Below are 56,142 nucleotides of genomic sequence, written 5' to 3'. Positions count from 1 at the left end.
CTTGTGGCGTAGCGCCTGTGCGGTTCGGTGCGTCCGGCGTGAGGTACACAGGCCCCGCGGGTGGAAACTCCACCCTCATTCGGCACTCTCGGCCCGCGCCTTGACCGACCTGCGGAAAGCCCCTCGTTCGCTTGGGGCGTAGCGGGAACATGACGCACCGATGCGGTAGTTGGATGAGACTGAACAGCGCATAGCTGGGGAACGTCTCCTGGTGGGAGTGCACCGGGCGGCCTCCTCGGGGCGGGCTAGCATGCGGAAGGACAGTTCCGGACGTTCCGGACTCTGCCCAACCGCTCTGTGAGGAGCGACGAGATGTTCGAGAGGTTCACCGACCGCGCGCGGCGGGTTGTCGTTCTGGCTCAGGAAGAGGCCAGGATGCTCAACCACAACTACATCGGCACCGAGCACATCCTCCTGGGTCTGATCCACGAGGGTGAGGGTGTTGCGGCCAAGGCTCTGGAGAGTCTGGGGATCAGTCTTGAGGCCGTGCGTCAGCAGGTCGAGGAGATCATTGGTCAGGGGCAGCAGGCTCCCTCTGGTCATATCCCGTTCACTCCGCGGGCGAAGAAGGTTTTGGAGCTGTCGCTGCGTGAGGCGTTGCAGCTGGGTCACAACTACATCGGTACCGAGCACATTCTTCTGGGGTTGATCCGGGAGGGTGAGGGTGTCGCGGCGCAGGTGCTGGTGAAGTTGGGTGCGGATCTGAACCGGGTGCGGCAGCAGGTGATCCAGTTGCTGCACGGGTACCAGGGCAAGGAGCCGGCGGCTTCGGGTGGTCCGTCGGAGGCGGCTCCGTCGACGTCGTTGGTGCTGGATCAGTTCGGTCGGAATCTGACGCAGGCGGCGCGTGAGGGCAAGCTCGACCCGGTGATCGGCCGGGACAAGGAGATCGAGCGGGTCATGCAGGTGCTGTCGCGGCGTACCAAGAACAATCCGGTGCTGGTGGGTGAGCCGGGTGTGGGTAAGACCGCGGTGGTGGAGGGGCTGGCGCAGAAGATCGTCAAGGGTGAGGTGCCCGAGACGCTCAAGGACAAGCAGCTCTACACCCTGGATCTGGGTGCTTTGGTGGCGGGTTCGCGGTATCGGGGTGATTTCGAGGAGCGTCTGAAGAAGGTGCTCAAGGAGATCCGGACCCGCGGTGACATCATCTTGTTCATCGATGAGCTGCACACGTTGGTGGGTGCGGGTGCGGCGGAGGGCGCGATCGACGCGGCGTCGATCCTGAAGCCGATGCTGGCGCGTGGTGAGCTGCAGACGATCGGCGCGACGACGCTGGATGAGTACCGCAAGCATCTGGAGAAGGACGCGGCGCTGGAGCGGCGGTTCCAGCCGATTCAGGTGGCCGAGCCGTCGTTGTCGCACACGATCGAGATCTTGAAGGGGTTGCGGGACCGGTACGAGGCGCATCACCGGGTGTCGATCACCGACAGTGCGCTGGTGGCCGCGGCGCAGTTGGCCGACCGCTACATCTCCGATCGGTTCCTGCCGGACAAGGCGATCGATCTGATCGATGAGGCGGGGTCGCGGATGCGGATCCGGCGGATGACGGCGCCGCCGGACCTGCGCGAGTACGACGAGAAGATCGCTGATGTGCGTCGTGACAAGGAGTCGGCGATCGACGCGCAGGACTTCGAGAAGGCGGCGGCGCTGCGTGATTCGGAGAAGCAGCTGCTGGGGCAGAAGGCGCAGCGGGAGAAGGAGTGGAAGGCCGGCGACATGGACGTGGTGGCCGAGGTCACCGACGAGCTGATCGCCGAGGTGCTGGCCACCGCGACGGGGATCCCGGTGTTCAAGCTGACCGAGGAGGAGTCGACCCGGCTGCTGCGGATGGAGGACGAGCTCCACAAGCGGGTGATCGGGCAGGAGGACGCGATCCGGGCGCTGTCGCAGTCGATCCGGCGGACGCGTGCGGGGTTGAAGGACCCCAAGCGGCCGGGTGGGTCGTTCATCTTCGCGGGGCCGTCGGGGGTGGGCAAGACCGAGTTGTCCAAGACGCTGGCGGAGTTCCTGTTCGGTGACGAGGACGCGCTGATCCAGCTGGACATGTCGGAGTTCATGGAGAAGCACACGGTGTCGCGGCTGTTCGGTTCTCCGCCCGGCTATGTCGGGTATGAGGAGGGCGGTCAGCTGACCGAGAAGGTGCGGCGCAAGCCGTTCTCGGTGGTGCTGTTCGACGAGATCGAGAAGGCCCACCAGGACATCTTCAACTCGCTGCTGCAGATCCTGGAGGACGGCCGGCTCACCGACGCCCAGGGCCGGGTGGTGGACTTCAAGAACACCGTCATCATCATGACGACCAACCTTGGGTCCAAGGACATCTCCAAGGGCGTGTCGATGGGGTTCGCGCGGCAGAACGACGAGCAGGGCTCCTACGAGCGGATGAAGGCCAAGGTGTCGGAGGAGCTCAAGCAGCACTTCCGGCCCGAGTTCCTCAACCGTGTCGATGACACGGTGGTGTTCCACCAGCTCACGCCCAAGGAGATCATCCAGATCGTGGATCTGATGATCGCCAAGGTCGACCAGCGGCTCCACGACCGCGACATGGGCATCGAGCTGCGGCAGGAGGCCAAGGACCTGCTCGCGATCCGCGGCTACGACCCGGTGCTGGGCGCCCGGCCGCTGCGCCGCACCATCCAGCGCGAGATCGAGGACAACCTGTCGGAGAAGATCCTCTACAACGAGCTCAAGCCCGGCCAGATCGTCATCGTCGGCACCGAGGGCTTCGACCCCGACAACACCGACTCGGCCGAGAACGCCAAGTTCACCTTCAAGGGCGTGCCGAAGCCGTCGACCGTTCCGGACAGCCCGCCGCCCATCGAGGGCGCGGTCAACTTCAACAAGGACTGACGTCCCGCGCGCAAAGGCCCGCGACCGTGTACTAGGTCGCGGGCCTTTCGCATGTCCGGGCTCCTCGCGGGCAGCTATCCCCTCACATGATCGACTGCTCCCGGGAGCCGCCATGAGCCGCCTGACCCTGTCCGCCCCGGTCCTGGACGCCCCCGACCCGCACGCGCTGGCGGACTTCTACCGGCGCCTCCTCGGTTGGACGGTCGTGCAGGACGAGCCCGACTGGGTGAAGCTGCGCCCTCCCGGCGGCGGCACCGGCCTGTCGTTCCAGAGGGAGCCCCTCTACAAGGCCCCGACCTGGCCCGCCGCCGAGGGCGCCCAACTGCAGATGGTCCACCTGGACTTCGAGGTGGACGATCTGGAAGCCGCCTTGAAGCACGCGGAGGCCGTGGGCGCCGTCCTGGCCGACTTCCAGCCGGAGGATGACGTCCGGGTCTGCCTGGACCCCGTGGGGCGCCCGTTCTGCCTCTTCCTCCCCGAGCCCGAGGTTCCGGTCGAGTAATCCACAGAACGACGTTCGGCTTCCGGTGTGCGGCGCCGTGCTGGACACTGGTTCAAAGACCACGCCAGCCCCCTCCGGGCCCCCTCCGGTCCCGCCCGGAGCGGGTGGGGTCCGGGGCGGGACTCGCACGGCCGCGGTGGGCCGGTCAGGGGGAGGCAGGTGCCGTGAGCCAGGCGGTTATCGCTTCGCGGAGGGCCTCTTTGGTGCGGGGAGGGGCGAAGGAGGCGGTCACCCCGGCTCGGGCCAGGTCGGCCAGTTCGGCGTCGTCATAGGCGAAGGTGGCGCGGACGTGGGCGTACTCGGTCGCGAGAGGGGTGTTGATCAGGGCGGGGATATCCGTGTTGAGGGTGACCAGCAGACCGGCCTCGCGGAGGCGGGGGAGGGGGTGCGCCTCCAGTGACGGGACGAAGCCCAGGGCGACGTTGGAGGACGGGCAGACCTCCAGGGGGATCCCGCGTTCGCGGACCTCGGTCACCAGGTCGGGATCGTCCAGGACCCGGATGCCGTGGCCGAGCCGTTCGGTGCGGCCGGGGCCGAGCGCCTGCCGGATGCTGGCCGGGCCCTCGCCCTCGCCCGCGTGGTGGACGATGTGGAGCCCGGCTTCGTGGGCGGCGTCGAAGACCCCGGTGAACGGGCCGCCGGGGTGGGCCTCGTCGCCGGCCAGGCCGACGCCGACCACGCGGTCGTGGCGGCGGGCCAGGTCGAGGGTCCGCCAGGCGCGCTCGACGGAGCGGCGGCGGGAGTGGTCGAGGATCAGGCGGCACTCGATGCCGAAGGCCTCCTCGCCCGCCTCAAGGCCCTCCAGGACGGCCGTCAGGGGCATGCCGAGGTCGCCGAGGCGCTCTCCGTGGGCGGCGGCCGTGAACGAGACCTCGGCGTACCGGACGCCCTGGGCGGCCTCGTCCTCGCAGAACTCGTAGGCGATGCGGCGGAAGTCGTCGGGCCGCCGCAGGCAGGTGCGGACCAGGTCGTTCTGTGCGAAGAAGGAGGCGAAGTCGCCGAACCCGCCGAAGTCCTCGGGCACCCGCACGCCGTTGGCGGCGCCGATCTCGCGGAGAGTGGCTCGGCGGATGGTGCTCTCAAGGTGGACGTGCAGGTGGGTCTTGGGCAGGGTCAGCAGATCGCGCACTGGCGTACGGTACGGGCCCGGGCCCTGAGTCGACGAACGATTTTTCGTTGACCTGCGAAGGGACAACGGCCCAAGATCGACGAATGCGCGGCGCCGGGGCGGTGCCGGGCCATCCGCGGAGGCGACCGCCCGCAGGGCGGCCGCGCCGCGCTTCCCTGGGCGAGGATTGAGGAGTTTCCCTGGTGCTACGGATTCACCGGATGGAGGACGGGCGGCGCATCGATGGCATCGCACGGCCCGTCTTCATCCACAACGGCTCCTACCACCTCACGAACCTCCTGGTGTTCGCCGACGGCGCCATCAACTGCTGGGAATGGGTCGATCTGGAAGGCCTCCGGGAGAAGCTCGAATGCGGATGGGTGGTGATGGAGGTACCCGACGGCGGTGAGATCAGCGCGTTCGAGCTCGGCTGGTGGAGGGCCTCCAAGCCGGTGTTCAGCCTCACCGCCGAGATGCTGCTGGGAGAGGTGGCCGACGACATCGAGCGGCTGAACGACCGGCCGGATTCCACCGACCGCTGCCTGGCCTTGCTGGACCGGTACCTGGAGTCGCGGGACGAGGCCGACCGCTTGGCGATGCGCGAGGCCTACCTGGAGATTCCCGCCCACAAGCGCCATTACTCGCTCGGTGACATGGACAACAAGGACCGCCCGCTGGTCTTCTTGTGCACCGATGTCGGTGAGCTCCCGATCGGCGGCTGGTTCGATGACGACGTCGTCACCGAGGCCATGCGGGAATGGGCTCTGGACTATTTCGCGGAGCAGGGTCGCGCTCGCGCCGAATACGAATCGAAGAGGTGGGGGGACGACCCTCAGGAGCCCCCCGGCGGAACGATTCACCTCGGCGGGCGCGTGTTTCCGCGAGGGTGGCCGGAGAATCCGGGGGTCGACGCCCTGCAGAACGACTGCCCGGCCCCGATCGAGGTCGGCGGCGTCCTCTACCCGTCGGTCACGCACGCCTACTGGGCCCTGTCCGTCGAGGATCCCGAGGTCCGGGAGCGGATTCGCGCGGCCGACCGTCCCTTCGACGCCCGGAAGATCGCGGAAGAGGCGTCCCGCGTCCAGGGGTGGCCGCACGTCAGGACGGCGGTGATGGCCGGGCTCCTGCGCGCGAAGTACGCGCAGAATCCCGAGTTGGCGGAGATCCTTCTCGGCACGGGGGACGCCCCCATCGGGTATGGCGGATTGGAATCCGACCACTGGATCACGCGTGGAGACAAAGGCCGCAACTGGGTGGGACGGCTGCTGGAACTCGTCCGCTCGGAAATACGCGCACAGAGGTCAGGCCTCCCATTTTCCTAAAGCTAGGAAAGCCCGGACGGCGGGGCTGCCGCCGAGTTCGAGTGGAAGTATGGCGCGCCCAACACGGCGGTGGCGGCGACGGCCGGGCAGGCGAAAGTGTGCCCGGCGGCGCAGGCCTCGGGAGTTCAGCCCGGAAGGGCGTAGCGGCCGTCCTCCAGAGGGTCGACCAGCCCGTCTGCGATGAGGGTGTCAAGGGCGCGTTCGCGTTGGGTCGCGTCCGACCAGACGACGTCCAGGGCTGGTTTCTCGACCGGTTCCACGGCGTCCCGTAGGACGGCCAGGAGGCGGCCCCGGCATTGCCGGTCGGTACCGGCGTACGTCTGGCCCCTTCGCGGCGGTCCGTCGTAGGCGGGACGGCCGGTCAGATGCCACGCGCACCTGTCGATGACGGGGCAGTCGACGCAGCGCGGCGAGCGGGCCGTGCAGACCAGGGCGCCCAGTTCCATGACGGCGACGGCCCAGCGGGCGGCGGTCGGCGGGTCGAGCGGGAGGAGGCTCTCCGCGAGCTTGACCTCGGCCTTGGTCTGCGTCTTCGGCGGGTACTCGACGCCGGAGAGCAGCCGGGCCAGGACGCGGCGGACGTTGGTGTCGAGGACGGCGTGCCGCTGCCGGAACGCGAAGCTGGCGACGGCGGCGGCGGTGTAGGCGCCGATGCCGGGGAGCGCCAGCAGGTCGGCGTGCGAGGAGGGGACGTCGCCGCCGTGCCTCTCGGTGATCGTGCGGGCGGCCTCGTGGAGGCGCAGCGCGCGGCGCGGGTAGCCGAGCCGGCCCCACGCGCGGACGGCCTCGCCGGACGGTTCGGCGGCGAGCGCGGCGGGCGTCGGCCACCGGGTCGTCCAGGCGTCCCAGACGGGCAGGACGCGGGAGACCGGTGTCTGCTGGAGCATGATCTCGCTGACGAGGACGCCCCAGGGGGTCGCGTCCGGCGCTCGCCACGGAAGGTCCCGTGCGTTCGCGTCGTACCAGTCGAGGATCGGTGCGGTGAAGGCGGATTCGGTGTTCATGGCGCGCCGCCATTGTGGCACGCGGCGGGTCGCCCGCTCTTAGCGGTTCGGTGAATGCATACTGCCCGCATGGGGGCGAACACTGAGCGCGACCAGGACGGTTCTGGGCTCGATCGATACTGGCGGCGCCGCGTGTGGACCCTGGCAGGCGTCCTCGGGGCCGTCGGCCTGCTGGCCTGGACGTGCCAGGGAGGCACCGGGGGCGCCGGGGAGGACGAGCCGGGCCGCGACGTGGGCGCGGCCGAGCGGACGAGCGCCCCGCCGCCGAGCGCGATGCCGACGGTCACCGTCACCACGACGACCACGCCCGCGCCGGAGCAGGCCGACGGCGGCCCCTGCGACCGCGATGACCTGGTCGTCAACATGTCCGCCGCGAGGAACGTCTACGCGGGGGCCGAGCGGCCGGAGTTCCGGGTCACGGTCGTCAGCACGGGTGAGGGCTCCTGCGCGTTCGACACCGGGTCGCTGGAGGTCCGCATCACCTCCGGCGCGGACCGCGTCTGGTCGTCGGCCAAGTGCCGCAAGGGCGCCGCGCCCAAGGCGACGCTCCGCCGCGGCATCCCCTACGTCGACGACGTCGTCTGGGACCGCCGACGCGACTGCAAGGGCACCGTCCGCGCCCGCCCCGGCACCTACGTCGCCACCCTGAAAGGCGCGAGGGCCAAGAAGGAGATCTTCGCCCTCCGCTGACCACGCGCTGCATCCGGAGCCCGGTTCGAGGAGGCCGCGGGCCGGCCCTGCGCATGCCGGCGGTAGCCCTGCCGCCTGGTCGGGGCGTGCGGGTGGGGTGGGATCCGGTTGCTGGGGTCGGGGTCAGACGTAGCGTTCGAGGATGGACGATTCGGCGAGGCGGGAGAGGCCCTCGCGGACGCTGCGGGCGCGGGACTCGCCTACGCCGCCGACGGCCTGGAGGTCGTCGATGCTGGCGGCGAGGAGTTTCTGCAGGCCGCCGAAGTGCTCGACGAGGCGTTCGACGACCATGCTCGGCAGGCGCGGGACCTTGGCGAGCAGCCGGAAGCCCTTGGGGCTGACGGGCAGGTCGAGGGCGTCGGGGCCGGCGAAGCCCATCACCTCGGCGACCGTGGACAGGTCGAGCAGCTCGTTGGCCGACAGGGTGTCCAGGGACGACAGGATGGCGTCCACACCGCGGGTGCGGGTGTCGTCGGACGGGTAGTCGCGGACGATCAGCTGCCGGTCGACGTCGACGCCGGAGACCAGCTCGTCGAGCTGGAGGGACAGCAGGCGGCCGTCGGTGCCGAGCTCGACGACGTAGCCCTCGATCTCGTCGGCGATGCGGCGCACCATCTCCAGGCGCTGGACGACGGCGCTGACGTCGCGGACGGTGACGAGGTCCTCGATCTCCAGGGCCGACAGGGTGCCGGACACCTCGTCGAGGCGCAGCTTGTAGCGTTCGAGCGTCGCCAGGGCCTGGTTGGCCTTGGAGAGGATGGCCGCCGAGTCCTCCAGGACGTAGCGGATGCCGTCGAGGTAGAGCGCGATGATGTGCATCGACTGGCTCACCGAGATGACCGGCAGGCCGGTCTGGCGGGCGACGCGCTCCGCGGTGCGGTGGCGGGTCCCCGACTCCTCGGTGGGGAGGGTGGAGTCCGGTACGAGGTGGACGGCGGCGCGGACGATGCGGGTGTGGCTGTCGTCGAGGACGATCGCGCCGTCCATCTTGGCGAGCTCGCGCAGCCGCGTGGCGGAGAACTCGACGTCGAGCTCGAAGCCGCCCGTGCACAGCTCCGCGACGGGCCCGTCGTAGCCGAGCACGATCAGGCCGCCGGTGTGGCCCCGCAGGATGCGCTCCAGTCCGTCCCGGATCTGGGTGCCGGGAGCCACCGCGGCCAGTGTGGCGCGGCGTCGTTCGTCATGACCCTTGTCGTGTGATGGCACCTGGCCCCCGGAGGTCGCTGGACGGCGCCAGTTTACCGAGGCGGGCCGCGCGCTGGTTCCTCCCCAGGTCGCAAGCGTGCGTTGTGTGAAGTAATACTCTGGCGGGACGCCTGTCAGGGCGCGGTAAACGCGACCTGCAGCGCCTGCTGGAGGCTGTCGACCTCCATGACCTTCATGCCCTCGTAGCTGCTGAGCTGCGGGTCGGCGCGTTTGAGGGGCCCGTCGGCCAGTTCGAGGGAGCCGCGGGGGATGACGGCGTACTTGAACCCGAGCCGGGCCGCCTCGGCCAGCCGCCGCTGGACGCCGGGCACGATGCGGACCTCTCCGGCGAGGCCCACCTCGCCGAGCGCGATGAGGCTGGTGGAGAGGGCCTGCTCGACGGTGGAGCCCGCGACGGCGAGGCCGAGGGCCAGGTCGACGGAGGTCTCGGCGAGCCGGACGCCGCCGACGGTCGAGACGTACACGTCCTGCTCGTGCATGGAGATCTTGCAGCGCTGCGCGAGGACGGCGAGGACCATCGCGACGCGGGAGGTGTCGAGCCCGGAGGTGGCGCGCCGCGGCGCGGGCAGGTGCGACTTGGCGACGAGGGACTGCACCTCGGCGACGAGGGGGCGGCGCCCTTCGAGGGTGACGGTGACGCAGGTTCCGGGGACGGCCTCCTCGCGGCGGGTGAGGAACAGGCCGCTCGGGTCGGGCAGCCCGACGATGCCGACCTCGGACAGGTCGAAGCAGCCGAGCTCGTCGGTGGGGCCGTACCGGTTCTTCATCGCGCGGATCATGCGGAGCCGGGAGTGCCGGTCGCCCTCGAAGTACAGGACGACGTCGACCAGGTGCTCCAGCAGGCGCGGCCCGGCGATCGAGCCCTCCTTGGTGACGTGGCCGACCAGCACGACGGTCATGCCGCGCTCCTTGGCGACCCTGATCAGGTTGGCGGCGACCTCCCGGACCTGGGTGACGCCGCCGGGCGCGCCGTCGGCCTCGGAGGTGCCGATCGTCTGGATGGAGTCGACGACGAGCAGCCCGGGATCGACCGACTCGATGTGGCCGAGGATGGCGGACAGCTCCGTCTCGGCCGCCAGGTACAGCCGGTCGGTGATCGCGCCGACGCGGTCGGCGCGCAGCCGGACCTGCTCGGCCGACTCCTCGCCCGTGACGTACAGGACGTTGCCGCCTTCGGAGCCCGCCGCGTCGCCGGACGGTGCCGAGGCCAGGGCGGCGACCTCCAGCAGCAGCGTCGACTTGCCGATGCCCGGCTCGCCCGCCAGCAGCAGGACGGCTCCGGGCACGATGCCGCCGCCGAGGACGCGGTCGAGCTCGTCGAGGCCGGTGGGGCGCGTCTTCGCGGACCGCACGTCGACCTGCCCGATCGGGCGGGCCGGGGAGCTGACCGGCCCGGCCGACACGACCCGGGCAGGGGTCGCCGACGCGGCCTCGGTGACCGTTCCCCATGTCTGGCACTCGCCGCAGCGTCCGACCCACTTGGAGGTCTGCCACCCGCACTCCGAGCACCGGTAGGCGGCCTTGGCCGTCTTCGCCTTCGCCATGCGCGGAAGCGTAGGGCCGGGCACCGACAGTATTCATCCCGCGCGGGACGCGGCGGGGGGTCAGCTCTCCTTGCGGGCCCGTTCGATCAGGTCGCCGAGGTGGTCGGACACGATGCTCGGGCGTTCGAGCATGGCCATGTGCCCGGCGCCGGGGACGACCTCCAGCCGTCCGGACGGCACGCAGGAGGCGATCTTCAGGCTGTGCTCGACCGGGGTGAGCATGTCGTTCTCCGCGCCGATGACCAGGGTGTCGGCGCCGCCGAGGGACGCGCACTCGCTGATCACATCGGTGGTGATCATGGAGCGGAAGAAGTCGACGAAGGCGTCCATGCGGGTGTCGGTCATCATCTGCTCGGCGAAGGCGACCGCGGCGGGGCTGGCGTCCGGGCCGAAGGCGACCAGGTCCTCGACGAGGGCGGCGGTGTCGCGGCCGAGGTGGCGGACGCGCTCGACGACGCCCGAGCCGGCGCCGAGCGCGCCGAGGGCGGCGGGCATGAGGCGGTGGGTGGTGCGCGCGATGAGCGCGGGCATGCCGAGCGTGATCTCGCCGAGGCCGCCGGACGACGTGCACAGCAGCCCGGTCGCGAGGATCTTGCCTCCGACCAGCTCGGGGTTCTCGTCGGCGTACCGCATGACGGTCATGCCGCCCATGGAGTGGCCGACCAGGACGACGGGGGTCCCGGCGGGGACGGTCGCCTCGATGACGGCGCCGAGGTCGCGGGCCAGGCGGGGGACGGCGTAGCCGTCGCGGGCGCCGCCGTCGGAGCGGCCGTGGCCGCGGTGGTCCCAGAAGACGAGGCGGCCGAGGCCGCGCAGGGCCTTGCGCTGGAAGTGCCAGGAGTCCTGGGTGAGCGTCCAGCCGTGGCAGAACACGACGGCGAGGTCGGTGCGGTCCTCGCCGTCGATCTCGGCGTACAGGCGGGTGCCGTCGTCGGCGCGGACGGGCAGGGGACGGCCGCGCAGCGACCCGAACGGCTCGCCCGCGAACGGGTCGGGGCGCAGCTGCAGGCGGCGCATGGCGCGGCGCTGGGCGACCAGCCCGGCGCCGGCGCCGGCCGCGCCGAGGGCGGTGGCGGCGAGGAGACCGCCGAGCGCTCTCCCGGCGGTGACTCGGCTCGTGGCGGCGGCGCGACCCATGGTGCGTTCCTCCCGAATTCCCAACCGACTGGTAACTCAGGGGCAACGCCACCACAAATTCACGGCATAGTCCACCTCCAGGCCGGGGAGTTCGCGCAGGCAGGCGTCCGCGAGATCGGCGGGGAACTCGATCCGCAGGACGGCGGCCAGGTCCTCGCGGTTCTGGAACGCCCACCGGATCGTCAGCGGCTCCCGGTGGAAGCCGCGCCGCGTCCAGAACCGCTCGACGGCGCCGGGGTCGTATTTCGGCAGGCTGCGCTGGAACCAGCGGCCGAACGTGGAGCGGGTGGCGTCGTTGTCGATGATGAGGATCGCGCCGCCCCGCCGGACGACCCGGTCCAGTTCGGCGAGGCCCGGCTCGCATCCCGGGCCGAAGAAGTACGCCCACCGCGCGTGGGCGACGTCGACGGAGGCGTCCGGGAGCGGCAGTGCCTGCGCGGTGCCCGTGCGCACGGTGACGTTGGGGAGGTCCCGCGTCCGGCGCGCGGCGGCCGAGGCGAGGCCGGCGTGCGGCTCCACGCCGATCACCCGGCGCGCGTCCGCGGCGAAGAACGGCAGGTGGAAGCCGGTGCCGCAGCCGACGTCGAGGACGTCGGCGCCGTCCCAGGGACGGATCGCGCGCATGGCGGCGGCCAGCACGCCGTCGGGGTCGACGGCGCGGTTCTCCAGCTCGTAGACCTGGGGGGAGTTCCAGATGTTGGGGCTGGGCACGGCGCCCCGCGCGATCTCGGCCACGGGGACAGAGGGTATCGGCGGAGCAAGCGAGATCACTCCCGGCGAGTGTTTCATCACGGCCGCGGCGGCATAGGCTCTCTTCTACGACACACCGAGCGATCATTCATGGCGAGGAAGCCTTGGCCCCGCAGCACAACGGCGCCCCTACACCGGCGCTCCGCGTACCGGACGCCCCGATCACGCTCTCCACTGCGTCGGTGTACCCGGAGAAGGTCCCGAGCGCCTTCGAGATCGCCTCGCTGCTGGGCTACGACGGCATCGAGGTCATGGTCTCGACGGACGCCTCGTCCCAGGACCTCAACGTCCTGCGCCGCCTGTCGGACTACCACCAGGTCCCCATCAAGTCGATCCACGCGCCGTGCCTCCTGCTCACGCAGCGGGTCTGGGGGCGCGACCCTTGGGGCAAGCTGGTGCGCTCCAAGGACGTCGCCGAGGAACTGGGCGCGGAGGTCGTCGTCGTGCACCCGCCGTTCCGCTGGCAGCGCGACTACGCGAAGGAGTTCGTCGAGGGCCTCGCCCGCATGCAGGACGAGACGGACGTGCTGTTCGCGGTCGAGAACATGTTCCCGCTCAAGGCGCGCGGCGCCGAGGCGGGCATGTACCTGCCCGACTGGAACCCGGTCGACCAGGACTACCCGCACGTGACCCTCGACCTGTCGCACACCGCCGTCTCGGGGTCGGACGCCATCGACATGGCGGGGAGCCTGGGCGACCGCCTGCGCCACATCCACCTGGCCGACGGGGTCGGGATCACGAACAAGGACGAGCACCTCGTCCCCGGCCGGGGCAACCAGCCGTGCGGGGCGATGCTGGAGAGCCTCGCCGAGGGCGGCTTCAAGGGGCACATCGTCCTGGAGGTCAACACGCGTCGCGCGTCCAGCCGGATCGAGCGGATGGAGGACCTCGCCGAGGCCCTCGCGTTCGCGCGCCTGCACCTGGCCGCCGCCGCCCACACGTGGGAGGTCACCTCGGCCGGGGAGATCACCCGCCGGGGCGTGCGCCGGTGAGCGACCCCCGACGGGGCGGGACCAGGGGGCGGGGGCCGGGCCGCAGGCCCGGCCCGACCGAGACGCGCGAGAAGATCCTGACCGCGGCGCGGGACCTGTTCGCCGAGAAGGGCTACGACGGCGCGTCGCTGCGCGCCATCGCCCGCGCCGCGGAGGTCGACCCCGCGCTGGTGCACCACTTCTTCGGCAACAAGGAGGGCGTGTTCGTCGAGGCGATGCGCTTCCCGGTGGATCCGTCGGTCCTGCTGCCGCGCATCATGTCGTTCCCTCCCGACCGCCTCGGCGAGGGTCTGATCCGCACCTTCCTGCACGTCTGGGAGGACGACGAGCGCCGCGCCCCGCTGCTCGCGATGATCCGCTCGGCGATGACGAACGAGCGGGCGGCCGCGCTGCTGCGCGAGTTCGTCACGTCCGCGCTGCTCGGGCGGGCCTCGCAGGCCACCGAGGCGTCGCCGCTCGGCATCCAGGCGGCCGCGGGCCAGATGATCGGCCTGATGGTCCTGCGCCACGTGCTGCGCGTCGAGCCGCTGGCCTCCGCCTCCGAGGACGAGCTGGTCGAGCTGGTGGCCCCGACCCTCCAGCGCTACCTCACCTCCTGAGCCCTCCCCCTCGTCTCCGGGCGGGGGGCTCCCTTCCCGACGGGACTTTCGGCCCCTTGACCGGGATCACGCGCCGCCCTAAATTCAACACATGATGAGTTCCAGTCCCGCGGGCGCCTCCGGGCCCGCGGTGGAGGTGCGCGACCTGCGGGTCGACCGCGGCGGCCGGGAGGTGCTGCACGGGCTCGCCTTCGACGTCCCGCGCGGCTCGATCGTGGGCCTGCTCGGCCCGAGCGGCTGCGGGAAGACGACCCTGATGCGGGCGCTCGTCGGCGTCCAAACCGTGCGGAGCGGCACCGTGACCGTGCTCGGCGAGCCGGCCGGGTCGCCCGGCCTGCGGCGCCGCGTCGGGTACGCGACGCAGAAGCCGGCCGTCTACGCCGACCTGACCGTCGCCGAGAACCTGCGCTACTTCGCGTCCGTGCTGCGCGCCCCGCGCTCGGACGTCGCCCGCGTCATCGACGAGGTCGGCCTCGGCCGCAGCCGCGACCAGACGGCGGCGACGCTGTCGGGCGGGCAGCTCAGCCGCGTCAACCTCGCCGTGGCGCTGCTCGGCGCCCCCGAGCTGCTCGTCCTGGACGAGCCGACCGTGGGGCTCGACCCGGTGCTGCGGCAGGAGCTGTGGGAGCTGTTCCGCGAGCTGGCCGAACAGGGCGCCACGCTGGTCGTGTCCAGCCACGTCATGGACGAGGCGGGACGCACCGACCGGCTGCTGCTCATGCGCGAGGGCGACGTCCTCGCCGACGGCACGCCGGACGGCCTGCGCTCGCGCACCGGCGCCGCCGACCTGGAAGAGGCGTTCCTCCACCTGATCCACGAGAGGGCCGGGAGCCCGTCATGAGCGCCGCGACCACTCTCGCCACGATGCGGCGCATCCTGGCGCAGCTCAAGCACGACCACCGCACGCTCGCCCTGCTGATCGGCGTGCCGACGCTGCTGATGATCCTGCTGCGGTACGTGTTCGACCAGCCGATGGTGTTCGACCGGATCGGGCCCATGCTGCTCGGCCTGTTCCCCTTCACCGTCATGTTCGTCGTGGCCAGCGTCGCCACCCTCCGCGAACGCACCGGCGGCACCCTCGAACGGCTGATGACCATGCCGCTCGGCAAGCTCGACCTGCTGCTCGGCTACGCGCTGGCCTTCGGCCTGCTCGCGCTCGTCCAGGTCGCGGTCGTGCTGGCCGTCTCGCTGACGTGGCTCGGCCTCGACCTGAGCGGCTCGCTGGCGTCCCTGGTCCTGGTGTCCCTGCTGGACGCGCTGCTCGGCATGGCCCTCGGGCTGTTCGCCAGCGCCTTCGCCCGGACCGAGTTCCAGGCCGTCCAGTTCATGCCCGCGTTCGTCCTGCCGCAGCTGCTGCTCTGCGGCCTGATCGTCCCGCGCGGGGAGATGGCGTCCTGGCTGCGGGCGATCGCGGACGTGCTGCCGCTGTCCTACGCGGTCGAGGGCATGCAGGAGATCAGCGCCAGTCCCGACTTCACCGGCACCCTGGCCCTGGACGTCTCCGTGATCGCCGCCTTCGTGGTGGTCGCGCTGCTGCTGGGCGCGGTGACGCTCCGCCGCCGGAGCGGGTGAGCGACCCGCGAACGGGGGACCGGGTTCACACGGACGCCCCGTTGCGCCGCAACCGGACAGGTGGGCCGAAGTCGGCCATCCCTGCCGGGTGCGGCTGGTAGCTTCGCGCCATGACCTCCCCAGATCTTCACGGCTCTCCGGTGCCGCAGAGGCCCGACGAGGGGGCGCCCGCGCCCGCGGGGCCCGAGGCTCCGGGGGCGTCGCGGACCCCGGAGCCGGACGCCGAGGCGGCGTTCTGGGGCGGCTCGGACGGCGGCGGCGAGACGCGGCGCAGGCGGCGGTGGCCCCGCGTCCTGATCGCGGTCGGGGTGTTCGTCGCGCTGGTCGTGGCCGGTCTCGGCGGGCTGGCGTGGCAGCGGCAGTCGTCCTACAACGGCAACATCGACCGGATCAAGGGCGTGATGCCCGACGACTCCCCGAACCGGCCGGGCGCGAACGTCGAGGGGACGGAGAACTGGCTGCTCGTCGGCTCGGACTCGCGGGCCGACGCCGCGACCACCGGGGAGGGCAACCAGGTCTGGAAGCCGGGGCAGCAGCGCACCGACACGATCATGCTGCTGCACCTGCCGGCGGACCGGAAGAAGGCCTACATCGTCTCCTTCCCGCGCGACTCGTGGGTGGAGATCCCCGGCTACGGGCAGCAGAAGATCAACGCGGCGTTCTCGTTCGGCGGGCCCAAGCTGCTGATCGAGACGATGGAGAGCGTGACCGGCGTCCGCATCGACCACTACGGCGCGATCGACTTCGAGGGCTTCAAGTCGATGACGGACGCGCTCGGCGGCGTCACCGTCAACATCAAGCAGGGCGTGTACGACCCGGCGCGCAAGAAGCGCTGGGAGGCGGGACGGCAGAAGCTGAACGGCGAGGAGGCGCTGCTGTTCGTCCGGCAGCGCTACAACCTGCCGAACGGCGACTTCGACCGGATCAAGCGGCAGCAGGCGTTCCTCGGCGCGCTCGCCAAGCAGGCCGCCGACCGGGGGACGCTCACCAACCCGCTGAAGCTCGACCGGTTCCTGTCGGCGCTCACCAAGTCGATCAGCGTGGACGAGGGGGTGTCGGCGGGCGACCTGCGGTCGCTGGCGCTCAGCATGCGCGGCGTCCGCGCGTCCGACGTGATGTTCATGACGCTGCCGCACAAGGGCACCGGCATGCGCAAGAGGCAGAGCGTCGTGTTCCTGGACGGGGCGAAGGCGAAGGCCCTCTTCGAGGCGGTCAGGACCGCGCGGATGAAGGAGTACGTCCAGCGGTACGGCGCCGGGAACAGCCTCGGCACCGTGTCGTGAGCGTCCGCCCCCGGCGGCATAACCTGGGACGGTAGGCCCAGGGGACGAGGGGTTCGCACAGTGCTTCGTCAGGCGTTGCTGGTCGCGTCGCGCAGCGGCGGCGCGCGCAGGGTGGTGGAGACCGCGCCGTTCACCGGCGACGTGGTCCGCCGCTTCGTCGCCGGTGAGACGATCGACGACGCCCTGCGCGTCACCGGCGGGCTGACCGGCGAGGGCCTGCTCGTCAGCCTGGACGTCCTGGGCGAGGACACGCACGACGAGGGCCGCGCCGAGGCGAACGCCGCGCACTATGTCGAGCTGCTGGGGCGGCTGGGCGCCGCGGGGCTCGGCAGGCGAGCCGAGGTGTCGCTCAAGCTGTCGGCCATCGGGCAGACCTTCGACGAAGACCTCGCCCTGGAGAACGCCCGGCGGGTGTGCGCCGCCGCCCACTCGGCCGGTACGACGGTCACCCTCGACATGGAGGAGCACACGACCGTCGACTCGACGCTGGGAGTGGTCCACGAACTGCGGCGGGACTACCCGGACGTCGGCGCGGTCGTCCAGGCGTACCTGCGTCGTGCAGAGGAACACTGCGCGGAACTGGCCTACGAGGGTTCGCGGGTGAGGCTGTGCAAGGGCGCCTATGCGGCGCCCGCGGCGGTCGCCTTCACCGACAGGGAAGAGGTCGACAGGTCGTACGTGCGGTGCATGAAGGTGCTGATGGCAGGCAAGGGCTACCCGATGCTCGCCACGCACGACCCCCGGCTCATCGAAGTCGCCGGCGCGCTGTCGGTGCTGAACGAGCGCGACGACGACGACTTCGAGTACCAGATGCTCTACGGGATCCGCCCGCAGGAGCAGCGGCGCCTCGCCGAGGAGGGCGCGCAGGTCCGCGTGTACGTCGCCTACGGCCGCGAGTGGTACCAGTACTTCATGCGGCGGCTCGCCGAGCGGCCCGCCAACCTGCGGTTCTTCATGCGCTCCCTCGTCGGGCGGTCCTGAGGGCGGTCGCGGGGGCGGTCCGGGAGCCGGTCGCCGGGCGGCGCCGGCCGGCCCGGCGATAGGCTGGACGGGTCCTTTGAAACCCCACGTCAAGGTATGTCGATGATCGCGATTCTGGGTGCCGGGAAGATGGGCGAGGCGCTGCTGTCCGGAGTGCTCCGGGCCGGCCGCCGCCCGTCCGAGCTGATCGCCACCGCGCGCCGGGAGGAGCGGGGCGCGCTGCTGCGGGAGCGCTACGGCGTCGGGATCGTGCCGAACGCGGAGGCCGCCGCGACCGCCGAGACGCTGGTCCTCGCGGTGAAGCCGCAGGACATGGGGGCCCTGCTGGACGAGGTCGGCCCGCACGTGCCGCCCGGCCGGCTGGTGATCTCGATGGCGGCGGGCATCACGACCGGGTTCGTCGAGGCGCGGCTGCCGGAGGGGGTGCCCGTCGTCCGCGTCATGTCGAACACGCCCGTCCACGTGGACGAGGCGATGAGCGTCATCTCGCCCGGGTCGCACGCGGGCGAGGAGCACCTGAAGCTGGCCGAGGAACTGCTGGCACCGGTCGGCAAGGTGCTGCGCATCCCCGAGTCGCTGCAGGACGGCGCCACGGCCCTGTCCGGCAGCGGGCCGGCGTACTTCTACTACCTCGTCGAGGCGATGGTGGACGCGGGCATCCTGCTCGGCATGCCGCGCGCCGCCGCGCTGGAGATGGTCATCCAGTCGGCGGTGGGCGCCGCCGTCATGCTCCGCGACTCCGGGGAGCACCCGGTGCTGCTGCGCGAGGCCGTGACGTCCCCGGGCGGGACGACGATCTCGGCGATCCGCGAGCTGGAGCGGCACGGCGTCCGGGCCGCCGTCCTGGAGGCCATCGAGGCGGCCCGCAACCGGGGACGCGAGCTCGCGAGCGGCTGACCCCCGGAGCAGGCGCGCCGGGTTTGTTCGGCTTCGCCGACGGGCTCCTCGACCCCGAACCCGTAGGGCGCTTCTGACCCGGAGCCGCGGACGGCGGTCCCCGAGGGCGAGAAGCGGGGGCGCGCCAATCGACGCGCCTGCGAAGTGGCGCCGCGCGATGGGGACCGAGCGTGACGGGGCCCGTGCGGGGCGTAGGAAAAGATCACGATTCCGGGGCATGTCCGGCCCCGCCCGGCTACCATCGATTTGATCTTGGAAGTCTGGGGGGCCGGATGGAAGAACGGCGGGAACGCCCTGACGAGGTGCCGCTCCCGGCGTCCGCCCTGCACAGGGCGCTGCTCAAGGCGCGGGTGCCGCGCTTCATGGCCGACCACGCCGCCGCCCTGCTGGCCGGGCTCCTGGCGAAACGGCCGGACCGCCGGGGTTAGGCCGCCGTGGAGCGCTTCCTCGCCCGGGGGTGCTTGCCCGTCCCGCCCGTGACGGTCCGGACGAAGTGGGCGGCGTCCCGCATGGCGGCGCTCGCCTCCGGGAGGACGCGGTTCAGGATCTGGAAGACGTGCATCTGCCCCTTCCAGATCTGCAGGTCGCAGTGGGCGCCGGCGCGGCGCAGGGCGTCGGCGAACGCCTCGGCCTCGGTGCGCAGCACCTCGGCGCCGCCCACCTGGATGAGGACGGGCGGCATGTCGTTCCACGCGCAGGTGAGCAGCGCCAGCCGAGGGTCCTCGAACCCGGTCGGGCCCACGACGAGGCGGGCGACCCGGCGCGCCGACGACGCGCTGATGTAGGGGTCGCGGGCGCGGCTCTGCGCGCCCATCGACAGCTCGCAGGTCAGGTCGACCCACGGGGAGAACAGCATGAGCCCGGCGGGGCCCGGCAGGCCCTGGCGGCACAGTTCGCCGGTCAGCGCGGCGGACAGGTGCCCGCCCGCCGAGTCGCCCGCGAGGACGATCCCGGACGCCGGCACGCCGCGCGCGAGCAGCCAGCGGTAGGCGGCGACGGCGTCCTCCAGCGGCGCCGGGAACGGGTGCTCGGGCGCGAGCCGGTACCGGGGCGCGAGGATGGGCAGGCCCGTGTCGACCGCGAGCCGCGAGGTGATGGGGCGGTGGGTGCGCGGGGAGCAGACGACGTAGCCGCCGCCGTGCAGGTAGAGGACCGCGCCGGGCGGGTTCTCCGCCACGGCGTCGCGCGGAACGATCCACTCGCCCCTGACCGGGAGGCCGCCGTCGTCCCCCGGCGCCGGGTCGTTCAGCGACTCGACCCGCACGTGGGGGCTGTGCCGCAGCAGCAGGGACGCGGCGTCCATCGTCGAGCGCGCGGTGCGGATGCTCGTGGCGTGGCCGGGGAGGTAGTGCAGGAAGGGACGGACGCCCAGACGGAGCGCGTTGCTGATCGCTCGGCTGCGAACGCTGGGGCCGTCGTCCATGCACACCCCCCGGAGGAGATATCTGCCTGACGGATGTATGCCCGTTTCCGGTATGTAACTCACGTCACAGATATGTTGCGGGCGGCGGCCCCCGTTTCCGGACCCGCGCCGCGCCTGTGCCGCCTCCACCGGGCCGGGAGTTGTGGGCCAGGTCACATGCCCTGCGCGATACCGTGAGGTCATGAGCAGTTCCGATTCGTCCCCGTCCGCCGGTCCCGAGAGCTGCGGGCTGGAGATCTTCTGGGACGAGCGGCTCACCTCCTACGACTTCGGTCCCGGCCATCCCATGAACCCCGTGCGGGTCGAGCTGACGATGGCGCTCGCCCGCGGGCTCGGCGTCCTGGACCGCCCGAACGTGCGGGTCTCGGAGTTCGAGGCCGCGGACGACAAGCTGCTCCGGCTCGTCCACGAGGAGTCCTACATCGCGGCGGTCAAGCACTCCGGCGCCACCGGGCTGCCGGAGCTCGGGCACGGCCTCGGTACCCCCGACAACCCGGTGTTCCTCGGCATGCACGAGGCGTCCGCCCTGGTCACGGGCGCGTCGGTGGCCGCCGCCGAGGCGGTGTGGACGGGCCGCGCCGAGCACGCCGCGAACATCTCCGGCGGCCTGCACCACGCGCTGAGCGACGCCGCCAGCGGGTTCTGCGTCTACAACGACCCGGCCGTCGCGATCGCGTGGCTGCTGGAGAACGGCGCCGAGCGCGTCGCGTACGTCGACATCGACGTCCACCACGGCGACGGCGTCCAGGCCGCCTTCTACGACGACCCGCGCGTGCTGACGATCAGCCTCCACGAGACCCCGCGGACGCTGTTCCCCGGCACCGGCTTCCCCGACGAGACCGGCGCGGACGGCACCTCGGTCAACGTCTCGCTTCCGCCCGGCACCGGCGACCGGCCGTGGCTGCGCGCGTTCGAGGCGATCGTCCCGCCGCTGCTGCGCCGGTTCCGCCCGGACGTCCTCGTCACCCAGCAGGGCGCCGACGGCCACGCGCTCGACCCGCTCGCCCACTTGATCCTCAGCGTGGACGGGCAGCGGACGGCGTACTCGATGCTGCACCGGCTGGCGCACGAGACGGCCGGCGGCCGGTGGGTCCTGACCGGGGGCGGCGGCTACGAGCTGGTCCAGGTCGTCCCGCGGGCGTGGACGCACCTGCTGGCCGAGGCGTCGGGCGCCCCCGTCCCGCCTGGCGCCGCGACCCCCGACGACTGGCGCGAGTTCGTGCGGCGGCGGACCGAGGAGATCGCCCCGCGCCGCATGACGGACGGGACGGAGACGGTGGAGATCAGCAGGTGGGGGGACGGCTACGACCCCGGCAGCCCCGTGGACCAGGCGGTGCTGGCGACGCGCCGCGCGGTGTTCCCCGAGCACGGCCTCGACCCGATGACCGACGAGTGACGCCTCCAGAGACGCCCGGTCCATGAACCAGACCACTCCCGCGTCCGGAGGCGCCGTGCCGACCAGGGACGAGCTGCGCGCGCACCTCGTCCGGACGATGATCGCCGGCGACGTGGCCACGCCGCGGCAGAACAACCTGCTGCACTACCGGCGGATGGCCAACGGCAACCCGTACTACCAGTTCGGCCTGGAGCTGAAGCCGTCGTGGTCGGAGCGGTCCGTGCTGGAGATGATGGTCGAGCGGTGCGGCGTCCACCCCGATCCGATGCATCTGTACGGGGACGACACCATCGATCCCGAGATCACCCTCGACACGCTGGAGGCGATGGGGGAGCGCATCGGCCTCGCGGCCCGGCGCAAGGAGCGCGTGGTCGTCGCGACCGGGCATCCGTCCACGCTGACGCCGCTCTACCAGGCGGTCGCGCGGGCGCTGCGGGAGGCGGGCTGCCGCGTGCTGACGCCCGCCGCCGGCTGGACCTACGAGGTCGACGCCGGGTACGGCGGCTCGGAGTTGCGCCGCATCGTCTACGGCGCCCCCGGTGTCGCGATGCTGGAGGGCGAGGACCTCCGCACGCACCACACGCACGACTCCCGCCCGATGGAGGCCATGCTCAGGGAGCTCGCTGATACCGGGTCCGAAGGAAATGCGGAAGCTAAACCAGATATTTGGCCGGATCTGGCCATCGCCGACCATGGCTGGGCCGGAGCGGCCGGGCAGGCGGGCATCGACACCGTGGGGTTCGCGGACTGTAACGACCCCGCGCTGTTCGCCGGGGCCGCCGAGGGCAAGATCGACGTGGTCGTCCCGCTCGACGACGGCGTGTCCGCGCACCACTACACCCCCCTGACCGCGTACATCCTTGATCGCGCGGGCCTGCGGCCGTCCGGCTGAGGCGCGCCGACCCGGAGGCTTACTCCGGGGGGACGCCTGGGTGGCGACCTCTCGCCTGTCACGCCCTGTGACAGGGCTGCCGTAACGGGGCTCATGGGCTTGTCGAGAGGCGTCTGACACTTCGAAACCGAAGGTCGTTTCGGGATTCTGGTTAACAAACTTGCGTCATAGCACGGGCGGTACCATCGCGCCCACTGTCTGTAAGGAATCAGCACTGTATCCCCGGGGTCAGGTCGGATACGGAAATGTGCGGAACTCCCCTCTTGCGACTGCCGGTGCGCGATTTACGCTGGAGGAAGTACACGTGCGTGATCAAAGTCACCCGAAGGGCCGGTGCGCGGCACGTGTGGAAGAGGGCGTCCGATGACCTCAGGCGAGCGACCTCTGAGCGAGGTCAGGTTCCTGACCGTCGCCGAAGTGGCGGCGGTGATGCGGGTGTCCAAGATGACCGTCTACCGTCTCGTCCACTCGGGCGAACTGCCCGCGATCCGCGTGGGCCGCTCGTTCCGGGTTCCCGAGCAGGCCGTCCACGATTACCTGCGCGACGCGTACATCGAAGCCGGATAACGGGTAGGGGCGGGGCATGACCCCGCCGCGAACTCAGTACCCGGCCGCGCAGGGGGCGTCGGGCGGGCCCCGAGGGGCCGGCCCGAAGCTGGGGAAGCAGGACGAGGACCGGCAGAACGGTCCGGACACCGAGCGGACGGGCGATGGCCCGCGGCCACGCCCGCCCGGAAGGGACGGTGCCCGGCGCCGTGCGACGCGCGGTGCCGGCCGCCGTCCGTGCCGGTCGTCCCGGGGCCGCGGGGCAGGCCGCGGCATGATCTCCACCCCCGCAGCGGTACCCTGGGGCCTCGGACCGTGCGCGCTTACCGAGAGTCGCTCTCCAGCGGCACGCCCGTCTCCTGCACATCACCCGAGACTCCGAGCGAGGTTCCGTGGGCTCTGTCATCAAGAAGCGCCGCAAGAGGATGGCCAAGAAGAAGCACCGCAAGCTTCTGAAGAAGACGCGCATCCAGCGCCGCAACAAGAAGTAGCGACCACACCGGCCGTCCAGCCGTGAAGGGGTAGGGCCCAGTGTCGTCCATGCCCGCCGCCGCGGCCCGTGTCGTCCTCGTCACGGGCGTCTCCCGTTTCCTGGGGGCGCGGGTCGCGAACACCCTGCAAGCCGACCCGGGCATCGAGCGCGTCATCGGGGTGGACACGGTGCCGCCGGCCGAGTCGCTCGGCCGCACCGAGTTCGTCCGGGTGGACATCCGCACGCCCGGCATAGCGAAGATCATCTCGTCGGCCGCGGTGGACACGGTGGTGCATCTCAACCTGGTGACGTCCTCGTCGGTTCCGCGGGCGAAGGTCAAGGAGCTGAACGTCATCGGGACGATGCAGCTGCTCGCGGCCTGCCAGCGCTCGCCCGACATGCGCAAGCTGGTCGTCCGGTCGTCGGCCGCCGTGTACGGCTCCTCCCCGATGGACCCCGCCGTGTTCACCGAGCGCGACGAGCCCGTCGAGGCGCCCAGGTCCGGCTACGCCAAGGACGCCGTCGAGGTCGAGGGCTACGTCCGCGGGCTGATGCGGCGGCGCTCCGACCTGGCCGTGTCGGTGCTGCGGTTCGCGAACTTCCTCGGCCCGGGCGTCGACTCGCCCCTCACCCGGTACCTGCGCCTGCCGGTCGTCCCGACCGTGCTCGGGTTCGACCCGCGGTTGCAGTTCGTCCACGAGGACGACGGCGTCGAGGTGCTGCGGCGCATGACCGTCGAGGACCACCCCGGCTGCTACAACGTGGCCGGGGACGGCGTGCTGCTGCTGTCGCAGGCCCTGCGCCGCGCCGGGCGGCCCTACCTGCCGGTCCCCTCGCCGTCCATCTCGGTCCTCGGCGACATGGGGCGCCGCTTCGCGGGCCTGTCGGGGTTCTCGCCGGAGCTGCTGCGCTGGCTGACCTACGGCCGGGTCCTCGACACCACCGCGCTGGAACGCGAGCTGGCGTGGCACCCCAAGTACAGCTCCGAGGCCGCCTTCGCCGACTTCGCCGCCTCCCGGGGCTTCGTCCGCGGCGGCCTCGCGGCCCTGCTGGGACGGACCTGACCCGCTTGGACCCGCCTGAGAGGAGAGCCGAGATGACGAACGACGCGCACCCCGGGGACGACGAGGGCGCGCAGGTCATCCGGCTCGCCGCGGTCCGCGAGGACGCCCCCGGCGCGGAACCGCCGCCCGGCGAGGAGCGGCCGCCCGGGCGCGGCCAGTTCGAACAGACCCTGGCCTCAGGGCTGGCGTTCCTGCGGCGCCGGCTGACGGGCGAGTACGAGGTCGACGAGTTCGGCTTCGACCCCGAGTTCAACTCCACCGTCCTGCTGCCGCTGGCCCGCGCCCTCTACGAGCACTGGTTCCGCGTCGAACTCGACGGGCTCGACAACATCCCCGAGGGCGGCGCCCTCCTGGTCGCCAACCACTCCGGCACGGTCCCCCTCGACGCGCTCATGCTGTCGGTCGCCCTGCACGACCACGCAGACCGGCAGGTCCGCCTGCTCGGCGCCGACCTCGTCTACCAGATCCCCCTGCTCGGGCATCTGTCCCGCAAGGCCGGCCACACGCTCGCCTGCCAGGCCGACGCCGCCCGCCTGCTCGGCAAGGGCGAGCTGGTCGGCGTCTTCCCCGAGGGCTTCAAGGGCGTCGGCAAGCCCTTCTCCGAGCGCTACAAGCTCCAGCGCTTCGGCCGCGGCGGGTTCGTCGGCACCGCGCTGCGCGCCGGGGTCCCGATCGTGCCCTGCGCCATCGTCGGCGCCGAGGAGATCTACCCCAAGATCGCCGACCTGCGTCCGCTGGCCCGCCTCCTCGGCCTCCCGTACTTCCCGGTGACGCCGACGTTCCCGCTGCTCGGCCCCGCCGGGCTCGTCCCGCTCCCGTCCAAGTGGGTGATCCGGTTCGGCGAGCCGATGACGCTGGACGACTACGACGCGGACGCCGCCGACGACCCCATGACGGTCTTCGAGATCACCGACCATGTGCGCGAGAAGGTCCAGCACATGCTCTACGAGACGCTGCTGCGCCGGGGCCCCGCCTTCCTCTGACCGCCCGCGCGCGGCCCTAGAGTGAGCGCCATGCCGCTCCGAAGCCGCATGGTCGCCCGCGACCTGGGCGAACCCCACCGCGTCTCCAGCCCCCTTGAACTGCTGTTCGACCTGACGTTCGTCGCCGCGGTCTCCCAGGCCGCCGGACGGTTCGCCCACGCCATCGAGGGCGGCCACGTGGGCGACTCCCTCGCGCCGTTCCTCATGACGTTCTTCGCGATCTGGTGGGCGTGGATGAACTTCACGTGGTTCGCCTCCGCCTACGACACCGACGACGTCCCGTACCGGCTCATGACGTTCGTGCAGATGGCGGGCGTCCTCGTCCTCGCGGCCGGGGTGCCCGACGCGTTCGACGGCGACTTCACCACCGTGACGATCGGGTACCTCGTCATGCGCGTCGGCCTCGTCGCCCTCTGGCTGCGCGCGGCCGCCGCGCATCCCGAGGGCCGCGCCACGGCCCTGCGGTACGCGATCGGCCTGTCCGTCGTCCAGGTGTTCTGGGTGGCGCGGCTCGCACTGCCGGACCAGGGCCCGCTGTGGGTGTTCTTCGTCTGCGCCGCGCTCGACCTGTCCGTCCCGCCGATCGCGGAGCGGCCCGGCATGACGACCTGGCACCCCCATCACATCGCCGAGCGGTACGGGCTGTTCACCATCATCCTGCTGGGGGAGAGCGTGCTCGCGTCCACGAACGCGGTGCAGGACGCCGTGGAGCACGGCGTCGGCGGCGAACTCGTCACGATCGCCCTCGCCGGGCTCGCCATCCTGTTCGCGCTCTGGTGGATCTACTTCTCCGAGCCCGCGGGCGAGGGCCTGGAACGGCGCCGCGACCGGTCCTTCCTGTGGGGGTACGGCCACTACTTCGTCTTCGCCGCGCTCGCCGCCATCGGCGCCGGCCTGGAGACGGCGGTGGCCTCCTCCGGTCACCACATCGAGGCGGGCACACGGCTGGTGGCCGCCTCCGTCGCCGTCCCCGTCGCCGTCGTCCTGGTCATGCTGTGGGTGCTGCACGCCCCGATGCGGCGCATGAACACGTATCCGGGGCTCCTCGTCGCCACGGCCGTCCTGGTGCTCCTCACCACCGTCGCGGCCCCCGCCCTGGGAATTCCCGGGACCCTCCTCCTGATCGCCGTGCTCCTGGCGCTGCTCCTCGCCACCACCCTCACCCGTCCGGCGCTGAGGCCCCGCACCGCCGAACCGGCCGAGTAGGCCCTCTGCCCTCCGCCTGACGGGCGGGCCGTCCCGGATGACTCGTGTCATCCTGGCCGACGGGACACACTCCGCGGGAGGCCGTGATGCAGGACGGAACGGAAGGCGGCAAGGCGGGCGGCAGGGCAGGCGGCCCGCCGGTGGACTTCGATCCGTTCGCCGGACCGCTGCCCGCCGGGACGGCCCACGCGCGGATGGACGAGCTGCGCGAGACGCATCCGGCGTTCCGCAGCACCGCCGGGCGAGGTTTCTGGGTGCTGACGCGGTTCGACGACATCCTCGCCGCCTTCCAGGACCCGGGGACGTTCTCCAGCCGCGCGATCGCCGTCACCGACCCGGATCCGGCGCACCAGTGGATCCCGGTCATGCTGGACCCGCCCCTGCACACCACGTGGCGGCGGTTACTCCGGCCGTTCTTCACCCCCGTCGCCGCCGCCGTCCTCCAGGACCGGATCACCCGGCACTGCGCCGCCCTGATCGACGGTCTCGCGTCCCGGGGGTCGTGCGACTTCGTCACCGACTTCGCACGCCTCTTTCCCACCGCCATCTTCCTGGAGCTGGTCGGCCTGCCCACGGAGAGGCTGGAGGAGTTCCTCAGGTGGGAGCGCGCCATCCTGCACTCGCCGCCCTCCACCGGCGGACGGGCCGAAGCCATGGCCGCGCTGACAGGCTGCCTCACCGAACTCGTCCAGGACCGCCGCGCCCGCCCGCGCGAAGACCTCGTCAGCGCCGCGGCCCGGTTCACCGTCGACGGGCGGCCCGTCACCGACGACGAGCTGCTCCAGTTGTGCGTCCTGCTCTTCCTCGCCGGTCTGGACACCGTCGCCGCCCAGCTGTCCTACACCTTCTGGCACCTGGCGAGGGAGGACGCCGACCGGGCCCGGATCGCCTCCGACCCCGGCGTCATCCCGGACGCGATCGAGGAGTTCCTCCGCGTCTACGCGCCCGTCCTGCCCGCCCGCAGGCTCACCCGCGACGTCGAGCTGCGCGGCTGCCCGATGAGGGCGGGGGAGATGGTCATGCTCCCCACCGCCATGGCGACCCGCGACCCCCGCGCCGTGCCCGCCGCCTCCGCCGTCGACATCGACCGCCCGCCGGCCCGCCACCTGGCCTTCGGCGCGGGACCGCACCGCTGCCTCGGCGCGCACCTGGCCCGGCTCGAACTCCAGATCGCGCTGCGCGAGTGGCACGCCCGGATACCGGACTACCGCATCGCCCCCGGCGCCGCGCCGGTGGAGCACGCGAGCCTCGTCCTCGGCCTGGACACCCTGCCTCTGAGCTGGTGACTTTCAGCCGCCCGGACTGGTCGAAACCGGCGTGAAAGCGGGCTGAAGGCGGCGCCCCGCAAGCTTCGGGGCATGAACATCGAGGCACGGCAGACGGCCATCCAGGTGACCGGGCTGCGCAAGGCGTTCGGGGACACCACCGTCCTCGACGGGATCGACTTCGAGGTGGCGCGCGGGACGGTCTTCTCGCTGCTCGGGCCGAACGGGGCCGGGAAGACGACGGCGGTGCGCATCCTGTCCACGCTGCTGCGCGCGGACGGCGGCGAGATCAGCGTCGCGGGGCGGGACCCGCGCAGGGACCCCGACGGGGTGCGCCGGGCGATCGGCGTGACCGGGCAGTACTCGGCGGTGGACGGGCTCCTGACGGGACGGGAGAACCTGATCCTCATGGCGGACCTGCACCGGCTCGGCAAGGCCGCCGGGCGGAGGGCCGCCGACGGGATGCTGGAGCGGTTCGACCTGGTGGAGGCGGCCGGCAGGAAGGCCGGCACCTACTCGGGCGGGATGCGGCGGCGGCTCGACATCGCGATGACGCTGATCGGCGCCCCGCAGATCATCTTTCTGGACGAGCCGACGACCGGGCTCGACCCGCGCAGCCGCCGGACCATGTGGGAGATCATCCGCGGCCTCGTCAGGGACGGCGTGACGATCTTCCTGACCACGCAGTACCTGGAGGAGGCCGACCAGCTCGCCGACCGGATCGCGGTGCTGGACGGCGGACGGCTGGTCGCCGAGGGGACCTCGGACGAGCTGAAGCGGCTCGTCCCGGGCGGGCACGTCCGGCTGCGGTTCGCCGACCTCGCGGCGCTCGACGCGGCGGCGCGGACGCTCGGCTCGGTGACGCGGGACGACGACGCGCTCGCCCTCCAGGTGCCCGGGGACGGCGGCGTCGCCTCCCTGCGGACGCTGCTCGGACGGCTGGAGGCCGCATCGGTCGAGGTCGACGAGCTGTCCGTGCACACCCCCGACCTGGACGACGTCTTCCTCGCCCTCACCGCCGAGCCCCACGACACCGGCACGACCCACGAGAAGGTGATCTCGCGATGACAACTCTCACGCACGCGGCGGCGGACTCCGCGACGATGCTGCGCCGCAACCTGCGGCACGCGCTGCGCTACCCGTCCCTGACGATGGCCGGGATGATGATGCCGATCATGATCATGCTGCTGTTCGTCGGCGTGTTCGGCAACGCGCTCGGCGACGGCGTCGGCGGCGCGGCCAAGGGCGACTACATCCAGTACGTCGCCCCGGGGATCATCCTCATGGCGGTCGCGTCCGGCTGCATGGCGACGTCGGTGTCGGTCTGCGTGGACATGACCGAGGGCATCGTCGACCGGTTCCGGACGATGGCGATCTCACGGTCGTCGCTGCTCACCGGGCATGTCGCGGGCAGCATGATCCAGACACTGCTGAGCACGGCCGCCGTCGTCGCCGTCGCGGTCGCGATGGGCTTCCGGACGAGCGGCGGCGCGCTGGACTGGCTCGCGGCGGGCGGCCTGCTGGTGCTGCTCACGTTCGCGCTGACCTGGCTCGCGGTCATGCTCGGGCTGCTGGCCAAGAACCCGGAGGGCGCGAGCAACACGCCGATGATCATTCAGTTCCTGCCGTTCGTCGGCAGCACGATCGTCCCGCCGGAGTCGATGCCGGCCGGGATCCGGTGGTTCGCGCAGTACCAGCCGTTCACGCCGATGATCGAGACGCTGCGGGGGCTGCTGGCCGGCACCCCGAGCGGGCAGGACGCGGCGGTGTCCGTCGCCTGGTGCGTCGGCCTCGCCGTCGTCGGCTACGCCTCCTCCAAGGTGCTGTTCGACCGGAAGGCGCCCCGCTAGTCCCCCAGGCCCCGCCCGAACTCGCGAGCGAGCTCGCGGGCGGCGGCCCGCAGCTCCGCACGGCCCAGGCCGGCGTACTCCGACACAGCGTCGCGGTACGCCGGCCCGTCGGCGTCCTCGGCGGCGCGGCCCGCCGCGGCCGTGGACATGGTCGGCTGGAAGTTCCGGACGTGGTGGAGGCGCTGCGCCAGCGCGGTCGCCCGGGCCGCCCGCGCGCGGACGTCCGGCGCGGCGTCGGGACGGGCCAGGTCGACCATGGCGAGCGCGAGCAGCAGACCGCCGGTGACGGGCAGGTCCATGTAGAAGGCGGGCATCGGGAACGGCGGGCCGTCGACCAGCGCCGTCAGCTTGGCGGGGAGCCCGCCGACGATGTCCTCGACCAGCTCGGCGCGCCCGTGCCTGGCGTGCGCGACGACGGTGACGCAGTGGGCCTCCAGCGTCCACGGGTCGAGGCCGGTCGGCGCCATCGGGCCGTCCTCGGCGGCGAGCCGGTCCACCGCCTCCCGCCAGAGGCGCAGACCGGTGTCGGCGTCGCCGCGGCCGAGGGCGATCTCCGCGCGTGCCCCCAGGTTGAAGGAGACCGTGCCGAAGGACTCGTCCGGCCCGTGGACCAGCGACCGGTCGAGCCACCGCTCGGCCTCGTCGTACTCGCCGAGCGCGGCGTGGCCCGACGCGAGCGCCCACGTGAGCCCGAACATGTCGGGCCATCTGTACCGCTCGAGCAGGTCCCTCGAGATCCGCAGATGGTGCAGGGCGCGGTCGGCCCGGTCGAGCTGCATCAGCAGTTCGCTGAGGCGCGAGTGGGCGAGCAGCCGGCACCAGGGGATGTCCGCTGCGCAGGTGGTCTCGATCATCGTCTCGGTCACCGCGAGCGCGCCCGCCACGTCGCCGTCCCGTTCGCGGATGTATCCGGCGGCGCAGTTCGCGATGGCGGCGACGAGCGGCTCGTCCCGGCCGCACAGCTCCTCCAGGACGGAGCCGCCGGGCGCGAGGATCTCCGGCAGGGCGGCCAGCACGGTCGCCATCGCGGGGACGAGACCGTCCGGCGGCGCGGGGGGGAGGCGGCGCAGCGCGACGAGCGCGCGGGTCGCCTGCGGGCCGTGGAGCAGGCCCGTACCGAGCACGTTGAGCGCCAGCGCCGTCCGCAGGACCTCGACGTCCCCGGGACCGGGGCGCAGGCGGCTCAGGAGCCCGGCGGTCTCCGCCGCCAGGGCGGCCAGCCGGCTGTACGCCGCCTCCAGGGTCCACAGCCCGCCGAGGACGGCGGTCGCCGCCGCGACGGCCGGGCCGTCCCCGCGGGCGAGGCCGTGGCGGAGCGCCTGCTGGAGGTTGTCCTGCTCGGCCCGCACCCGCTCGACGGCCGCGAACGGGTCCGCGCCGAACAGCGTGTCGTGGTGCGCCGCGCCGAACTCCCGCGCCCAGGCGAGCAGGCCGCTCACCGCGCGGCCGGTCTCCCCTTCGGCCTCCCGGTGGGCGGCGCTGAACTCCCGGACGCTCTCCAGCATCCGGAAGCGGGTCCCGGGAGAACCCTCCGCCGGTTCCAGGAGCGACTGGTCGACGAGGTCCTCCAGGACCTCCAGCGCGTCGCCGCCCTCCAGGACGTGCCGTGCCGCGTCCGCGGTGAAACCCGCCGGGAAGACCGACAGCGCCCGCATGGCCGCCCGGCCGGACGGGGAGAGCAGGTTCCAGCTCCAGTCCACGACGGCGCGCATGGTCCGGTGCCGGGACGGCGCGTCGCGCGCGTTCCCGCGCAGCAGCGCGAAGCGGTCGTCCAGGCCGCGGACGATCTCGGGCACGGACATGACGCGGACGCGCGCCGCCGCCAGCTCGATCGCGAGCGGCAGGCCGTCCAGGCGGCGGCACAGCTCCTCCACCGCGCCGGAGGGCAGATCGGCGCGCGGGCGCGCCGCGTGCGCCCGCCGGCGGAACAGCTCGGCCGACGTCGCCGCGTCCAGCGCGGGCAGCGGGTACACCGACTCCGACGACAGTCCGAGCGGCGCGCGGCTCGTGGTGAGGATCCGCAGGTCCCGGGTCATCGACACCAGCGCGCCGGCGAGTGCGGCGGCGCCCTCGACGACGTGCTCGCAGTTGTCCAGGACGAGCAGGACGGAGCCGGTCCCGAGCACCTCCGCGATCGCCTGGACGAGGTCGGCGGGCCCGCCGACGCGTCCGCGGGCCCGCGGCGACTCGCCGACCCCGAGGACGGACGCGACCTCGCCCGCCACGTCCTCGTCCCGCGCGACGCCGGCGAGGGGGACGTAGTGCACCGCCCGCTGCCGCGCCTCGCGCGCGGCGGCGTTCGCCAGCCGCGTCTTGCCCAGCCCGCCCGCCCCGACGATCGAGGTCACGCGGGACGCGCGCACGAGGTCGAGGACGGCGGTGAGGTCCCCGGTCCGGCCGACCAGCGGGTTCGGCTCGTGCGCCACGCCGCGCCGGACGGCGGGCGCCTCCTCCTGGAGCAGCTCCCGCTGGACGCGCTGGAGCGTGTCGCCCGGATCGGTGCCCAGCTCGTCGCGCAGCGAGCGCCGGTAGGACTCGTACCGCGCCAGCGCCGCCGACGGCCCGGCCGTCGCGGCCTCGCACCGCAGCAGCTCAGCGAGCAGCTCCTCGTCGCGCGGGTACTCCCGGACGGCGCGGGTGAGCGCCTCGAAGCCCTCCGCGTGCCGGCCGAGCCGCGCGAGGGCCAGGGCGCGGGCTCGCGCCAGCGTCCAGTAGGTCGGGATCCGCGTCGTGCGCAGGACGGACACCGGATCGTCCGCGTCGTCCGGTTCGGGCGGCCCGTCCCAGAGCGCCAGTCCCGCCTCGGCGTGCGAGAGCGCGCCGGCGTGGTCGCCCTCGCGGGAGCGGCGCGCGCTCGCGGAGGCCGCGAGCACCACCGCGGAGGCGTCCACCGCGGACTCGTCCAGGCCGATGCGGTACCCGGTCGGCGTGCTCGCGACGACGTCCGCGCCCAGCTGCGACCTGGCCCGGGACACGACGACCTGGAGCGCCTTGGCCGGGTTCTCCGGGCGCTCCCGCGGCCAGAGCCCCTCCACCAGCCGGACGACGGACACGCCCGCCCGCGGCTCGCCCGCGAGGAGCGCGAGCAGGCCGCGCAGGCGCGGACTCGTCACGTCACGGCCCCGGCAGGCGACCCCGGACAGCACCCTCAGCTCCACGGTCACGGGGACAGGGTAGGACGTGTCGGACGAACGCGTTAGGTCGCGTCCGCCGGGCGGCGGGAGAGGGCCGCGGGAGGGGGGCCGGTCAGTTCGCCCGGTAGTGGCGGCGGAGGGCGATGCCGGCCGCGACGCTGCCCGCGATGGCCCCGGCGCCCGCGGCGGCGGGCAGCGCCACCATCGTGACCTTGCGGCCCGTGCGGAAGTCGTGGATCGGCCAGCCGTGGTCCCGGGCGTGGGCGCGCAGCTCGGCGTCCGGGTTCACGGCGTGCGGGTGGCCGACGGCGGTGAGCATCGGCAGGTCGTTGATCGAGTCGCTGTAGGCCGAGCAGCGCGCGAGGTCGAGCCCCTCGCGCTGCGCCAGGGCCCGCACGGCCTCCGCCTTCGCCGGCCCGTGCAGCAGGTTACCGACGAGCCGGCCGGTGTAGACGCCCTCGCGGGTCTCGGCGACCGTGCCGAGCGCGCCGGTGAGGCCGAGCCGGTGCGCGATCGTCCGGGCGACCTCGACCGGCGTGGCGGTGACGAGCCACACCTGCTGGCCCGAGTCGAGGTGCTGGAGGGCGAGGGTGCGGGTGCCGTGCCAGATGCGGTCGGCCATCACCTCGTCGTAGATCTCCTCGCTGAGCTTGACGATCGCGTTGACCCGCTGCCCCGCGACGAACGTGAGCGCGGCCTCCTTGGCGCTGCCGATGTGCTCGGAGTTCTCGCTGCCGCGCAGCCGGAACGCGGCCTGCCCCCAGGCGAACATGGCGAGGTCGCGCATGGTGAACAGCTTGCGGGCGGCGAGGCCGCGCGCGAAGTAGTAGATGGACGCGCCGCGCATCATCGTGTTGTCGACGTCGAAGAACGCCGCCGCGGCGGGGTCGGGGGCGGGGAGCGGGGCGGGCTCGGCCGCCGCGGCGGCGGCCACCTGACCCGCGCTCTTGTGGTCCTCGTCCCTGCCGCGTCCCCAGAATCCGGACTGCCAGAATCGCCGCATGAGGCGAAGCCTAGTCAACCGCCTCCCCGCGGCCCTCCCCGCGGCCGTGATTGCGAGAGTCCTCACTCCTGTCGCTCGCGGCCGCCATCAGCCGCTCGCGCAGCACGGCGCGGAAGAGCGGGTCCGGCCCCGCGGCGCTCTCCCGCAGCCGGGCCAGCGCGTTCCCCTGCTCCGCGATCTTCTCTCGCCTCGTCAACACCGGGTTCTCACTGGCCGCTCCCTTGCGGACTCGTGGCGCGAGCGCGCTCCTGCCCGCTTGAACGATCGGAAGGTGGGCCGGGTTACGGCCCGAAAGTTCATTAATAAACTATCTGAGGGGCTCGCGGTGCCGCAGGGGGGCGCGGCGAGACCGTTCAGCCGCGCAGGTCGTCGGGGAGCATGCGGGCCAGCGAGCGGACCGCGCGGTACTGCAGCGCCTTGATCGCCCCCGGCTTCCTGTCCATGATCAGCGCGGTCTCGGCGACCGACAGGCCGTGCAGGAAGCGCAGAACCACGCACTCCTGCTGCTCGGAGTTCAGCCGCTGGACGGCCCGCAGCAGGGTCCGGTTGGTCATCGCGTCGAGGACGGCCCGCTCCGGCCCCTCCTGCGGGCGGTCCGGCTCGACCAGCTCGGCGGTGCAGACCTCCAGCCGGTAGCGGCCGGACTTGAAGTGGTCGGCGACGAGGTTGCGGGCGATCGTCACCAGCCAGGCCCCGAAGTCCTTGCCCTGCCAGTGGAAGTCGCAGACGCGGCGGAGGGCGCGCAGGAACGTCTCGCTGGTGAGGTCCTCGGTGAGCTGGTGCGTGCCGACCCGGTAGTAGACGTACCGGTAGACGAGCTCGACGTAGTGGTCGTAGAGGGAGCCGAACGCCTCGGCGTCGCCGTCCCGCGCCCGCAGGACCAGCGCCTTGAGCATCTCGGCCCGCTCGGAGGCCTGGTCGGCGGCGCGGTCGGCGGTACGGTCCCCGGCCCGGCCGGCCGGACGCGCGAGAGGGCCTCGGGAATGGCGAGGAAGTGGGATGACCCCGGCATCGAGGGTCAAGCTGCTCATGCAGTTCTCCTCGGGGCTTACGCGACCTCCGGCGTGAAGTGCCACCTTAAAGAACGAAAGGTACGCGAGGCAATGGTGCGTTCCTTGGCCGCGGTTACCCGTCAACCCCCCGGATCGGGCACCATGGGTGCGCGATGGTCGATGCTCTTCTCGCGTTGCTGGCGACCCTTGGTGCCCTGGCGGCCACCGGGTTGCTGGTTCAGCGCGCCTACAAGGACCGGCTGCTCTATCTGATCGCCTGGTCGTTCACGCAGGTCGGGCTCACGCTCGCCCTGCTGTCCATGAGCCTCGGCTTCATGATGGGGTTCAACGGCGCGTTCTTCCGCGTGATGGAACTCGGCGCCGCGCTGATCGGGCCGGTGTGGCTCGCGCTCGGCATCATCGAACTGATCGCGCGGTACGTGCAGGTCCGGTTCGGCGCCTGGCTCTTCACGATCTCCTACACGGTCGTGTCGATCGTGATCCTGATCCTGGACCCGCTGAAGGGCTCCCTCGGCAAGAGCCTGCCGAAGCCGAGCGCCACCTACGACGCCCTGCCGCTGCTGCTGATCGACGGCGCGCACGTCGTCGCGGTGCTCGCGCTGGCGGGGTGCACCGGAGTGACCGCCTGGCTGGCCAGCAAGCGCGACCAGGAGGCCGCCGAGCTGCTCATCCCGGTGGCGCTGGTCGCGCTCGCGGGCGTGCTGGTGGTCAGCGGCACCCGCGGCTTCCTGCCCGCGCCGCTCGCGGTGATCGCGCTCGGCGCCGCCGCCGGCCTCGTCTGGTACGGCTCGATGCGCACGATCCCCGTCTACGACGAGGACGACGAGGGCTACGACGAGTACGGGGACGAGCCCGCGACCGGGTACGAGGAGCAGGGCTACGCGAAGGCCGCCAAGGCCGAGCCCGTTCCGGCGCCGACCCCGCCCGCCGACTCCCGGCGCGGCGAGCTGCGCTTCCCGGAGCCGGCCTCCGAGGAGCTGCGCTACCCCGAGAACACCAGCATCCCGGAGCGTCCCGCCTTCCCGGCGGGCGGCGACCCGGCGGGCGCCACGTCGGTCGACGGCCCGCTCGGCGGGCCCCTCAGCGGCCCGCTCGACCGGTCCCCGCTCGCCGGCCTGGCCAAGCCCGGAGCCCTCGGCGGCGACCTGGCGAACGCGTGCGGCCAGATCACCGTCTACACGCTGCTGGACGGGCGCGAGGAGGCCTTCGACCGGCTCGCCGCCGACCTGGTGAAGGCCGCGCTGGCCGCCGAGCCGGACACGCTGATCTTCGCCTGCCACGAGGTGGTCGGCGGTCCCACGCAGCGGATCTTCTACCAGCTGTTCCGGGACGAGGCCGCGTTCGCCGCGCACCGCCGCCGGCCGCACCTGCAGCGCTTCCTGGGCGAGTCGCGCACCCACGTGATCGCCACGAACGTGATCGAGCTGAAGCTCGGCCCCGCCAAGGTGCCGCTCCCGGCGCCGGAGTTCCCCGGGAGGTGACATGGCGCGCGACATCATGATCACGCTGCTCGGCAAGCCCGGCTGCCACCTGTGCGAGGACGCCCGCGCGGTGATCGCGCGGGTCGCCGGCGAGCTGGGCGTGCCGTGGGAGGAGCGCGACATCACGCTGTCCGAGCAGGACACCGAGCGGTACTGGGAGCAGATCCCGGTCACGCTGATCAACGGCGTCCAGCACGACTTCTGGCGCGTCGACGAGGCCCGCCTGCGCGCGGCGATCGCGGAACTGCGCTAGCCGGCCGCGCCGGGGCATGTCTGGTCGGTCACACCCGGCCGCTTCCTGGCACTTCGCCCGTATGCTGAAAAGCCCCTGATTGACGTCCTTTCGGGGGCGTTGTCCAGAACGCTCGCGGTCCGCCGAACCGGGGGGCCCACTTTGTGCGCGTATTCACAAGGGCTTAACCTGGGGGACACACCGTCGAGCCGAAGAGCAGGCCGTGACACCTCGACAGAACCGGCACCGCGACCGCGCGGGCCGCGGCATCCCCGAAGCCACCGTGGCGCGGCTCCCGGTCTACCTGCGCGCGCTCACCGGGCTCCAGGAGCGCGGCGTCGCCACCGTCTCCTCGGAGGAGCTCGCCGCCGCGGCCGGCGTCAACTCGGCCAAGCTCCGCAAGGACCTGTCCCACCTCGGCTCCTACGGGACCCGCGGCGTCGGCTACGAGGTGGAGTACCTCGTCTACCAGATCTCCCGCGAGCTCGGCCTCACCCAGGACTGGGTCGTCGCCATCATCGGCGTCGGAAACCTCGGCCGGGCCCTGGCCGGCTACGGCGGTTTCGCGTCCCGCGGCTTCCGCGTGGCGGGCCTGCTGGACGCCGACGAGTCCATCGTCGGGCAGGAGATCTCCGGCATGACGGTGCAGCACATCGACCGCCTGGAGGACATCATCGCCGGGCACGGCGTGTCGATCGCCGTGATCGCGACCCCGGCCGGCGCCGCGCAGGGGGTGTGCGACCGCGTGGTCGCCGCCGGCGTGACGAGCGTCCTGAACTTCGCCCCCGTGGTGCTGTCGGTGCCCGACGGGGTGGACGTGCGCAAGGTCGACCTGTCCATCGAGCTGCAGATCCTCGCGTTCCACGAGCAGCGCAAGGCGGGCGGGCCCGACGGCTTCGCCCCGCTGGCGGCCGGCGAGACGCCGGCCGGTGCTGCGCACTACGTGGAAACGGTGGAAGCATGAGGGGGACACGCCAGGGGGCGGGGAGGATCGCCCCCTCCGGAAGACCGACCAGGAGCGGAGCGGACCGGGGGGCTGCGGACGGCCCCCTCTCAGCAGGAGCTCGCACGGCGCGGGTGGGCGGAGACTCGGAAGATGCTGGAGACGGCGAATGAGCATTCTGGTCGTGGGCCTCAGCCACCGAAGCGCGCCCGTCGCGGTGCTGGAGCGGGCCGCGGTCGCCGGTGACGATCTCGTCAAGTTGTTGCACGCCGTGCACGCCTCCCCGAACGTCGCCGAGACCGCGATCGTCTCGACCTGCAACCGGGTCGAGATCTACGCGGTCGTCGGCAAGTTCCACGGCGGCGTCTCGGCGATCTCGGAGCTGCTGGCCCTGCACTCCGGCGTCCCGATGGACGACCTGTCGCGGCACCTGTACGTCCACTACGAGGAGCGTGCCGTCCAGCACGTGTTCGCGGTGGCGTGCGGGCTGGAGTCGATGGTCGTCGGCGAGGGACAGATCCTCGGGCAGATCCGGCAGGCGTTCCGGCTGGCCCAGGACGAGGGGACGCTCGGCCGCGACCTGCACGACGTGCTGCAGCAGTCGCTGCGGGTCGGCAAGCGCGCCCACCACGAGACCGGCATCGACAAGGCCGGCGCGTCGCTGGTCAGCGTGGGCCTGGACGTGGCCGTCCGGCACCTCGGCCCTCTGCGGGACGTCCGCGCGCTGGTGGTCGGCGCCGGGTCGATGAGCTCGCTCGCCGCCGCGACGCTGAGCCGCGCCGGGGCGCGCGAGATCACGATCGCCAACCGGACCCCCGCGCGGGCGGCGCGCCTCGCCGAGTCGCTGGACGTCCCGTCCCGCGCGGTCGGGCTGGCCGGACTGGACGCGGCCCTCGCCGAGGCGGACCTCGTGGTGTCGTGCACCGGCGCCGCCGGCCTGGTGATCACCGCCGAGCAGCTCGCGGCCCGGGGGGCCGGGACGGACGGGCGGCGCCGCTTCCTGCTCGACCTGGCGCTCCCGCACGACGTCGACCGCGACGTCCGGAACCTGCCGGACGTCGAGCTGGCCGGCCTGGACGACCTGCGCACCGCGCAGGAGGCCGCGCAGGCCATCGGCCCGGAGGCGGTCGAGGCCGTGCGGCGGATCGTGTGCACGGAGGTCGAGGCGTTCCTCAGCGCGGCCCGCGCCGCCGCCGTGGCGCCCACCGTCGTCGCGCTGCGCAGCAAGGCGGCCGGGGTGGTGGAGGCCGAGCTGAACCGGCTGAGCGGGCGGGTGCCGGAGATGGACGCCCGTGCCCGCAGGGAGATCGAGCAGACCGTGCGGCGCGTGGTGGACAAGCTGCTGCACGCGCCGACCGTCAAGGTCAAGGAGCTGGCGGCGGCGCCGGGCGGCGACTCCTACGCCGACGCGCTGCGCGAGTTGTTCGACCTGGACCCGAAGGCCCCCGAGGCGGTGGCCCGCGCGGACATGGGAGAAGCCGACGTCCGCGAAGGCGCCGCCTGGGATCCGGATCCGGAATGCGCGGAGGCCGACTGCGTCAGCCCCGCGTCCGCCCCGGGGCGGGACGTCGTCTCCGAGGCGATGTCGGAGGCGATGTCGGAGGCGATGCCCGGCACCGTGTCCGAGGCGATGTCCGAGCCGCCGGCGGACGGTGTGAACGTTGAGACGGTGAACGCGCAGGCCGCGAGCGTGCGGGCGGTCAGCGCCCGCAACGCCGTCCCGGCGCACGAAGGAGACGAAGCGTGAGTACCGGGAGCAGGGGCCCGCTCCGGCTGGGCACCCGCAAGAGCCTGATGGCGACGACCCAGTCGCAGGGCGTGGCCGACGCGTTGTCGCGGCTCACGGGGCATGCGGTGGAGCTTGTCGGGGTAACGACGCAGGGTGATGTCTCCAAGGCCTTGCTCGCCCAGATCGGCGGGACGGGCGTGTTCGTCAACGCGCTCCGCGACAAGGTGCTGTCCGGCGAGGTGGACTTCGCGGTGCACTCGCTGAAGGACCTTCCGACGTCCGAGACGCCCGGGATCGCCCTCGCGGCCACCCCGGCCCGCGACGATGCCCGCGACGCCCTGTGCGGCCCCGCGAAGCTCGCCGACCTGCCACGCGGCGCGCGGATCGGCACCGGCTCGCCGCGCCGCGTCGCGCAGCTGCGCGCGCTCCGGCCGGACCTGGAGATCGTCCCGATCCGCGGCAACGCCGACACCAGGCTGCGCAAGGTCACCGACGGCGAGCTGGACGCCGTGGTGCTGGCGCACGCGGGCCTGAAGAGGATCGGCCGGCTGGACGCCGTGAGCGAGGTGTTCGACCCCGACCAGATGCTGCCCGCACCGGGGCAGGGCTCGCTCGCGCTGGAGTGCCGCTCCGACCGCGACGACCTGCGCGCCCTGCTCGGGGTGATCGACGACCTCCCGACCCGGCGCGCCGTCACCGCCGAGCGGACGGTCCTGGCGGTGCTGGAGGCGGGCTGCTCCGCGCCCGTGGGAACATACGCTGCCGAAGTAGATGAAAGGCTGCATCTGACGGCGACCGTCGCGGCGTACGACGGCAGCAGGCAGGTGCGGCTGTCCGCAAGCGGCCACCCGGACGCGGCGGAGCAGCTCGGACGCGAACTCGCGGACCGGCTGCTCGCGCAGGGGGCCGACCAGTTGATGGGGGAACGCGAGTGAGCCCCGCCGCGAAGAGCGCCACAGCGAAGAGCACCGCCGACGCGAGCAAGACCGACCCGACCGCCGACGAGACCACCACCGAACCGACCGCCGCCGGACCGACCGCCACCGGCGGAACCGTCCGGCCCGTGAAGGCCGCGAAGACCGGCGGGCCCGCCGCGGCCGCCGCCGCGCCGCACCGGACCGCCGGCCCGGGGACGGTCGCGATCGTCGGGATGGGGCCGGGCGATCCCGGCCTGCTGACCCTGCGCGCCGCCGCCGAGCTGGAACGCGCCGACACCGTCGTCGTCAGCCGCGCGCACTGCCCGGTCGAGATCCTGACCCACTGCCGCCCGGACGCCGAGATCCTCGACACGGCGGACGGTGATCCGGTGAAGCTCGCCGCGCGGGCCGCCAAGGCGGGGCGCCGGGTCGTCCGGCTGTTCCGCGGCGACCCGGGGCTGGCCTGCAACTGGGCCTCCGAGGGCGGCGCGCTGGCCAAGGCCGGCGTTCCGTTCGAGGTGGTGCCCGGCGTGTCCTCCGTGACGGCCGTGCCCGGTTACGCGGGCATCCCGCTGACCGACGCCGCGAACCGCGAGGTCCGCGTCGTCGACGCCTCCGAGGGCGGCGTCGACTGGGAGCGGTTCGCCGCCCCGGACACCACCCTGGTCGTCCTCGGCGCCGAGAGCACGGTCGCCGAAGTGGCCAAGGGCCTGGTCGCGGCGGGCCGGCCCGACTCGACCCCGGCCGCGATGACGAGCCTCGGCACGACCACCGAGCAGGAGACCGTCGTCTCCACGCTGAGCAGGCTGGCGGCCGACACCAAGGGCATGGAGGCGCCCGCCCTGATCATCGTCGGGGACGTGGTGAACCACCGCGACAGGCTGTCCTGGTTCGAGACCAAGCCGCTGTTCGGCTGGCGGGTCCTCGTGCCGCGCACCAAGGAGCAGGCCGCCTCCCTGTCGGACCAGCTCCGCGGGTACGGGGCCGTCCCGGACGAGGTCCCGACGATCTCCGTCGAGCCGCCGCGCACGCCCCAGCAGATGGAGCGGGCGGTCAAGGGCCTGGTCACCGGCCGGTACGAGTGGGTGGTGTTCACCTCCACGAACGCGGTCAAGGCGATCCGGGAGAAGTTCACCGACTACGGCCTGGACGCCCGCGCGTTCGCCGGGCTGAAGGTCGCCGCCGTCGGCGAGCAGACCGCCGCCGCCCTGGTGGAGTTCGGCGTCCACCCGGACCTGACCCCGTCCGGGGAGCAGTCCGGCGAGGGCCTGGCCCGGGAGTGGCCGCCCTACGACGAGGACCTCGACCCCATCAACCGGGTCCTGCTGCCGCGCGCCGACATCGCCACCGACGTGCTCATCGCCCGGCTCACCGAACTCGGCTGGGAGTGCGAGGACGTGACCGCCTACCGGACGGTCCGGGCCGCGCCGCCGCCCGCGCCGATCCGCGAGGCGATCAAGGGCGGCGGGTTCGACGCCGTGCTGTTCACCTCGTCCTCCACGGTGAAGAACCTGATCGGGATCGCGGGCAAGCCCCACAACGTGACCGTGATCGCCGTGATCGGGCCCCAGACGGCCAAGACGGCGGAGGAGTACGGGCTGCGCGTCGACGTCATGGCCGAGACCCCCTCGGTGTCCGCCCTCGCGGAGGCCCTCGCGGAGTACGGTGCCAGGCGGAGGGCGGCCCAGATCGAGGCGGGGGACCCGCTTCGCAAGCCCAGCCAGATGCGCCGGGGCGCCCGGCGCCGGAAGTAGACCCCGGAGCGGAGACACAGAGGGATCATGTCTGCACAGTTCCCCGTCGCACGTCCGCGGCGGTTGCGGCGCACGCCCGCGATGCGCCGGCTCGTAGCCGAGACCCGGCTCCACCCGGCGGACCTGGTCCTGCCCGTGTTCGTCAAGGAGGGCATCTCCGAGGCGCAGCCGGTCGCGTCCATGCCGGGCGTGTTCCAGCACACCCGCGACAGCCTGCGCAAGGCCGCGCACGAGGCGGCCGAGGCCGGCGTCGGCGGCCTCATCCTGTTCGGCGTCCCGGCCGTGAAGGACGGCACGGGCTCCGCGGCCGACGACCCGGACGGCATCGTCCAGCAGGCGCTGCGCGACCTGAGGTCCGACCTGGGCGACGAGATCGTCGTCATGACCGACCTGTGCCTGGACGAGTACACCGACCACGGGCACTGCGGCATCCTCACCGAGTCCGGCGAGATCGACAACGACGCCACCCTGGAGCGGTACGCCTCCATCGCCCTGGCCCAGGCCGAGGCGGGCTCGGCGGTCCTCGGCCCGTCCGGGATGATGGACGGCCAGGTCGGCGCGATCCGCGAGGCCCTGGACGGCGCCGGCCACTCCGACATCGCGGTCATGGGGTACTCGGTGAAGTACGCCTCCGCCTACTACGGCCCGTTCCGCGAGGCCGCCGAGTGCGCTCCGCAGTTCGGCGACCGGTCCACCCACCAGCAGGACCCGGCCAACGCCGACGAGTCGCTCCGCGAGGTCTTCCTCGACCTCGACGAGGGCGCCGACATGGTCATGGTCAAGCCCGCCGGCGCCTACCTCGACATCGTCCGCCGCGTCCGCGACGCGGTGGACGTCCCCGTGGTCGCCTACCAGGTGAGCGGCGAGTACGCGATGATCGAGGCCGCCGCCGAGAAGGGCTGGATCGACCGGGAGCGCACGATCATGGAGTCGCTGGTGTCGATGCGCCGCGCCGGCGCCGACATCGTCCTCACCTACTGGGCCACCGAGGTGGCCCGCCGGCTGGCCTAGCCACCCCTGGACCACCTCGCCCTCTAGTCACTTAGGGTCGTTTTCTCGGGGTTGCCGTGCCCGGGATTCGTTCCGGCGGGCATCATCGTCAACCAGGAACCCACGTGCGACCTTGGGGTATTGGGGGGCGGAGATGCTGGCGGTCTCGGGGAGCAGACGGCAGCGGGCGGCGCGCGACCGGATGGCCGCGACGGCGCGGGAGTACGCCGAGATGGGGTGGCCCTGCTATCCCGGCGCCCACCCCCCGGCGGGCGGCGACCGGGCGTGTTCGTGCGACCGGCTCGGCTGTCCCGACCCGGGCGCGCATCCGGTGTCGGCCGCCTGGGCGCACCTGGCGAGCGTCGACGCGGCCGTGATCAAACGGTGGTGGGCCGAGCGGCCGCAGGCCAACATCATCCTGCCGACGGGCCGGGTGTTCGACGTGTTCGACGTCCCGGCCGCGGCCGGGACCATCGCCCTCGACCGGATCGAACGGGACGACCTCCCCGTCGGTCCGGTCGCTTCTTTCGGGGGCGAGCGGCACCTGTTCTTCGTCGCCACGCGCGGCGCGCCCGTCGACGAGGACGAGTGGTGGTCCTGCCAACTGGACTGCTCGCCCGAGGACGTCGCCGAGACGCCGGGGATGCGGTGGCACTGCCGCGACAGCTACGTCGTCGCGCCGCCGTCCGTCCTGCCGAACGGGCGCGAGGCGGCCTGGCTGCGCCCGCCGTCCCGCGGGCCGCTGCCCGACCCGCTGCGCCTCCTGGAAGTCCTCTCGGACGCCTGCGAGGACGCCTAGCCGCTCGTGCGGCCGCCTCCGGCGACGAGGCGGCCGCACAAGGCGCCCGTCAGCGGGGCGCCTTGATGGGGGCCTTGCGGTTCCAGCCGCTGTAGGAGCCGCGCTGCATCTGGTTGCGGCCGTCCTCGGGCCCGGCGCGCACCCAGAACTTCACGGGGCGGAAGCCGGCGTCGAGCTTGACGGCGAAGGCGATCTGCTGCGCGCCGGTCGCCTGCGCCATCTGCGCGTACAGGGGGCCGACGCCGGGCGCCTGCGCCAGCTTCGCGGCGGGCGCCTCGCCTTCGTAGACCGCTCCAGATTTGCTCAGCTTCGTCGCCGACCGCAGCAGCGTCGTCAGGTTCGCGACCGAGCCGCCCTGGCGCACGCGGTCGCCGGCGGCCGGGTAGCCGCGGCCTCCGAGCGGCGACTGCCGCCACTTCTTGCCGGCACGGACGTACAGCCGGTCCTGGACGATCACGGCGCGGACCGGCTTGCGGACCGAGCCCGTCCCCGCCAGCGTCAGGGCGTAGGACGGCGTCCCGCCCTGGACCAGCCAGATCGTCCCCTGGCCGGTGACCGGGAAGCCGCAGCAGCCGGTCTGGCCGTAGCTGAACGCGGCGCCGGGCGTCGCGGCGACGGCCTGGTCGATGCGGGCGACGAGCGGCGCGGGGTCGACGCCGCCGACCGGCAGCGTCGGCTGCGGGCTGCTGCTCTGCGCGGGCGTCGGCTCGGGCGGCTGCTTGTCGCCGCCGATCGAGGAGCCGCCCTTGAACAGGACCGCCGCGCCCGCCCCGGCGGCGACGAGCACGACCGCGACGGCGGCCACCGCCCAGCGCGTCCGGGACCTGCCGCCGCCCTTGGGCCCGGCGGCGGCCGGGGCGCGGACGCCGCCGCGGGACGGCTTCGGCTTCGGCGGCTCGGGCTGCTGCGCGGCCTTCGCGGCGAGCTCGGTGAGGCGGCCGCGGCCCTGCGCCTCCCAGGACGGCCCGTAGGCGGAGACGGCGGCGTCCTCCAGCGCGCCGAGGAAGTCGGCGGCGGACTTCGGCCGCTTCTCCGGCTCCTTGGCGAGGCCCTGGTGGATCAGGTCGCGCAGCGGCCCCGGGACCTCCTCGGCGGGGATCGGCGCCTCGCGGTGCTGCCGCGCCATGTTGCGGCCCGCGTACGGGGGCCGCCCGGTGAGGCACTCGTAGAAGATCGCGGTGGCAGCGTACAGGTCGGTGGCGACGGTGGCGGGCGCCCCGTCCCACAGTTCGGGCGCCGCGTACGGCGGGCCGTGCTGCGCCTCGGTGCCCGCGGGCGCCGACGCGAAGTCGGCGAGGCGGGCGTTGCCCTCGGCGTCGACCAGGATGTTCGCCGGGCGCATCGAGCCGTGGACGAGATCATGGTCGTGCGCGGCCGCGAGGCCGAGGAGCGTCCCGCCCAGCATCGACAGCGCGGCGAGGGGGCCGCAGGGGCCCTGCGCGGCGAGCATCCGCCGCAGGCTCACGCCCTCGACGTGCTGCGTCACGATCGCGGCGCCGTCGGCGGTCTCCACGAAGTCGTAGAGGTCGACCACGTTGGGGTCTTCGAGCTGGGACAGGCCCCGTGCCGCCACGCGGTAGCGCGCGAGAAACGCCTCGTCGGCGCCGAGCGCCGGGTCGAGGTATTTGATCGCGACCCGCGTGCCGGTCATGTCGTCGACCGCCAGCACCACCCGGCCCGAGGCTCCGCCGCCCAGTTCGCGTTCGTGGGTGAAACCCGGGACCGTCCAGCCGTTGACCACGGTGAAAGCCATCCCTCCGATGTCGTACTTGGTGGAATATCGGCCCGTACGCCACCGGGTCAAGGCAAGTCGCCGAACTGCAACTGAGAGACTGCAACCGTGACTGACTTCGATCGCTCCCGGCAGTTGTTCGACCGTTCCGCCGCCGTTGTCCCCGGTGGCGTCAACTCCCCGGTGCGGGCCTTCGGTGCCGTTGGCGGAACGCCCCGTTTCATGGCGTCCGGGCGTGGTCCGTACCTTACCGACGCTGACGGCAATACCTATGTCGATCTGGTGTGTTCGTGGGGTCCGATGATTCTCGGGCACGCGCACCCGGCCGTCGTCGAGGCCGTGCGGGACGCGGCCGGGCGCGGAACGTCCTACGGCGCGCCGACCCAGGGCGAGGTGGAACTCGCCGAGGAGATCGTGTCCCGCACCCCGGCGGCGAAGGTCCGGCTCGTCAACTCGGGGACCGAGGCGACGATGTCGGCGATCCGGCTGGCCCGCGGGTTCACCGGCCGCACCAAGATCGTGAAGTTCGCGGGCTGCTACCACGGGCACGTGGACTCGCTGCTCGCCGCGGCGGGCTCCGGCGTCGCCACGTTCGGGCTCCCCGACACTCCGGGCGTGACCGGCGCGACCACCGCCGACACGCTGATCCTGCCCTACAACGACGTCGCGGCCGTGGAGACGGCCTTCCACGACCACGGCAACGACATCGCCTGCGTGATCACCGAGGCGGTGCCGTGCAACATGGGCGTGGTCCCGCCGCTGGCCGGGTTCAACGCGCTGCTCAAGCGGCTGTGCGAGCGCCACGGCGCGCTGCTGGTGATCGACGAGGTGCTCACCGGGTTCCGCGCGTCGCGGTCCGGATGGTTCGGGATCGAGGGCGTGGCCGGCGACCTGATGACGTTCGGCAAGGTGATGGGCGGCGGGCTGCCCGCCGCGGCGTTCGGCGGCCGCGCCGACGTCATGGACCACCTCGCCCCCGCCGGGCCCGTCTACCAGGCCGGGACCCTGTCGGGGAACCCGCTCGCGACCGCCGCCGGGCTCGCCACGCTGCGCGCCGCCACGAACGAGGTGTACGCCGCGATCGACCGCTCGGCGGAGATCGTGTCGAGGGCCGCGTCCGAGGCGCTGGAGCGCGAGGGCGTCCCGCACTCGCCGCAGAACGCGGGCAACCTCTTCTCGATCTTCTTCACCGAGGGCGCGGTCGGCGACTTCGCCGCCGCGCAGCGGCAGGACTCCAAGGCGTACGCGGCCTTCTTCCACGCCGCGCTGGAGCGCGGGGTGTACCTGCCGCCGTCGGCGTACGAGGTGTGGTTCCTGTCGGCCGCGCACGACGACGAGGCTCTGGGACGCGTCCTGGAGGCCCTCCCGCACGCCGCCCGCGCCGCCGCCCGGGCGACGGAGTCCTGAGGGCGGGACGGCGTCCTAGAACGGCAGGCGGCGGAAGGCCTTCAGGGCGGTGGCGACCGATTCGGGGCGCGGTGCGTGCAGCGGAGCGCGCACCGCCGGGTCGTCGATCAGCCCCTCGCCGGCCAGGCAGGCCTTGAGGACCGCCGGGGACGGCTCGCGGAACAGCGCCTCCGCCATCGGCAGCAGGGCGTTGTGGAAGGTCAGCGCGCGCGCCGCGTTCCCCTCCCGCGTCGCGCGCGCCATGGCGGCGTAGGCGGCCGGGGCGAGGCACGCGCAGGCGGCGACGCCGCCCGCCGCGCCGAGCTGGAGCATGGGGTAGACGAAGGCGTCGTCTCCGGACAGCACCGCCTTGCCGGGGCTGGCCGCCAGCACGGTGAGGGTCTCCTGGTCGATCGCGCCCGCGCAGTGCTTCATTCCGGCGACGCAGTCGAGCGCGAGGATCGCCAGGAGGGCGTCGGCAGACAGGGGCTTCGCCGTCCGGTACGGCACGTTGTACGGGATCAGCGGGACGTCCACGGCCGCGCCGACGGCGGCGAAGTGGTCGATGACGCCCTCCTCCGACGGCCGCAGGTAGTACGGGACGACGACGAGCAGCGCGTCGGCGAGCGGGGCGCGCTCGCGGGCCTGCCGGATCGAGTCCTCGGTGCCCATCGTCCCGGCGCCCACCGTCAGCGGCGTCCCGTGCTCGATCGAGACGCCCCGGCACACCTCCAGGACCGTCCGCTGCTCGGCGGCGCTCAGCAGCGCGGCCTCGCCGGTGGTGCCGAGCGCGACCAGGCCGTCCGCGCCGTTCTCCAGGCAGTGGCGGGCGAGGCGTTCGAGGGACTTGGCGTCCACCTCGCCGGAGGCGGTGAACGGCGTGACGAGCGACGCGTGGATTCCGTGCATGGATCTCACCTCGTTCAGGCGGCCGGCGCGCTGGGCGCGGGCGGCGCGTTGGGCGCGGGCGTCGCCGGCGGCGCCGGCAGGCCGCGGACGCGGGACCGCGGCCGGACGCTGCCGGCGGCGACGCCCGCGATGATCAGAGCGGCGCCGGCGAGCCGGACCGCGTCCACGTGCTCGCCCAGCAGCAGGGCCGCCGAGACGAGCCCGAACGGCGGGACGAGCAGCGAGTACATGGCGACCGTGCCCGCCTCGTACCGGCGGATCAGCCACGCCCACCCGCCGAAGCAGAACAGCGTCGCGACGTAGGCGATGAACGCCAGGGAGCCGACTCCGGCCGGCGAGACGTCGCGCGCCGCCTCCGGCACGGCACCCGGCCCCTCGAAGATCAGCGACAGGGCGAGCAGGGGGAGCGGCGGCACCAGCGACATCCACACCATGAACGCGAACGCGTCGACCGGCTCCTCGGTGGACTGGTTCATCCGCCGCATGGCGACGTTCGCGAGCCCCCATCCGGCCGCGCCGCCGAGGCAGACCAGGAACGCCCCCACCGGGCTCCCGCCCTCGCCCTGCGCGACGCCGAGCAGTGTGATCCCGGCGAACGCCACGCCCATCCCGGCGATCTGGCGGGCCCCGACGCGCTCGCCCAGCAGCAGGCCCGCGAACAGCGCGGTGAAGACCGCCTGCACCTGGAGCACGACCGACGCGAGGCCGGCGGGCATGCCCATGCTCATGCCGATGAACAGCAGGCCGAACTGCCCCACGCCGAGCGGGACGCCGACCAGGACGAACCAGCGCGCGGCGACCGGCGGGCGGCGGACGAGGAAGACCGCGGGCACCGCCGCGGCGGTGAACCGCAGCGCGGCCGTCAGCAGCGGCGGGAAGTCGTCGAGGGCCACCTTGATGGGCACGAAGTTGAAGCCCCACAGGGCGGCGATCAGGGTGGCCAGCAGGACGTGGCGCGGTCTCATGCGTCGATCGTGAGGAAACACTTGCTTTAGGACAAGCGAGAACTTCTTGACACCTCGTTTTAGTATTGCTTCATGCTTGATCTGGAACGCCTGCGCGCCCTGCACTCGGTCGCGACGTACGGCTCGGTCAGCGCCGCCGCGGACGTCCTGCACGTCACCACGTCCGCGGTGTCCCAGCAGCTCGCGAAGCTGGAGCGGGAGACCGGGCAGAAGCTCCTGGAGCGCAACGGCCGCGGCGTCCGCCTCACCGACGCCGCCGAGCTGCTCGTCGCGCACGCCGAGCGGATCCTGTCGCTCGTCGAGCAGGCGCAGGCCGACCTGGAGGCGCACCGCGGCTCCGTCGTCGGCCAGCTCACCGTCGCCTCGTTCCCGACGGCGATCCGCGGGCTGATGCCCGTCGCGCTGCGCGCCCTGCGCGCCGACCATCCGGATCTGCGCGTCCTGCTCCGCGAGGAGGACCCCATGCGCAGCATGCCGCTCGTCCTGCGCGGCGACCTCGACATGGCCGTCGTCCAGGACTGGAACAACGAGCCGCTCCCGCTTCCCGAGGGCCTGTGCAAGGGCGTCATCTGCGAGGACGTCGCCGACGTCGCGCTGCCCGCGGGCCACGAACTGGCCGGGCGCGACACGATCGACCTCAAGGAGCTCGCCGGGGACCCGTGGATCAGCTCCTCGCCCGACAGCATCTGCTGCGACTGGCTGCTGCGCACGCTGCGCGCCGTCGACAGCGAACCCAGGATCGATCACCAGGCCTACGAGTTCGCCACCCAGCTGTCCCTGGTCGCCGCCGGGCTCGGCAACGTCATCCTGCCCCGCCTCGGCCGCTGCGACGTCCCGCCGGGCGTCGCGATCGTCCCGCTGTCGGCCCCGCTGTCGCGCCGCGTCTACGCCGTCTGGCGCGAGGAGGCGGCCCGCCGGCCCGCGATCCGCGCCGCCGTGACCGCCCTGCGCGCCGCCGTCCCGCCCGGTTGCGGGGAGGAGGCCCCGGCGCGGGTAATCTGACGACGCCATGACTGACACGACGATCGTTCACCTCCTGCGGCACGGCGAGGTGCACAACCCCGAGGGCATCCTCTACGGGCGGCTGCCCGGCTACCGCCTGAGCGAGGACGGCGTCCTCATGGCGAAGGCCGCCTCCCGGTGGTTCGCCGACCGGGATGTCACCGCGCTGTTCTCCTCCCCGATGCAGCGGGCGCTGGAGACGGCCGCGCCGCTGGCCGACTCGCTCGGCCTGCCCGTCACGGTGGACGACCGTCTGATCGAGGCCGGCAACCACTTCGAGGGGCTCACGTTCGGGGCCGGGACCGGCTCGCTGCGCCGCCCCGAGCACTGGCGCCACCTCGTCAACCCGTTCCGGCCGTCCTGGGGCGAGCCGTACAAGCTGCTCGCCGCCCGGATGCGCGCCGCCGTCATCCGGGCCCGGGAGGCGGCGCGCGGCCACGAGGCCGTCTGCGTCAGCCACCAGCTGCCGATCTGGATCCTGCGGCTGTCCGCCGAGCGCCGCCGCCTCTGGCACCACCCGGCCCGCCGGGAGTGCTCGCTCGCCAGCCTCACGAGCCTGACGTTCGAGGGCGGCAAACTCGTGGAGGTCGCCTACTGCGAGCCCGCCTCCGGGATCGCGAAGGGCCCCAGTGTCGCGGGTGCCTGACCGCACCGCTAAGTTTGTACTACATCCTGTAGTACAAACACGCCTTGTACCGAACGCCTTGTAGTACCACCTAGGAGGGGCACGTGAACCCCCGCCGCATCTCGCCCTCGCGCGCTCCGTTCCGCGCGGGCGCCGCCGTCGCGCTCTGCGGCCTGCTCGCGGGCTGCGCCGGCACCGGCGCCGCGGGCGGCGGGCCCGACGGCGGCGACAACCGCTTCATCTCCGGCGACGGCAACGTGACCGAGTACAAGGCGGCGCAGCGCAAGAGCCTCGCGAGCGTCACCGGCGAACGGCTCGACGGCGGGTCCTTCAAGCTGGCCGACCTCAAGGGCAAGGTCGTCGTCGTCAACTTCTGGGCGTCCTGGTGCGCGCCCTGCCGGGGCGAGGCGCCGTCCCTCCAGCACGTCTACGACGGGAAGAAGGCGCAGGGCGTGGAGTTCGTCGGCGTCAACTTCAAGGACTCCAAGCCCAACGCGCAGGCCTTCGAGCGCAAGTTCAAGGTCACCTACCCCAGCCTCTTCGACGCCGACGGCCGCGTCACGCTGGCGTTCCGGGAGGTCCCGCCGAGCGCGATCCCGAGCACGCTCGTCCTGGACCGGCAGGGCCGCGTCGCCGCCCGCATCATCGGCGCGACCACGTTCACCAAGCTGGACCCCCTGGTCGGCAAGGTCCTCGCGGAGAAGTGAGCTCCCTGGACGAGACGGTCGTGAGCGGGTCGTTGGTGGCGGCGGCGCCGCTGGCGGCCCTCGCCGGGCTCGTCTCGTTCGCCTCCCCGTGCGTCCTGCCGCTGGTCCCGGGCTACCTGTCGTACGTGACGGGCATGACCGGCGCCGATCTCGCCGAGCAGCGGCGGGGCCGGCTCCTCGCCGGGGTCCTGCTGTTCGTCGCCGGGTTCAGCGCCGTCTTCGTCAGCTACGGCGCGGTCTTCGGCGGGCTCGGGCGGTGGCTGCTGGAGTACCAGGACACGATCACCCGCGTCCTCGGCGTCATCACGATCGTGTTCGGCCTGGCGTTCATGGGGTTCGTCCCCGGGCTCCAGCGGACGGTGAAGTCGGGGCGCCTCCCGGCGGCCGGGCTCGCCGGGGCGCCGCTGCTCGGCGTCCTGTTCGGGCTGGGCTGGACGCCGTGCATCGGCCCCACGCTCGGCGCGGTGCAGGGCCTGGCGATCACCGAGGCCAGCGCCGGGCGCGGCGCGCTGCTGTCGCTGGCGTACTGCGCGGGCCTCGGCCTGCCGTTCGTGGCCACCGCGATCGCCTACCGTAGGGCACTCGGCGCGTTCGGCGCCGTGAAGCGCCACTACCCCCTGGTCATGCGGATCGGCGGGGGGATGCTCGTCCTCATCGGGGTGCTGCTCGTGAGCGGCCTGTGGGGTGACCTGACCATCGAGCTGAGGTCGTGGATCAGCGGCTTCGAACCGGTGATGTGAGATGACTGACACCGACACCGACCACGCCGGCACCGAGGCGCCCGCCGCGCGGCAGGCGCCCGAGGAGGTGCCCCGCCCCTCCGGCATCGGCCCGTTCGGCTGGCTGCGGTGGGGGTGGCGGCAGCTCACCACCATGCGGACCGCGCTGATCCTGCTGTTCCTGGTCGCGCTCGGCGCGGTGCCGGGCTCGATCCTGCCGCAGCGGGGCCAGGCGCCCGAGAAGGTCGCCGCCTACCTGGAGAAGCACGAGAGCCTCGGGCCCTGGCTCGACCGGTTCTCCATGTTCGACGTGTTCGCGGCCCCCTGGTTCGCGGCCATCTACATCCTGCTGTTCGTCTCGCTCGCCGGCTGCGTCCTCCCGCGCGCCGTCAAGCATTACAGGTCGATGCGGGCGCGCCCGCCGGCGGCGCCCCGGAACCTGGCGAGGCTGCCGCAGTCGGCGGCGTACGAGACCGACGCCTCCCCGGAGGACGTCCTCGCCGAGGCCCGCACGGCGCTGCGCGCCCGGCGCTTCCGCGTGGACGTGTCCGGCGGCGCCGCGTCCGCCGAGAAGGGCTACCTGGGCGAGACCGGCAACCTGCTCTTCCACCTCGCGCTGCTGGCGCTGCTGTTCGCGCTCGGCCTCGGCAACCTGTTCGGCTACCGGGGCAACGTCCTGCTGACCGAGGGCAAGACGTTCGCCAACTCGCTCGGGCTCTACGACCAGTTCCAGCCCGGCCGCGCGTTCAGCGGCGGGGAGCTCGCCCCGTTCACGGTCACGCTGGACGACTTCAAGGCCGAGTACGAGGCCGAGGGCGCCAAGCGGGGCCAGGCCACCGCGTTCAACGCCAAGATCCACTACCGGTCGGGCCCGGACGCCCGGAACAAGCCCTACGACCTGCGGATCAACCATCCGCTCAAGGTCGGCGGCGCGAAGGTGTACCTGCTCGGCCACGGGTACGCGCCGGTGTTCACCGTCCGGGACGCCAAGGGGAACGTCGCCTTCCAGGACTCCGTGCCGTTCCTGGAGATGGAGCCGCGGAACCTGACGTCCGAGGGCGTCGTCAAGGTCCCCGACGCCGAGCCCGACCAGCTCGCCTTCTACGCCATCCTGTGGCCGACCGCGGTGGCGAGCGAGGACGGCAAGCAGATCGTCTCGGCGTTCCCCGCGCCGCTGCGCCCGGTCGTCACGATCACGGCCTTCAAGGGCGACCTCGGCCTGGACTCCGGCAGCCCGCAGTCGGTCTACAAGCTGGAGGGCGTCGGCAAGACGATCCAGCCGATCAAGGGCGGCCAGAAGCTGCTGGAGCCCGGGGAGTCGTTCACGCTGCCCGGCGACGCCGGCACGGTCACCTTCGACGGGCTCAGGGAGTGGACGAGCCTGTCGGTCAACCGCGACCCCGGCCGCATCCCCGCGCTGGTCGCCGCCATCCTCGCGGTGCTCGGCGTGGCGACCTCGTTCATGGTCCGCCGGCGCAGGGTGTGGGTCCGTGCGAGCGCCGGAGAGGGCGGGCGTACGGTTGTGGAGGTCGGCGGTCTCACACTGGGGAACCCGACCTCGGAGTTCGACGACATCGTGGCCGCGCTGCGCGGTCCGCAGGACGGGCCCGCATCCGAGCCCGGCGAGACCCCCGCCGCCGACGGCCCCTCGGGTGCGGCGACCGAACCGAAGGAGTGACGAGGTGAGCAACGCCGACCTCGCGAACCTGAGCGACAAGCTCATGCTGACCACCGTGGTGATGTACATCATCGCGCTGGTCGCCTACGCCGCCGACATGGGCTTCGGCCGCCGCCGCGCGGTGGAGGCCGTCCCCGCGAAGAGCGGGGCGAAGGTGCTGGTGGGCGCCGCCGGGGCCGAGGCCGGCACCGCGGACGCCGCGGACGGCACCACCGCCGCCGGGGCCGCGGGCGAGGGGGCGGCGGACGAGGGTTCCGGGCGTTCCCGGGTCGACTGGATCCGGCTCGCCGTCCTGCTGAACGTGCTCGGCTGGGGCGCGCAGCTCGGCGTCCTGGTGACCCGCGGGCTCGCCGCGAACCGCTGGCCGTGGGGGAACATGTACGAGTTCCTCACCGCCATCTCGTTCGCCGCCGTCACCGCGTTCATGGTCGTCATGTTCCGCTACAAGGCGCGGTTCCTCGGCGCGTTCGTCATGGCCGCCGCGGTCGTCGCCCTCGGCGTCGCCAACATCTGGCTGTACGACTCGGTGGGGCCGGTCAGCCCGGCGCTGAACTCCTACTGGATCGCCATCCACGTGACCGCCGCGATCGTCGCGACCGGCGCGTTCACCGTCGCGGGCGCCGCGACGATCCTGTACCTGCTGAAGGAGCGGGCCGAGTCGCGCGGCGGGGCCGCGGCGGGCGGCGTGCTGTCGCGCGTCCCGTCGGTGGAGGCCCTGGACCGCCTGTCGATGCGGGTCACGATGTTCGCGTTCCCGATCTGGACGGCCGCGATCATCATGGGCGCCATCTGGGCCGACCAGGCGTGGGGCCGCTACTGGGGCTGGGACCCCAAGGAGATCTGGTCCTTCGTCACCTGGGTCATCTACGCCGCCTACCTGCACGCCCGCGCCACCGCCGGCTGGAAGGGCCGCAAGGCCGCGATCCTCTCCCTGGTCGCGTTCGCCGCGCTGCTGTTCAACTTCTTCGGCGTGAACTACATGTTCTCCGGCCTGCACTCCTACGCCTGACGCCCGGTGCGGCGCCGCGGCCGCGCAACTCCACGGGATGACGGAGAGTCGGGTTCCGGCTTACCCTTCCTCAGGGACCCGGTCCGGCGGCGGTCGCCGCCCGATACCCCCGCGGGTCCGGCTGACAGAGGAGCCCGATGCGCTTCAAAGGCGTCCACCGCAAGCCCCGGGAGACGTTCCGCGGCGGACGGTTCCGCGCGGACGCGGCCGGCGACGAGGTCCCCTACTCGCCGTCCCCGCCCGACTCGGGGCAGGTGCGGCCGCGCAGCAACCAGCCGCGCGACCGGTTCGGCCGGTTCCGCAAGGCCGGCCGCGACGACGACTACGCGCTCGGGCCCGAGCGCCCGGAGGCGGGCCCCGTCGACACGGCGGGCGGCCTGCGCGGGATGACCGGGCGCCTCGGGCGGCGGGGGGACGGCCGGCCGCGCTCGGGCGACTACTCCTGGAGCGACTTCGAGCTGGAGGACGACCGGCCGCGGGTGGAGCCCCGCCCGCCGGGAACTCCGCACGCCGCCGACGGCCGCCGCGACTGCGGTGTGCTGGAGGCCGTCCTGCACCGGCAGTGGGACGTCCGGGAGGGCCCGCCGCCGGACGCGGTGATCGGGGCGGTGGAGAGCCTGGCGTCGCTGCCGGAGCCGCTGAAGGAGAAGCTGGCGAGCGGCCTCGACGGCATCTACGTCGGCCCCGGCGGTGTCCCGCAGCTCGACGACATGGGCCACCTGCGCGACCGCCCGCTGCCTTCGGGCCGCGCCACCTGGGACATCTGCGCCGGCGCGTACGGCGACCGCAAGATCGTGGTGGGGGACCGGCCGTCCCCGACGCCGGACGTGATGCTGCACGAGGTGGGCCACGCGCTCGACGACATCGACGGCGACGACGGCGAGTGGACCTCCGACAGCCCCGCCTTCCGGCGGCTGTACGAGGAGTGCCTGCCGTATCTGGCGAGCGAGTTCCACAAGCAGCCGAACGCGCTCGGCCGCCGCGAGTTCTTCGCCGACGCGTTCGCCGCGATCTCCTCCCGGCAGCGCCCCGCCCTGGTGGATATGCTCGCCGGCAACATCCGCACGGCCCTTGAGGTCATGCTCTTCTTCAACCGCAGGTACGGGATCTAGGACGCCGAGATGACAGGCCGCGCGACGACAGACGGCGAAGGTGATCGACGATGTACGTGATCCGGCTTCCCGACGGCACGCTCCGGGTCCCCCACAGCGTCCTCGCCGACGGCGGCGAGTCCGGACCCGACGCGAGCGAGGGACGGATCATCGCCGACGCCTATGTCGAGATCGGCCCGGACGATCCCGACTACGACCGGTTGCTGGGCGAGTCGCTCACCGAGGAGGAACTGGCGGAACGGCGGCGCCGCTGGCGGGACGAGGACGCGGACCTGCTCCGCCGGTTCGAGGAGTGGAAGGCGGGCGGCACCGAGGAGTGAGCACCGGAGAAGCGGGCACCGGAGAAATCAGCACGGAGAGTGAGCGGGGGCGGGGCGGGAGGCGCCCCGGCCGCCCGGCGAGGACTGCCTTCGGCCAAGGACTGCTTCGGCGGGCGGTCCGGGGGGCTCAGGACCGGGGTCCGGGCCGTGTGCCCAGGTCAGTGGGCCGAGTGCTCGGCGACGGGCTCCTCGCCGCGCAGCAGCGCGTGCACCTCCGACTCGCGGAAGCGCCGGTGGCCTCCCGGAGTGCGGATGCTGCTGATCCGGCCCGCGGCGGCCCACCGGGTGACCGTCTTCGGGTCGACCCGGAAGAGGGCGGCGACCTCTCCAGGAGTCAGCAGGCGCTCGCTCGTGCTTTCCACGTCTTCTCTCCCCCTTTGTCCCGCTCTCGGCGCGGGTGGACTGTTTAACAGTGTGGCGGGTCAAGACCGATTTCTCCCTTGTTTTCGGAA

The 56,142-nt window shown here is 72.7% G+C and carries 54 protein-coding genes; 39 read left to right on the top strand and 15 right to left on the bottom strand.

The features are described from left to right. The first annotated feature begins 312 nt into the window (after positions 1 to 312). Complete coding sequence (locus tag BKA00_RS24995) at positions 313 to 2,847, top strand: ATP-dependent Clp protease ATP-binding subunit (protein WP_185028778.1); 2,535 nt, start codon at positions 313 to 315, stop codon at positions 2,845 to 2,847. A gap of 112 nt (positions 2,848 to 2,959) precedes the next feature. Then, entirely contained in the window at positions 2,960 to 3,349 is a 390-nt protein-coding gene (locus BKA00_RS24990; RefSeq protein ID WP_185028776.1) for a VOC family protein, read from the top strand. 145 nt (positions 3,350 to 3,494) lie between these two features. Here BKA00_RS24990 and add read toward each other — a convergent pair whose 3' ends face one another. Beyond that, a complete protein-coding gene (gene add, locus BKA00_RS24985) occupies positions 3,495 to 4,478 on the bottom strand; it encodes an adenosine deaminase (RefSeq protein WP_185028774.1) in 984 nt (327 codons plus the stop codon). Between the two features lie 182 nt (positions 4,479 to 4,660). On the opposite strand from add, the gene BKA00_RS40575 reads away from it, so the two are divergent. Then, positions 4,661 to 5,779: an NADAR family protein gene (locus BKA00_RS40575; RefSeq protein ID WP_221493282.1), complete on the top strand. Its 1,119-nt coding sequence runs from the start codon at positions 4,661 to 4,663 to the stop codon at positions 5,777 to 5,779. A gap of 125 nt (positions 5,780 to 5,904) precedes the next feature. Here the strand turns inward: BKA00_RS40575 and BKA00_RS24975 are convergent, their stop codons facing one another. Further along, positions 5,905 to 6,783: an HhH-GPD family protein gene (locus tag BKA00_RS24975; RefSeq protein WP_185028773.1), complete on the bottom strand. Its 879-nt coding sequence runs from the start codon at positions 6,781 to 6,783 to the stop codon at positions 5,905 to 5,907. A gap of 69 nt (positions 6,784 to 6,852) precedes the next feature. Between BKA00_RS24975 and BKA00_RS24970 the strand changes: the two genes are divergently transcribed. Further along, positions 6,853 to 7,473 carry a hypothetical protein gene (locus tag BKA00_RS24970; RefSeq protein ID WP_185028771.1) on the top strand — a complete coding sequence of 207 codons (621 nt, stop codon included), beginning with the start codon at positions 6,853 to 6,855 and terminating at the stop codon, positions 7,471 to 7,473. Between the two features lie 123 nt (positions 7,474 to 7,596). Here BKA00_RS24970 and disA read toward each other — a convergent pair whose 3' ends face one another. From disA to BKA00_RS24950, 4 genes are all read right to left on the bottom strand, one after another. Next, on the bottom strand, positions 7,597 to 8,679 hold the full coding sequence (gene disA / locus BKA00_RS24965; RefSeq protein WP_185028769.1) for a DNA integrity scanning diadenylate cyclase DisA: 1,083 nt from the start codon (positions 8,677 to 8,679) through the stop codon (positions 7,597 to 7,599). A gap of 113 nt (positions 8,680 to 8,792) precedes the next feature. Beyond that, complete coding sequence (radA, locus tag BKA00_RS24960; RefSeq protein ID WP_185028767.1) at positions 8,793 to 10,223, bottom strand: DNA repair protein RadA; 1,431 nt, start codon at positions 10,221 to 10,223, stop codon at positions 8,793 to 8,795. Positions 10,224 to 10,283: 60 nt separating this feature from the next. Then, a complete protein-coding gene (locus BKA00_RS24955) occupies positions 10,284 to 11,360 on the bottom strand; it encodes an alpha/beta fold hydrolase (RefSeq protein ID WP_185028766.1) in 1,077 nt (358 codons plus the stop codon). Positions 11,361 to 11,396: 36 nt separating this feature from the next. Further along, positions 11,397 to 12,095 (bottom strand): methyltransferase domain-containing protein, encoded by a 699-nt coding sequence (locus BKA00_RS24950; protein ID WP_230299111.1) that lies wholly within the window; start codon positions 12,093 to 12,095, stop codon positions 11,397 to 11,399. A 119-nt stretch (positions 12,096 to 12,214) separates the two neighbouring features. Between BKA00_RS24950 and BKA00_RS24945 the strand changes: the two genes are divergently transcribed. From BKA00_RS24945 to BKA00_RS24910, 8 genes are all read left to right on the top strand, one after another. Beyond that, a complete protein-coding gene (locus BKA00_RS24945; RefSeq protein ID WP_185028764.1) occupies positions 12,215 to 13,102 on the top strand; it encodes a sugar phosphate isomerase/epimerase family protein in 888 nt (295 codons plus the stop codon). Continuing rightward, a complete protein-coding gene (locus BKA00_RS24940; RefSeq protein WP_185028762.1) occupies positions 13,099 to 13,701 on the top strand; it encodes a TetR/AcrR family transcriptional regulator in 603 nt (200 codons plus the stop codon). The genes BKA00_RS24945 and BKA00_RS24940 overlap by 4 nt, the downstream gene beginning before the upstream one ends. 91 nt (positions 13,702 to 13,792) lie before the next feature. After that, complete coding sequence (locus BKA00_RS24935; protein WP_230299112.1) at positions 13,793 to 14,542, top strand: ABC transporter ATP-binding protein; 750 nt, start codon at positions 13,793 to 13,795, stop codon at positions 14,540 to 14,542. Beyond that, positions 14,539 to 15,273 (top strand): ABC transporter permease, encoded by a 735-nt coding sequence (locus BKA00_RS24930; RefSeq protein WP_185028759.1) that lies wholly within the window; start codon positions 14,539 to 14,541, stop codon positions 15,271 to 15,273. The genes BKA00_RS24935 and BKA00_RS24930 overlap by 4 nt, the downstream gene beginning before the upstream one ends. 110 nt (positions 15,274 to 15,383) lie before the next feature. Next, positions 15,384 to 16,556, top strand: coding sequence for an LCP family protein (locus BKA00_RS24925; protein WP_185028757.1), 1,173 nt, complete (start codon positions 15,384 to 15,386; stop codon positions 16,554 to 16,556). 60 nt (positions 16,557 to 16,616) lie between these two features. After that, positions 16,617 to 17,537 (top strand): proline dehydrogenase family protein, encoded by a 921-nt coding sequence (locus tag BKA00_RS24920; RefSeq protein ID WP_185028755.1) that lies wholly within the window; start codon positions 16,617 to 16,619, stop codon positions 17,535 to 17,537. Between the two features lie 102 nt (positions 17,538 to 17,639). After that, entirely contained in the window at positions 17,640 to 18,434 is a 795-nt protein-coding gene (proC, locus tag BKA00_RS24915) for a pyrroline-5-carboxylate reductase (RefSeq protein ID WP_185028753.1), read from the top strand. 272 nt (positions 18,435 to 18,706) lie between these two features. Next, positions 18,707 to 18,862 (top strand): hypothetical protein, encoded by a 156-nt coding sequence (locus tag BKA00_RS24910; RefSeq protein WP_185028751.1) that lies wholly within the window; start codon positions 18,707 to 18,709, stop codon positions 18,860 to 18,862. On the opposite strand, the gene BKA00_RS24905 is transcribed toward BKA00_RS24910, so the two are convergent. Further along, the gene (locus tag BKA00_RS24905) at positions 18,859 to 19,857 is read right to left on the bottom strand and encodes an alpha/beta hydrolase (RefSeq protein ID WP_185028749.1); all 999 of its coding nucleotides are present in this window, start codon (positions 19,855 to 19,857) and stop codon (positions 18,859 to 18,861) included. The genes BKA00_RS24910 and BKA00_RS24905 overlap by 4 nt on opposite strands. Before the next feature lie 181 nt (positions 19,858 to 20,038). On the opposite strand from BKA00_RS24905, the gene BKA00_RS24900 reads away from it, so the two are divergent. From BKA00_RS24900 to BKA00_RS24855, 10 genes are all read left to right on the top strand, one after another. After that, positions 20,039 to 21,253, top strand: a complete 1,215-nt coding sequence (locus BKA00_RS24900; protein ID WP_185028747.1) for an acetoin utilization protein AcuC — start codon at positions 20,039 to 20,041, stop codon at positions 21,251 to 21,253. A gap of 22 nt (positions 21,254 to 21,275) precedes the next feature. Then, on the top strand, positions 21,276 to 22,145 hold the full coding sequence (locus BKA00_RS24895) for a phosphatase (RefSeq protein WP_185028745.1): 870 nt from the start codon (positions 21,276 to 21,278) through the stop codon (positions 22,143 to 22,145). A gap of 363 nt (positions 22,146 to 22,508) precedes the next feature. Beyond that, positions 22,509 to 22,712, top strand: a complete 204-nt coding sequence (locus BKA00_RS24890; protein WP_021591693.1) for a helix-turn-helix domain-containing protein — start codon at positions 22,509 to 22,511, stop codon at positions 22,710 to 22,712. 371 nt (positions 22,713 to 23,083) lie between these two features. After that, a complete protein-coding gene (locus BKA00_RS24885; RefSeq protein ID WP_018654693.1) occupies positions 23,084 to 23,182 on the top strand; it encodes a 30S ribosomal protein bS22 in 99 nt (32 codons plus the stop codon). A gap of 49 nt (positions 23,183 to 23,231) precedes the next feature. Beyond that, positions 23,232 to 24,227, top strand: a complete 996-nt coding sequence (locus tag BKA00_RS24880; protein WP_185034740.1) for an NAD-dependent epimerase/dehydratase family protein — start codon at positions 23,232 to 23,234, stop codon at positions 24,225 to 24,227. A gap of 32 nt (positions 24,228 to 24,259) precedes the next feature. Continuing rightward, a complete protein-coding gene (locus tag BKA00_RS24875; RefSeq protein ID WP_185028743.1) occupies positions 24,260 to 25,210 on the top strand; it encodes a lysophospholipid acyltransferase family protein in 951 nt (316 codons plus the stop codon). Between the two features lie 30 nt (positions 25,211 to 25,240). Continuing rightward, on the top strand, positions 25,241 to 26,416 hold the full coding sequence (locus tag BKA00_RS24870; RefSeq protein WP_221493281.1) for a low temperature requirement protein A: 1,176 nt from the start codon (positions 25,241 to 25,243) through the stop codon (positions 26,414 to 26,416). A gap of 86 nt (positions 26,417 to 26,502) precedes the next feature. Then, complete coding sequence (locus tag BKA00_RS24865; protein WP_185028741.1) at positions 26,503 to 27,702, top strand: cytochrome P450; 1,200 nt, start codon at positions 26,503 to 26,505, stop codon at positions 27,700 to 27,702. 72 nt (positions 27,703 to 27,774) lie between these two features. Further along, the gene (locus tag BKA00_RS24860) at positions 27,775 to 28,749 is read left to right on the top strand and encodes an ATP-binding cassette domain-containing protein (RefSeq protein WP_185028738.1); all 975 of its coding nucleotides are present in this window, start codon (positions 27,775 to 27,777) and stop codon (positions 28,747 to 28,749) included. Further along, on the top strand, positions 28,746 to 29,531 hold the full coding sequence (locus tag BKA00_RS24855) for an ABC transporter permease (RefSeq protein ID WP_185028735.1): 786 nt from the start codon (positions 28,746 to 28,748) through the stop codon (positions 29,529 to 29,531). The genes BKA00_RS24860 and BKA00_RS24855 overlap by 4 nt, the downstream gene beginning before the upstream one ends. Here the strand turns inward: BKA00_RS24855 and BKA00_RS24850 are convergent. The 4 genes from BKA00_RS24850 to BKA00_RS24835 all read right to left on the bottom strand — a co-directional run bounded on the left by BKA00_RS24850 (position 29,528) and on the right by BKA00_RS24835 (position 34,699). Further along, positions 29,528 to 32,695 carry a BTAD domain-containing putative transcriptional regulator gene (locus tag BKA00_RS24850; protein ID WP_185028733.1) on the bottom strand — a complete coding sequence of 1,056 codons (3,168 nt, stop codon included), beginning with the start codon at positions 32,693 to 32,695 and terminating at the stop codon, positions 29,528 to 29,530. The two genes, BKA00_RS24855 and BKA00_RS24850, sit on opposite strands and share 4 nt — an antisense overlap. A gap of 82 nt (positions 32,696 to 32,777) precedes the next feature. Then, complete coding sequence (locus tag BKA00_RS24845) at positions 32,778 to 33,668, bottom strand: HAD family hydrolase (protein ID WP_185028731.1); 891 nt, start codon at positions 33,666 to 33,668, stop codon at positions 32,778 to 32,780. A gap of 10 nt (positions 33,669 to 33,678) precedes the next feature. After that, positions 33,679 to 33,867, bottom strand: a complete 189-nt coding sequence (locus tag BKA00_RS24840; RefSeq protein ID WP_185028729.1) for a hypothetical protein — start codon at positions 33,865 to 33,867, stop codon at positions 33,679 to 33,681. Positions 33,868 to 34,021: 154 nt separating this feature from the next. Next, positions 34,022 to 34,699 carry a sigma-70 family RNA polymerase sigma factor gene (locus BKA00_RS24835; RefSeq protein ID WP_185028727.1) on the bottom strand — a complete coding sequence of 226 codons (678 nt, stop codon included), beginning with the start codon at positions 34,697 to 34,699 and terminating at the stop codon, positions 34,022 to 34,024. Positions 34,700 to 34,833: 134 nt separating this feature from the next. Between BKA00_RS24835 and BKA00_RS24830 the strand changes: the two genes are divergently transcribed. The 8 genes from BKA00_RS24830 to BKA00_RS24795 all read left to right on the top strand — a co-directional run bounded on the left by BKA00_RS24830 (position 34,834) and on the right by BKA00_RS24795 (position 43,526). Then, entirely contained in the window at positions 34,834 to 36,162 is a 1,329-nt protein-coding gene (locus BKA00_RS24830; protein WP_185028725.1) for a putative quinol monooxygenase, read from the top strand. A gap of 1 nt (position 36,163) precedes the next feature. Next, positions 36,164 to 36,415: a glutaredoxin family protein gene (locus tag BKA00_RS24825; protein WP_185028723.1), complete on the top strand. Its 252-nt coding sequence runs from the start codon at positions 36,164 to 36,166 to the stop codon at positions 36,413 to 36,415. Positions 36,416 to 36,617: 202 nt separating this feature from the next. After that, entirely contained in the window at positions 36,618 to 37,358 is a 741-nt protein-coding gene (locus BKA00_RS24820; protein WP_185028721.1) for a redox-sensing transcriptional repressor Rex, read from the top strand. A 148-nt stretch (positions 37,359 to 37,506) separates the two neighbouring features. Then, positions 37,507 to 39,084: a glutamyl-tRNA reductase gene (locus tag BKA00_RS24815; protein ID WP_185028719.1), complete on the top strand. Its 1,578-nt coding sequence runs from the start codon at positions 37,507 to 37,509 to the stop codon at positions 39,082 to 39,084. A 47-nt stretch (positions 39,085 to 39,131) separates the two neighbouring features. Continuing rightward, entirely contained in the window at positions 39,132 to 40,001 is an 870-nt protein-coding gene (hemC, locus tag BKA00_RS24810; RefSeq protein WP_221494142.1) for a hydroxymethylbilane synthase, read from the top strand. Positions 40,002 to 40,216: 215 nt separating this feature from the next. Next, positions 40,217 to 41,737, top strand: a complete 1,521-nt coding sequence (locus BKA00_RS24805; protein WP_185034738.1) for a bifunctional uroporphyrinogen-III C-methyltransferase/uroporphyrinogen-III synthase — start codon at positions 40,217 to 40,219, stop codon at positions 41,735 to 41,737. Positions 41,738 to 41,764: 27 nt separating this feature from the next. Next, positions 41,765 to 42,748 carry a porphobilinogen synthase gene (gene hemB / locus BKA00_RS24800; protein ID WP_185028715.1) on the top strand — a complete coding sequence of 328 codons (984 nt, stop codon included), beginning with the start codon at positions 41,765 to 41,767 and terminating at the stop codon, positions 42,746 to 42,748. A gap of 133 nt (positions 42,749 to 42,881) precedes the next feature. Further along, a complete protein-coding gene (locus BKA00_RS24795; RefSeq protein ID WP_185028713.1) occupies positions 42,882 to 43,526 on the top strand; it encodes a bifunctional DNA primase/polymerase in 645 nt (214 codons plus the stop codon). 49 nt (positions 43,527 to 43,575) lie between these two features. Here the strand turns inward: BKA00_RS24795 and BKA00_RS24790 are convergent, their stop codons facing one another. Continuing rightward, positions 43,576 to 45,279 carry a serine/threonine-protein kinase gene (locus BKA00_RS24790; protein WP_185028711.1) on the bottom strand — a complete coding sequence of 568 codons (1,704 nt, stop codon included), beginning with the start codon at positions 45,277 to 45,279 and terminating at the stop codon, positions 43,576 to 43,578. An 87-nt stretch (positions 45,280 to 45,366) separates the two neighbouring features. Between BKA00_RS24790 and hemL the strand changes: the two genes are divergently transcribed. After that, positions 45,367 to 46,665, top strand: a complete 1,299-nt coding sequence (hemL, locus tag BKA00_RS24785; protein ID WP_185028709.1) for a glutamate-1-semialdehyde 2,1-aminomutase — start codon at positions 45,367 to 45,369, stop codon at positions 46,663 to 46,665. Positions 46,666 to 46,680: 15 nt separating this feature from the next. Here the strand turns inward: hemL and BKA00_RS24780 are convergent, their stop codons facing one another. Both BKA00_RS24780 and BKA00_RS24775 read right to left on the bottom strand, forming a co-directional pair. Further along, the gene (locus BKA00_RS24780; protein WP_185028707.1) at positions 46,681 to 47,553 is read right to left on the bottom strand and encodes a dihydrodipicolinate synthase family protein; all 873 of its coding nucleotides are present in this window, start codon (positions 47,551 to 47,553) and stop codon (positions 46,681 to 46,683) included. Positions 47,554 to 47,567: 14 nt separating this feature from the next. Then, positions 47,568 to 48,518, bottom strand: coding sequence for an EamA family transporter (locus tag BKA00_RS24775; protein ID WP_185028705.1), 951 nt, complete (start codon positions 48,516 to 48,518; stop codon positions 47,568 to 47,570). Between the two features lie 72 nt (positions 48,519 to 48,590). Here BKA00_RS24775 and BKA00_RS24770 point away from each other — a divergent pair, with 72 nt between their 5' ends. The 8 genes from BKA00_RS24770 (at position 48,591) to BKA00_RS24735 (ending at position 55,690) form a co-directional block, all read left to right on the top strand. Further along, on the top strand, positions 48,591 to 49,520 hold the full coding sequence (locus BKA00_RS24770; protein ID WP_185028703.1) for a LysR family transcriptional regulator: 930 nt from the start codon (positions 48,591 to 48,593) through the stop codon (positions 49,518 to 49,520). A gap of 7 nt (positions 49,521 to 49,527) precedes the next feature. Further along, positions 49,528 to 50,166 carry a histidine phosphatase family protein gene (locus tag BKA00_RS24765; protein ID WP_185028701.1) on the top strand — a complete coding sequence of 213 codons (639 nt, stop codon included), beginning with the start codon at positions 49,528 to 49,530 and terminating at the stop codon, positions 50,164 to 50,166. Positions 50,167 to 50,249: 83 nt separating this feature from the next. Beyond that, positions 50,250 to 50,852 (top strand): TlpA family protein disulfide reductase, encoded by a 603-nt coding sequence (locus tag BKA00_RS24760; protein WP_230299113.1) that lies wholly within the window; start codon positions 50,250 to 50,252, stop codon positions 50,850 to 50,852. A gap of 20 nt (positions 50,853 to 50,872) precedes the next feature. After that, positions 50,873 to 51,592 carry a cytochrome c biogenesis CcdA family protein gene (locus BKA00_RS24755; RefSeq protein ID WP_338072155.1) on the top strand — a complete coding sequence of 240 codons (720 nt, stop codon included), beginning with the start codon at positions 50,873 to 50,875 and terminating at the stop codon, positions 51,590 to 51,592. 1 nt (position 51,593) lies between these two features. After that, positions 51,594 to 53,249 carry a cytochrome c biogenesis protein ResB gene (resB, locus tag BKA00_RS24750; protein ID WP_185028697.1) on the top strand — a complete coding sequence of 552 codons (1,656 nt, stop codon included), beginning with the start codon at positions 51,594 to 51,596 and terminating at the stop codon, positions 53,247 to 53,249. A 4-nt stretch (positions 53,250 to 53,253) separates the two neighbouring features. Next, positions 53,254 to 54,258 carry a c-type cytochrome biogenesis protein CcsB gene (gene ccsB, locus BKA00_RS24745; protein ID WP_185028695.1) on the top strand — a complete coding sequence of 335 codons (1,005 nt, stop codon included), beginning with the start codon at positions 53,254 to 53,256 and terminating at the stop codon, positions 54,256 to 54,258. 137 nt (positions 54,259 to 54,395) lie between these two features. Beyond that, entirely contained in the window at positions 54,396 to 55,370 is a 975-nt protein-coding gene (locus tag BKA00_RS24740; protein WP_185028693.1) for a hypothetical protein, read from the top strand. Between the two features lie 50 nt (positions 55,371 to 55,420). Continuing rightward, positions 55,421 to 55,690 (top strand): hypothetical protein, encoded by a 270-nt coding sequence (locus BKA00_RS24735; protein WP_185028691.1) that lies wholly within the window; start codon positions 55,421 to 55,423, stop codon positions 55,688 to 55,690. Between the two features lie 158 nt (positions 55,691 to 55,848). Here BKA00_RS24735 and BKA00_RS24730 read toward each other — a convergent pair whose 3' ends face one another. Next, a complete protein-coding gene (locus BKA00_RS24730) occupies positions 55,849 to 56,052 on the bottom strand; it encodes a BldC family transcriptional regulator (protein ID WP_141580358.1) in 204 nt (67 codons plus the stop codon). Positions 56,053 to 56,142 lie beyond the last annotated feature (90 nt).

It is taken from the genome of Actinomadura coerulea (genome assembly GCF_014208105.1).
Lineage (GTDB): Bacteria > Actinomycetota > Actinomycetes > Streptosporangiales > Streptosporangiaceae > Spirillospora > Spirillospora coerulea.
This window is presented reverse-complemented; position numbering and strand designations above follow the sequence as displayed.

Coding starts and splice junctions, on each gene's coding strand:
- BKA00_RS24825 (WP_185028723.1), top strand. CDS start 36,164: ATGGCGCGCGACATCATGATCACGCTGCTCGGCAAGCCCGGCTGCCAC.
- BKA00_RS24780 (WP_185028707.1), bottom strand. CDS start 47,553: ATGCACGGAATCCACGCGTCGCTCGTCACGCCGTTCACCGCCTCCGGC.
- BKA00_RS24955 (WP_185028766.1), bottom strand. CDS start 11,360: ATGGGTCGCGCCGCCGCCACGAGCCGAGTCACCGCCGGGAGAGCGCTC.
- BKA00_RS24770 (WP_185028703.1), top strand. CDS start 48,591: ATGCTTGATCTGGAACGCCTGCGCGCCCTGCACTCGGTCGCGACGTAC.
- BKA00_RS24740 (WP_185028693.1), top strand. CDS start 54,396: ATGCGCTTCAAAGGCGTCCACCGCAAGCCCCGGGAGACGTTCCGCGGC.
- BKA00_RS24995 (WP_185028778.1), top strand. CDS start 313: ATGTTCGAGAGGTTCACCGACCGCGCGCGGCGGGTTGTCGTTCTGGCT.
- BKA00_RS24775 (WP_185028705.1), bottom strand. CDS start 48,518: ATGAGACCGCGCCACGTCCTGCTGGCCACCCTGATCGCCGCCCTGTGG.
- BKA00_RS24875 (WP_185028743.1), top strand. CDS start 24,260: ATGACGAACGACGCGCACCCCGGGGACGACGAGGGCGCGCAGGTCATC.
- BKA00_RS24735 (WP_185028691.1), top strand. CDS start 55,421: ATGTACGTGATCCGGCTTCCCGACGGCACGCTCCGGGTCCCCCACAGC.
- BKA00_RS24805 (WP_185034738.1), top strand. CDS start 40,217: ATGGGGCCGGGCGATCCCGGCCTGCTGACCCTGCGCGCCGCCGCCGAG.
- BKA00_RS24845 (WP_185028731.1), bottom strand. CDS start 33,668: ATGCGGCGATTCTGGCAGTCCGGATTCTGGGGACGCGGCAGGGACGAG.
- hemB (WP_185028715.1), top strand. CDS start 41,765: ATGTCTGCACAGTTCCCCGTCGCACGTCCGCGGCGGTTGCGGCGCACG.
- BKA00_RS24895 (WP_185028745.1), top strand. CDS start 21,276: ATGAACCAGACCACTCCCGCGTCCGGAGGCGCCGTGCCGACCAGGGAC.
- BKA00_RS24930 (WP_185028759.1), top strand. CDS start 14,539: ATGAGCGCCGCGACCACTCTCGCCACGATGCGGCGCATCCTGGCGCAG.
- BKA00_RS24935 (WP_230299112.1), top strand. CDS start 13,793: ATGATGAGTTCCAGTCCCGCGGGCGCCTCCGGGCCCGCGGTGGAGGTG.
- BKA00_RS24765 (WP_185028701.1), top strand. CDS start 49,528: ATGACTGACACGACGATCGTTCACCTCCTGCGGCACGGCGAGGTGCAC.
- BKA00_RS24870 (WP_221493281.1), top strand. CDS start 25,241: ATGCCGCTCCGAAGCCGCATGGTCGCCCGCGACCTGGGCGAACCCCAC.
- BKA00_RS24970 (WP_185028771.1), top strand. CDS start 6,853: ATGGGGGCGAACACTGAGCGCGACCAGGACGGTTCTGGGCTCGATCGA.
- BKA00_RS24855 (WP_185028735.1), top strand. CDS start 28,746: ATGACAACTCTCACGCACGCGGCGGCGGACTCCGCGACGATGCTGCGC.
- hemC (WP_221494142.1), top strand. CDS start 39,132: ATGGCGACGACCCAGTCGCAGGGCGTGGCCGACGCGTTGTCGCGGCTC.
- resB (WP_185028697.1), top strand. CDS start 51,594: ATGACTGACACCGACACCGACCACGCCGGCACCGAGGCGCCCGCCGCG.
- BKA00_RS24910 (WP_185028751.1), top strand. CDS start 18,707: ATGGAAGAACGGCGGGAACGCCCTGACGAGGTGCCGCTCCCGGCGTCC.
- BKA00_RS24835 (WP_185028727.1), bottom strand. CDS start 34,699: ATGAGCAGCTTGACCCTCGATGCCGGGGTCATCCCACTTCCTCGCCAT.
- BKA00_RS24830 (WP_185028725.1), top strand. CDS start 34,834: ATGGTCGATGCTCTTCTCGCGTTGCTGGCGACCCTTGGTGCCCTGGCG.
- BKA00_RS24925 (WP_185028757.1), top strand. CDS start 15,384: ATGACCTCCCCAGATCTTCACGGCTCTCCGGTGCCGCAGAGGCCCGAC.
- proC (WP_185028753.1), top strand. CDS start 17,640: ATGATCGCGATTCTGGGTGCCGGGAAGATGGGCGAGGCGCTGCTGTCC.
- BKA00_RS24860 (WP_185028738.1), top strand. CDS start 27,775: ATGAACATCGAGGCACGGCAGACGGCCATCCAGGTGACCGGGCTGCGC.
- BKA00_RS24865 (WP_185028741.1), top strand. CDS start 26,503: ATGCAGGACGGAACGGAAGGCGGCAAGGCGGGCGGCAGGGCAGGCGGC.
- radA (WP_185028767.1), bottom strand. CDS start 10,223: ATGGCGAAGGCGAAGACGGCCAAGGCCGCCTACCGGTGCTCGGAGTGC.
- BKA00_RS24975 (WP_185028773.1), bottom strand. CDS start 6,783: ATGAACACCGAATCCGCCTTCACCGCACCGATCCTCGACTGGTACGAC.
- BKA00_RS24795 (WP_185028713.1), top strand. CDS start 42,882: ATGCTGGCGGTCTCGGGGAGCAGACGGCAGCGGGCGGCGCGCGACCGG.
- BKA00_RS24990 (WP_185028776.1), top strand. CDS start 2,960: ATGAGCCGCCTGACCCTGTCCGCCCCGGTCCTGGACGCCCCCGACCCG.
- BKA00_RS24790 (WP_185028711.1), bottom strand. CDS start 45,279: ATGGCTTTCACCGTGGTCAACGGCTGGACGGTCCCGGGTTTCACCCAC.
- BKA00_RS24905 (WP_185028749.1), bottom strand. CDS start 19,857: ATGGACGACGGCCCCAGCGTTCGCAGCCGAGCGATCAGCAACGCGCTC.
- BKA00_RS24890 (WP_021591693.1), top strand. CDS start 22,509: ATGACCTCAGGCGAGCGACCTCTGAGCGAGGTCAGGTTCCTGACCGTC.
- BKA00_RS24880 (WP_185034740.1), top strand. CDS start 23,232: ATGCCCGCCGCCGCGGCCCGTGTCGTCCTCGTCACGGGCGTCTCCCGT.
- BKA00_RS24815 (WP_185028719.1), top strand. CDS start 37,507: ATGAGCATTCTGGTCGTGGGCCTCAGCCACCGAAGCGCGCCCGTCGCG.
- BKA00_RS24900 (WP_185028747.1), top strand. CDS start 20,039: ATGAGCAGTTCCGATTCGTCCCCGTCCGCCGGTCCCGAGAGCTGCGGG.